Genomic DNA, 42,319 nt, shown 5'->3' with positions numbered 1-42,319 from the left:
CGTTCACTGGGAATACCGAAAAGATACCCCAATAGCATGATTTTAAACAGTCTGACCGGATCTTCTGCCGGACGACCGTTATTAGGGCAATAAAGTGGTGCTACCGCTTCTCGAATAAATTCAAAATCAATGACTTTAGCTATTTTACGAACAAGATGATTTTGAGGAACAAGCGCATCTAGTGAGATTTGCTCTATTTTTTCTGGTGTCGCTGGAGTTGGTTTTTTTAGCATAGAAGAATTCCTCTTATAATGGACTCCTCTCTATTAGATCAAAGAACTCGCCAAAAAGCGAGTTCTTTGTCATCAATCTGAAAGCAGGCTATTAGTCCTGCTTTTTTGTTAATATTTTATAATTAATGTTTTTATTATTTGGGCTTTTATTTATTAATGATTTGCATCACTTTGCCAGCCATTTTTAGCTAAAGTAAAGAAACCGACTCCAACCGCAATTAACGCCACAAAAGAGATGTAAATACCAGCACCAAGATAACTATATTGACCTAATAAATGTTCAGGGCTTAATAGATAAATGGTTAATGCTGGTGTAAATGCACTAAATAGCGCATAGGCTAAATTATACGAAAATGACAAACCAGAATAACGGATCGCAGGAGGAAAAGCTCTTGTACCAACTATTGCTGTCATTGCAATAGAACCAATAAATAGCCCAAATACAGCCCAAAGCGAATAAAGTTTAGTTAAGGACATATCTGGCGACAAAGAGCTATAAAATACAATGCTCATAATAGCAAGCCCGCCCCAGTTAATCAGCATTGTTTTTGTTGTACCTATTTTATCTTCTAACCAACCAAAAATAACGCAACCGATAGTCAAAGTTAGTGCTGCAATACAACCACCAATACGCCAATCAAGATTAGCAAAATGGTACATACCACCTACAATACGACTTGGTGTAATCAAAATACCCACCATAATTGCCGTCGATAACGACCAAGTCAAAAGAGCTACAATTAGGCAAGCTGTTTTATGTTTTTGAAGCACGGTAACGACAGGAATATTCTTTTCAATTGCTTTGCGTGCCGCTAACTCTTTAAAGATAGGTGTTTCAGATAAAAATCGACGTAAATAAACCGAAATAACGCCAAAAATACCACCAATAATAAACGGAATACGCCAAGCATAATCTAAAATATTTACAGTAGTAAAACAAAGATCAATAATAATAGTCACAATAAAACCAAGTAAAATACCGCCAGTAATCCCAGATGTTAATGTACCGACACCAAGTCCATAACGTTGCTTTGGTACATGCTCGGCAATAAATACCCAAGCTCCTGGCATTTCGCCACCAATGGCGGCACCTTGCAACATGCGCATGACTAAAAGCAATAGCGGTGCAAAAATGCCGATCATTTCATAAGTGGGTAAAATCCCGATGATAAACGTCGGTAATGCCATCATTGCGACACTTAGGGTAAACATCTTTTTACGTCCCACTTTATCACCAAAGTGCGCCATAATTATGCCACCAACAGGACGAACCAAATAACCAGCAGCAAAAATACCCCAAGCAAACAAATCTAACGTTAAAGGCGATAATGTATCAGGCAAAAATAGTGGTTTAACGATGGTATCAATATAAAGTGCGTAAATAACAAAATCATAAAATTCGAGCGTACCGCCTAAAGACTATAACACTAATGTTTTTAAATCCTTACTATTTAATGGCCGCGCATTGGGTTGCCATTGTGCATTTATTTCAGACTGATTCATGAACTAACCTTATTCTTATTGTTAAATTGAGATAGAAAATCAAGAAAATATATTTTTTTGACTGAATCTTATAAAGAGTCTCCATTTTGTCACAAAAAAGTCTTTTTTCCCATCATAAAAAAATTTAATGAATGACATTAAACTGCATATTTGCTTTATAATCTTAAACTATTTATAATTTTATTGGATAACCGAACTCATTATTTATCATGTGGTTAATCCAAAAGGATCATTTAATGACACATCAAAAAGTAAAACGTTGCAGTTGGGTTACAAACGATCCGCTTTATATTGCTTATCATGACAACGAATGGGGTATTCCCCAATATGATAGCCTTAAGTTATTTGAAAAAATCTGCTTGGAAGGACAACAAGCGGGGTTATCTTGGATCACGGTACTGAAAAAACGAGACGAGTATCACCGTTATTTTTTTGATTTTAATCCTGAAAAAATTGTCCAACTAACTGCACAAGATATTGAATTATTCATGCAGAATAAAGGATTAATACGCAATCGCTTAAAGCTCAATAGTATAATTAAAAATGCCCAAGCTTATTTATTGATGCAAAAAAATAATGAAGACTTTTCTCAATTTATTTGGTCTTTTGTTGATGGTAAACCGATCACTCATCATTACAAAGACAAAAGCGAATTGCCAGTTAGCACAGAAATATCCGACAAAATGTCAAAAGCACTTAAAAAGAAAGGCTTTAGTTTTGTTGGTTCCACCATTTGTTATGCATTTATGCAATCTATGGGATTAGTCAATGACCATTTTGAAGATTGCTTTAAAAAAGGAATTTAAGTTAATGAAAATGATACAACTAGTAAAATATGCCATTATCGCCATATTAAGTTATTTTATTGTGTGTAATGTGATTATTCTTAGTTATGCCGAACAAAAACCACAAGATAATGCCGACACCATGGTGATTTTAGGTGCTCAAGTAGTGGGAACACCAGCGCAGGCACCTCCAACATTACAAGCTCGTTTAGATGTTGCGATTAATTATTTGCAAAATAATCCCAATACAAAAGTCATTGTTTGTGGCGGGCAAGGCAAAGATGAGTCAGCAAGCGAAGCTAGTGTAATGGCTGATTACTTAATCAAAAAAGGCATTGAATCTTCAAGGGTTCATATTGAAGATAAATCAACCCGAACTGCTCAACAATTTATATATGCAAATGACGTATTACCATTAGGAAACACGGTTATTGTAACGAATGATTTTCATCTATTACGCTCAATTATGCTAGCTAAACGCTCGGGTTTTAATGAAGTATCAGGATTATCGGCACCATTGAGTTGGACTAATTTTGATAAATATATTGCAATGATAAGAGAACCACTTGCGTTAGCAAATTCTTGGTTATTTGATCATCCTAAAGCTAAAAAAAGCTAATGCTTGTGATTAAATCGAATTTTTACGATTTTTTAAATTCACCCAACTAATGGTGGCATTGCCATAAGCAACAGCTGTTTTTACTTGTTGTCCATGATATCATGGCAACATTGCTGTTTAATTTAAAAATGAAAAGAATGAACTTAGATACGATTGTTGCACAAGCAACTCCCCCAGGGCGTGGAGGGGTTGGTATTTTGCGTGTTTCAGGGCCTCAGGCTCAAACTGTTGCTCAAGCGGTATTGGGCAAATTGCCTAAACCTCGTTATGCCAATTATTTGCCTTTTTTAGCATCAGATGGCAGCACGTTAGATGAAGGCATTGCCTTATTTTTTCCTAATCCCCACTCATTTACGGGCGAAGATGTGCTTGAATTACAAGGTCATGGTGGACCGATTATTTTAGACTTACTTTTAAAACGCATTCTTGAAATCCCAAGTGTCCGCATTGCTCGACCGGGGGAGTTTTCAGAGCGCGCATTTTTAAATGATAAATTAGATCTTGCTCAAGCTGAAGCAATTGCTGATTTAATTGATGCCAGTTCTGAGCAAGCGGCAAAATCGGCGGTTTCATCGCTACAAGGCATCTTTTCAAAGAAAATAGATGTACTTGTTGAATCATTGATTCATCTAAGAATTTTTACTGAAGCGGCGATTGACTTTCCTGAAGAAGAAATCGACTTTTTATCTGACGGCAAAATTGAAGCTCAACTTAATGAAGTGATTGCACACTTAAACGAAGTTAGGCAAGAAGCTAAACAAGGATCGCTACTTCGTGAAGGTATGAAAGTTGTCATCGCTGGTCGACCAAATGCAGGTAAATCAAGCTTACTTAATGCCTTAGCTGGGCGTGACGCAGCCATTGTTACCGACATAGCTGGCACTACGCGCGATGTACTGCGTGAACATATCCACATCGATGGCATGCCACTACATATTATTGACACTGCAGGACTACGCGAAGCAAGTGATGAAGTGGAACGAATCGGTATTGAACGTGCTTGGCAAGAAATTGAACAAGCCGACAGGGTACTGTTTATGGTAGACAGCACAACCACAACAGAAACCAACCCCGAAAAGCTATGGCCAGAATTTATTGAACGCTTATCTAAAAATATGCCAGTAACTGTAATTCGTAATAAAGCCGATTTAACTGGTGAAGCACTAGGATATAGCGAAGTAAACGGCTACTCACTCATTCAACTTTCGGCACGAACAGGCGAAGGCGTTACCTTATTGCGCGAACATCTAAAACAGGCCATGGGCTTTACTAGCAGTACTGAAGGTGGATTCTTAGCCCGACGCCGCCACCTGCAAGCACTTGAAAAGGCAGCAGAGCATTTAAATAATGGTAAGTACCAACTTATCACATTCCATGCTGGTGAATTACTTGCCGAAGAATTAAGACTAGCGCAAGAAGCTTTAAGTGAAATTACAGGGCAATTTACTTCTGATGATTTGTTAGGTCGTATATTTAGTTCGTTTTGTATTGGAAAGTAGAGATAAACGACCAGATGGTAACATTATCTAGTTTCATAACAAACTAGATAATGCCCATAAAATGAATTAGATAATTTATTTTGTTATGGAAATTTATTTTATAAAAATCAGTTAAATATCAATTTATACAAATCTTAATTTCAATAGACTTAAATAATTCTTAGTTCTTTTAATGATAATTTTATAAACGCATAAAAAATAGGTGCAAAAATTAAACCAATCACGCCAAAAAGAGTTTCTAAAAAGAGCATTGCTATTAACAATTCACAGATACCTGCATGAATTTTTGCCCCAACTATTTTTGCATTAAGCACATATTCCATTTTATGAATTAAAATTAAATACACAATAATTACCATTGCAACAGTAAACGATACGGTAAATGCAACAAAAAAGATTAATACATTAACAATCAAGTTTCCAATAATGGGAATAAGCCCAAAAACAAATGTGGCTAGCACTAAACTTTTACTAAATGGTAAATGAATGCCAAACATAGGCAAAATAATAAATAGCAAAATGGCAGTCATTATCGTATTAAATAAAGCAATCACAACTTGAGAGATAGCAACATATTGGAATACCACAACTAATCGGTTTAAACTGGCTTTTAACGCTTTAGTTAATGGCCTTTTTGTCACTGGATTATGAACCGCATTACGTTGGTTTTGTTTATAACCTAAAATTAATCCAATAATCATTCCTACAATTAATATGACTAAATCATGAAATACTTTTTTAATAATTGATTGTAAATAAAAGACATGCTCTTTAAGATAAATCATGATAGTTGATTCAATTTCATCAATATTATCAGGTAAATAATGAGTAACGTTTGACGGTAAGCTGTTTATTACATTGTTTACGACTAATCTTATATTTGTTAACGTTTCGGTTGGATGCTTGGCCATATCAACAAACCAAGCAAACAAATACCAAAAGCCACCAATAAAAATACCAATAATCACAGTCGTTAGCACTAATACCGAAATTAATTTTGACTGATGGCTAAACCGTACCATTTTTCGTGACAAAAAATTATCTAGTTTTTGTGTTAACGTATAGGTCAACAACCCCGCTATCACTGCCGGCATTAAATGCACGTGCATTAAAATAATGAAACTACCGGAAAACAGCGCCAGACAAAATAGACCTAATTTTTGATTGTCATTAAGTAACATTGTTGTATTATTTCCTTTAATAATCAATGCAATATATTTACAAATATATAAATTAAAATATGGGTAAAATTATAACAGATGCTTTATTATTCTTCCGCTTATTATTAATCAAATAAAATAAGCTTTAGAGGATATTTTATAATAATAAAAATCGAATAATTATTATTTTTTTTCATAAAATCCTTCACCATAAAAAATTAAACTACTATTACCTCTTGGTACAGAATAATGAAATTGTTGGCGTTCGGCTTTATGTTGTTGATGTGTATTTGCTTCGTATTGGGCAAGCTTATGGGCTAGTAATAATTTAGCTAACCGCTTATTGGCATGTTGGCTTCGTTCTGTTTGCACTTTAACACTAATACCTGTTGCTATATGGGTTGCTCTTACTGCCGATTCGGTTTTATTGACATGTTGACCACCTGCACCTGATGACTTCGTAGTCGTAAATTCAATGTTACTATCTATTATTTGCAAAGGATTTTCTAGACAAGTAACACCGATAAACCAATTCTTACGTTTATGCGTTTGTCGATACGGACTTTGGCAGATCCATTGTATGGTTCCAAGCCAACGTTGAATTAACGGTTCACTTTGTAAACCGTCAACCGAAATAAGCACAGATCGAAAAGTATTGGGCTTTTCGCCCAATACACTTTCAACTATTTCGGTAGTTACCGATAATTTACTTGCTTCACTTAAAAATTGAGTTACCGCTTTGGCAACCGCTAAACTGCACTCAGCAGGTCCTCGGGCAGATGAAAAAAAGAGTAATGCCATTAATGACCTCCTTGTGTTTTATAATTTAATATTGGAGTAAGCTGTGCGATCACTTTAACAATATTGACCTGTTGCATCGACTCAATCACACTATCGATTGATTTATAAGCTTGTGGTGCTTCCTCAAAAATTAAGCTACTATCTTCACAAATTACGCGACTACCCAGTTTAGTTCGCTTCAATTCTTGCATAGAATACCGCTTATCTAATTTTCCCTTACAGTCAGCTCGCCGCCATTTACGCCCAGCACCATGAGCCAATGACATTAATAAATTTTCACACTTTATTGGTTGGACTAAATAGCTATAATCCCCGCGTGATCCTGGGATTATCACTAGTTCATCTGTCGCTGAAGAGGCTCCTTTACGGTGTAACCAATAATCTTTTTGGGCTAATGTTACTTTTTCTAGAAAATTATGGCAGACATTTAGCACTTCATTACCTTGAGTATTAAGGTTTGTCATTAATCTTTCAGCAACCACTTGGCGATTTAATTTTGCAAATGCTACGGCATTATCATGTTTAGCTAGATAGTTTAATGCCTCAGGGCTATTATCAGGTAAACCTTGATAGCCAAAACGTGATAACTGGTTTTGTAAAATTTGATGTCCTAATCCTCTTGATCCACTATGCACCAATAAAAATAATTTTTTAGCATTAAGTTGATAATGATTAAATAACTGTTCATCAAAAATTTTACTAACCTTTTGTAATTCAGCAAAATGGTTACCACCGCCGATTGTACCTAGATTATATTTGTGCCGTATATCTGGTTGATCAATATTACCGATCTGCCGTTCTAGTTTATCAATGCTTAATTTAGCTATATTGATTTCTGTTTGCCAAAAACCCATACCACAACCAATATCACTACCAATTAAGGCTGGGTAAATGGTTTCACAACTTAAATAAGCAGCTCCAATAGGGTAGCCTTTTCCTGGATGAAGATCTGGCATACCGACGACTTTAATCATATTCGGTAAATTTGCAGTTGACAGTAATTGTTCAATAGCTAACCCTTCGATCCAAGTATTTTTTGATGCTATATATGACGCTTTGTCAGATAGCACTTGTATAGAATTGTCCATATATCAATCCATTTAATAAATATTATTGTTTTTGTTGTACCCTGAAGACGTATAAAGACTATTGTTTTGAAAAAATCACATGTAAGAAAGTGATGTTGAAAATTAAAGCTTACTTAACATCTAACTCTATTTAATAGTGATTAGAACACAATAAATTGATTGTTTGTCTAAAACAGTAGCTACTTTATTTAATATAAAGTTGTCTTTAAACATTGGGTATAATTTTAATTGGCAGGCTAGAATCGGCAGAATAAATTGAAGCAAAAATTTATGAAGAGTAATTACTTAATTATTTTGCGATAAGCCTGCAAAGGTTAGTTAAATAAATCATAATAATTCTCCTTTGCAGTTAATAATGGCGCATATCATAGTTATCTTCTTATAAGAAGTAAATAGCAGAATAAAAAATTTTAGTATTTTTTTGAAATAAAAATGAGTAAATAGCTTCTTCGGTAGGTGTTAATGCATAAAATCTATTTAAAATTATTTTATTCTTTTTAACGGGGTTGTTTAACAATCTATTTTTGATTTTTGGAAATAACTAAGATGTAGAATCCCTCTAGTTGTTTAAACTTCATGCTCAAGTAAGAGGTTTTTTAGGTAAATTTGTTAAAAATGAACAAGGTGTAAGTGCACTCGAATATGCGATTGTAATGGCTGGTGTTTCAGCCACGGTGTTATTCATTTTTAGTAGTAGTGATCAGGGACCTATTATGTCGTTGCTCAAAACAACATTTAATCTATTAAAAGCTAAATCATTATCTATACTGCAATAGAAAATGGATTAAAGATGTTTGTTTTTTAATCAATAAGAGTTACGCCATAAAGCTATGGCATTAGGCGTTTGATTAAAGTGTAGTAAAACAGATGATTGTTTATAGTGGTAGCAAATCATAATATGGTATTTCACCAGCATTGGTAAAAATGATGCGTTGGTCCAATTCCTTTCCCTATATTTAAATCATCGGCATGGCTAATTGCGCCTTGTAGATAATTTTTTGCTTGGACGATTGCTTCTTCTAAATTATTTTTAGGTAATAATGCTGCAATAGCTGCTGATAATGTGCACCCCGTTCCATGAGTGTTTTTAGTTTGGATACGTGGAAAGGTCATTCTTATTATATTATTGTGTGTGATCAAATAATCAGGGCTTTCTTTGCTTGGTAAGTGTCCACCTTTCATTAATACTGCTTTGCAACCTAGTTTGAGTAATTTTTGCCCTTGGTTTTGCATTTCATCTTCGTTTTTTGCTTCATCACAATCAAGTAATGCAGCAGCTTCTGGTAGATTGGGAGTGATAATGGTGGCTAGGGGTAATAAAAGCTCACGAATGGCCGTTACAGCATCGGATTTTAAAAGAGGGTGTCCACCTTTGGCAACCATTACGGTATCTAATACGATAGCTGGAATTGGGTTTGTTTTAAGAAGATGGTGAACGGTTGTGACTATCTCTTTATTCATCAGCATTCCTATTTTTACGCTATCAATTTTGATATCTTGATAAAGCGTGTTAAATTGGGCTTCAATAAATTCGGGCGATATTGCAAGTACCGCATCAACCCCTTGTGTGCTTTGTGCCGTTAGCGCGGTGATAACTGACATGCCATAAGCACCAAGTGCCGAAAAGGTTTTTAAATCGGCTTGAATACCTGCACCACCGCTAGGGTCTGATCCAGCAATGGTGAGTGCAATTGTTGTCATGATAATCTTTCCTATTTAGCTTGTTTGATTTTGTTAATAAGTGATAATGTTGCTTGTTGAATATCTTTTTTACCACAAATTGCCGAAACGACGGCAACTCCTTCAATACCTGTGTGAATGACGTCAGTGATATTGCTTTCATCAATACCTCCAATAGCAACAGCTGGGCACTGTTTTAATTTTACTAATTCGGTTAATTGCTTAGTACCAAGCGCTTTGGCGGCATCTTTTTTGGTTGCAGTTGGATAGATTGGACCAATTCCTAAATAATCGACTTTTTGCCAAGGCACAGCATTAAGTTGCTGGTGGTTTGAGATTGAAAATCCTAACCATTTTTTATTGCCAATAAGTTGTCGTGTAACATCGACAGGAAGATCACTTTGCCCTATGTGTACACCATCAGCATCAACAGCAAGTGCGATATCAACATGATCGTTTATAAATAGTGGTATAGGCGTGCCTTTTAGTGTTTCTTTTAATGCTAATGCGGCGTAATACCAATCTTTACCTGAAAATGTTTGTTCTGATCTTAATTGAATTGCCGTTACACCATTAGCAATGGCAATTTTGGTGGTGTTTACCATGCCATTAATTCCTTCGCATAATAAGGGATCAAGAACTAAATAAAGAGTAAGATCGAGTTGTTTTTTCATTTGTTTCCTTATTCGTGCGTTGAGTTAAATGTAGAGAGCTGATCTAATATTGAAACAGCAAAGGTGCCTAGTCCTTGCTGTTTATTGGCAAGCTCGCCTGCCTTTTTCATCATTAAACATGCTGATGCAGTGGCTTGTAATGGATCGGGTGAGTTTGCAATAAAAGCCGCTACCATGGCAGATAATGAACATCCCGTTCCTGTCACTTTTGTTAACGCTACATCACCACCTGTTATGCTATAGGTGGTGTTGCCATCGGTGATGTAATCGACATCACCAGTCATAGCAACAATAGTTTGGTATTGTTGTGCAAGTGCTTTGGCAGTATTTAAAGCCGATTGGGTTGAGTCTTGACTATCTGGTCCTTTGGATGAGGCGTTTTGTCCATTTAACGCGAGTATTTCTGAAGCATTACCGCGTATTACTGTTGGATTAAATGATAACAATTGATGAGCAATATCGGTTCGATAACTAAGCGATGGTCCAACTGCGACAGGGTCAAGTACCCATGGGGTTTGTGTTTGTTGGGCTTTTTTGGCTGCAAGTAGCATGCTGTTAGCTGTACTGTTGTGGATGGTGCCAATATTAATTAGTAAGCTATCGGCAATGATCACAAATGATTCAACTTCTTGTTCGGCAATAATCATCGCTGGCGATGCACCAATAGCAAGGAGTACATTAGCCGTAAAGTTTTGGACTACGTCGTTGGTGATACAATGTACTAGTGGGCACTGTTGTTTTATATGGTTGATAAATGTAATTGCTTGCGCAGTTTGGAATGGTTGGGCTATTGGCATATTCTTTCCTTCCTTTTTTATTTATTAATCGGTAAATGCAGGGAAGAATGTGCCAAACTTAAGCTAGGGTTTTTATGGCTGAGACTTCCCTACGCTGGTATTATCCAGATCAGGTACAACGGGTAAGATCTCAGTTTTTTGTTAGAACAAAAAACACCCCGAGTCAAAATTTATTGGTTATTATGAACTGACTATTTATTATTAACAAGCTATTGTAATAATTTTTCTATATCAGTAATTGTTTTTCTATCGGGTAAGAAGATGATCAGGTGATCGTTGTTTTCAATAGTTAGATCCGTATTGACAATAATGATATCTTCACCACGAACTACTGCGCCAATAGTTGCCCCTGAGGGGAGTTTTAGGCTATTAATATTTTTGCCGACAAGTTTTGAGGTGTCATTATCACCATTAGCAACGACTTCGATAATTTCAGATTCGCCCTGCCTTAACGAGACAACTTTAACTACGCCAGTTTGCCTTACATGACTTAATAGTTCTGAAATGGTGGCATGTTGTGGGGAAATGGCAATATCAATCACACTGTCATTAATCAGTTCAAGATAGGCTTGGCGTTGAATTAATACAATGACTTTTTTAGTGCCCATTCTTTTGGCAAGCATGGATGACATAATATTGGATTCATCATCGCTAGTTACCGCAATAAATAGATCGGTAAGCTCTATTTGCTCTTGTGATAGTAATTCTTGGTCAGATGATTCTCCATGCAATATCGTGGTGTTAATAAGTTGCTCGGCAATTAATTCTGCACGCTCTGCATTTCGTTCAATTAGTTTGACTTGATAGTCATTTTCTAAACGTTTTGCTAAAGCAACAGCGATACCTCCGCCACCGCTGATAATAATTCGTTTATAGGGCTTTTCTAATCGTTGTAATTCGCTAGTAACGGCTTTAATATTGACTGGCGGTGTGATGAAGTAGACCATATCACCCGCTTCTATTAAGGTTGAGGCGAGTGGGCGAATAAACCGATTTTTACGATAAATGGCAACGACACGAGCTTCAACATGTGGTAAATGTTCTTTGAGTTCGGATAGTTCGTTACCCACTAAAGCACCACCATAATAGGCAGTTACAGCTACTAAGCAGACACGATTATCACAAAAAGAGGCAAATTGCAGTGAACCAGGGTATTGTACTAACTGGCTAATATGGTTGGTGATAAGATTTTCTGGAGCAATAATATGATCAATGTTAATGCAATCTTTGTTGAAGCAGGGGTAATCTTCGTTATTGTATTCGGGCTCTCTGATACGCGCGACTTTTTGGGGAATGTGAAACATCACATGTCCAATTTGGCAAGCTATCATGTTGATTTCGTCAGAGTTAGTAACCGCAACAAGCATGTCTGCTGATTCGGCACCGGCATCTTTTAAGACTTGCGGATAAGATGGTTTGCCACAAATTATTTGTAAATCAAAGCGTTCTTGCAAAGATTGCAATTTGTCGTGATCTTCATCAACCACTGTAACATCGTTTTGCTTTTCGGTAACGAGATATTCAGCAAGCGCACTACCTGTCTGTTCTGCACCAAGAATAATAATCTTCATAACTAACCTGTATCGTTAAATGGCTTTAATGGTTGCTTGGTTATCTAGTTTATTAAAGCCATTACATACTATTTTATTTTTGTAACAATAGAGTATTGTTTTAGTAATTAAACAAACCCAATTGCGTCATAGACCTTTTTCAATGTTGGTTCGGCTTTTGAGCGTGCTTTTTCGGCACCTTCTTGCATGATTGAAAATAAGTAACTTTCATCATCACGATACTCATGATATTTAGCTTGCAAGTTGGTTAACATGTCAATAACTTGAGTTGCCACTTCGGTTTTTAAGTGACCATACATTTTGCCTTCAAATTCTTTTTCAAGCTCAGCAATAGGCTTTCCTGTGATACCCGTTAAAATATCAAGTAGGTTTGATACACCAGCTTTATTTTTTATGTCGTAACGAACGACTGGTGGTTCATCAGAATCAGTCATCGCTCGTTTTATTTTCTTTTCAATATCTTTTGGGTTTTCGAGTAACCCTATTAGGTTATTGCGATTTTCGTCTGATTTTGACATTTTCTTGGTTGGTTCTTGTAATGACATAACGCGTGCACCAACTTTAGCAATAAACGGTTCAGGAACGGTGAAAACATCCCCATAAAGTGCATTAAAGCGCATAGCAATATCACGCGATAATTCAAGATGTTGCTTTTGATCATCGCCCACAGGTACTAAGTTTGCTTGATAAAGCAAAATGTCTGCTGCCATAAGTACTGGATAGTCAAATAGACCTGCGTTAATGTTTTCGGCATGGCGTGATGATTTATCTTTAAATTGTGTCATACGGCTGAGTTCACCAAAATAGGTGTAACAATTTAATGCCCAACCAAGTTCTGCATGTGCAGGGACGTGTGATTGTACAAAAATAGTGCTCTGTTTGGGGTCAATTCCACAAGCTAAATAAAGGGCAAGTGTATCTAATGTGGCTTTGCGTAATTTGTTGGGATCTTGACGTACTGTGATCGCATGTTGATTGACAATACAATAAACGCAATCATATTCACCTTGCAAAGCCACCCAATTTTTTAATGCACCTAAGTAGTTGCCAAGTGTTAGTTCTCCTGATGGCTGAGCGCCACTAAATACAATCGGTTTACTCATAATTTATTCCTAATCTATGCTAATTATTTTTTTGCATCAGCTTTGGGCTGAGGTAATAATGTTAGTATGTCTTTAAAATCATCCAATAAAAAATCAGGATTGCTCGTAGCGATCGAGATGCCATAATTATAGCCATAGCTTAATGCTACCGTCGGGCAGTTGGCATTTTGCGCTGCTGTGATATCGTTTTTAGAATCACCCACAAACAAGAGCTGATCACTAAACAATCCAAATGTTGCCATAACTTGATATAAGGGCGCTGGGTGTGGTTTTAATTTAATCACATCTCCACCACCAAGCACTAATGAAAAGTACTCTTTTATACCTAAAGAAGTCAGTAAAGCTGGTAAAAATTGTGCAGGTTTATTAGTTACTAATGCGAGTGGATAATTATTATCATAGAGTGCTTTTAAGGTCTCTTTAACGTTGGAAAATAATTTAGTTTCTGCATCAATGACTTTATCATAGTGCTGATTAAATAGATCTTTAGCTTTGGCAAAGAGTTCTGTTGATGGATCGACTTCAATTGCTTTAAATACTCTTTCTAGCATGATATCAATACCATTACCTACGAAGTTTTTGATTTGTTCATTGCTAATTGTTGGTAGGTTTAAATCTGCTAGCATTTTTTGTGAGGCCAGTGCAAGCCCTGGGACACTATCGACAAGTGTACCATCTAAATCAAAAGCTACGGCCTGAATGTCATTTAATTTAGTCATGTTGAACTCCTGCTAATTCTTTACGCATGGCATCAATAACGGTTTTATAATCAGGTTGGTTAAATATAGCTGAACCAGCAACAAACATGTCCGCACCAGCTTTAGCTATTTCAGCAATATTTTCTACTTTTACGCCGCCATCAATTTCTAATCGAATATCGCGTCCAGATTCAATAATACGTTTTTTTACTTGTCGTAGTTTTTTTAAGGTTGATGGAATAAATGATTGTCCACCAAAGCCAGGGTTAACGCCCATTAATAAAATAATATCAATTTTATCTATGACATAATCTAAATAGTTTAACGGGGTTGCGGGATTAAATACAATACCAGCTGTACAACCGTGATCTTTTATTAATTGCAATGAACGATCTAAATGAACAGTGGCTTCAGGGTGGATTGATATATTGCTTGCCCCAGCATTAGCAAAACTAGTTATTAGATCTTCAACTGGTGATACCATTAAATGTACATCAATAGGTGCGCTAATGCCATAGTCGCGTAAAGCTTTACAAAACATTGAACCCATAGTTAGGTTGGGAACAAAGTGATTGTCCATTACGTCAAAATGGATAACATCGGCTCCTGCATCAAGCACTTTTTGAGTATCTTCGCCAAGACGCGCAAAATCGGCTGATAATATTGATGGCGCAATAATGTATTTTTTCATAACCTACCTCTAATAACTTTACTTTAACCAAACCTGCTTATGACTTTTTATATAACGCTAAAATCTCGTCAATTTTTTTACGGCCTTCACCAGCACAGCTAATTGAGCGCCTCATTTCTGCCCGATAAAGCTCACTTGCTTTACTGTAAAGGGTCATTGTGTAATCAGTATAATGATTAGACACTAGTACAGGTATATTTTTTTTATATGCTATGGTTTCAGCTAATTTTGATAGTTTTTTGTGTTCTTCAAATCCAAATATATTTGAATAGTAGGCTGTAAAGCCAGCTGATTCATTCGGTGATATATAGGGCGGATCACAATAAATTACTGAATTTTTTTTTGCTTGTTTCATTACTTTATGATAAGGCGCACAAATAAACTGAGCTTTTTGCGCTTTTTCTGCAAAAAAATAGAGTTCTTTTTCAGGGAAATAAATTGTCTTATAACGCCCAAATGGGACATTAAATAGCCCGCTGTTGTTATAACGACATAAACCGTTATAGCAATGACGATTTAAGTAGACAAATAAAAGTGATCTAAAATATTGGTCTTTACTACCATTAAATAAATCGCGCAGTTGATAAAACGCATCAGGATTATTATTTTGAGTGGAAAATAACAATCGAAGGTCACTAATAAATTGATCAGGGCTTGATTGTAACAATTTAAATAATGAAATTAAATCGTTGTTGATATCCGCTAAAATATAACTTTTGTAGTTAGTATTTAAAAATACAGAACCAGCCCCGACAAAAGGTTCAATTAGTTGTTCGCCTTCTGGTAGATACCGTTTAATTGTGTCCACGAGCTCATATTTCCCTCCAGCCCATTTTAAAAAGGCTCGTTGCTTCTTCAACGGATACTCCTAATTTGTCGTTGATCGGATAAATAAACGATATTTCTTGTTATTTCGTTACTTTTTCTTTGTTAATTGTTGCACCAGATTTAACCCATGGTTTGTCTTTTTGCAGTGCAGTTGGTAAAGACTTAATCGCTTTGTTCGCTTCATCTATTGATGAATAATTACCTTTTATTAAAACAAACCACGAACCAGATTGATGTTTAGACTCATAAATATGGTAATCGGTTATATTATTTTGTTTGATAAATTTTTTTAATCCTTCCAATGATTTAGATGCACTAAGCTGAATGACATAGTGATCATTTTTTATCTTAATGTTTTTTTCTAAACCAACATTTTCATTTTTGCTATTAACCGAGTTATGGTTATTTTTTTTCGTATTGGTCTTACTAGCGACAGCATTATCATTAGATGTTGTAACAGTCTGATGGTTTGCTTTATAACCCTTATTTTGATTATTAGTTAATGAACTTAAGTTACTATTTGTATTACCAAAAGATTCAAGTTGCGTATTAGATTGATTCAAAGTATTGTCTGATGATGTTTCTATTATTGAATTAGTACCTCTAATTTGATTTCCATTGACCTCACTAGTGTTTTGTTCATCAGTGATTGTATCATTGGTTTCTTGTGTTGACGTTACTCCATTAACCTCTGGCGGTGCTAATGATATTTCTGGTTTTTTGGGAAAAGAATAAAAGATAATCAAACAAAATAATAAAAAAATAATAATTGTTAAACCGAAAATAATTAACTTTTTCCTTGGAAAATCTTGAAGAAAACCGAGCAATTTTAATGAGGGCGTAGAGTCCTTATTAGGTTGTTCTGATATATAACGGTCATCTTTATCTACACGCATACTTACTCCTTAACCTATCAAAAGATTTATTGCTTCATGATTAGTTATTATTTCTAAAATAAGCTATTTAAATTTGTTCTATTTTATCGATAATATAACTTGCAACACCTTTGGCACTTTGTTCATCGGTTTTAATGGTAATATCAGCAATTTCTTCATAAAGAGGTTCGCGTTCATTTGCAAGATCTTCGTAAAGCTCACGCGGTGTGTTACTGCCTTGTAACAATGGACGACGTTTATCTTTTTGTGTTCTTGCCATTTGCTTTTCAATGGTTGTTTGGAGATAAACAACGATTCCTCGAGCAGATAATCGATTACGTGTTTCTTTAGATAAGACCGAACCACCACCTGTTGCAAGAACGACACCTTGTTTTTCAGTCAATTCGTTAATAACTTTTTCTTCTCTGGCACGGAACCCTTCTTCCCCTTCTAGGTCAAAAATCCATGCGATATCTGCACCAGTACGTTTTTCAATCTCTTGATCAGAGTCAAAAAAATCCATGCCTAACTGTTGTGCAATTTGTCGGCCTATTGTACTTTTTCCCGCCCCCATTGGGCCAATTAGAAAGATATTTCGCTTTTCTGCCATTGTAGTTTCATCATCTATTAATTTGGGTTAAAAATATACAACACACTAATAACTCATTATAATTTATAAAATTATTTTAGTTATTACTGTGTAACTTTTCTTGGATCTCCGTCTAACGACAAAAATTTAGGTTGGTAATTATCTCAATAGATAGTACCTTTTGGCAATAGGTATTTACCAATAGTTTTAGCTAATACCAGCTTGATGCAAATCATGGATGTTTAAAACGCCCACTAATTCATCTTTGCTATTAACAATCGGTGCGGCGGTAATGTTATGATCATTAAATGATTTTAATGCTTCAACCGCTTTCCAATTTTCAGGAATACGATGTCCAGGACAGGTCATAACGTCCATAATATTATCTTGTAGTGTTCCCTTTTTTAATAATAATCGGCGCAAATCGCCATCAGTAAATACACCTGCTATTTTATTATTATCTTGACAGATTGCAACTAAGCCTACACCTGTACGGCTTAATTCTAACATTGTATCAAGAACTGTTGCTGTTTGTGGCACTTTAGGTATTCGATCCCCGGTTCGCATTATATCCCGTACATGGTTGAGTAATTTAGCTCCTAAGCTACCAGCAGGATGGGATCGTGCAAAGTCTTCTTCCTTAAACCCTCGTGCGCGCATTACAGCAATTGCTAGCGCATCGCCCATTAATAATGTGTTGGTTGAACTTGATGTCGGTGCAAGTCCCATTGGGCAGGCTTCTTTTTCAATTGAAATATCAAGAATGGCTTGGGCTGATTTAGCCAGCGGTGAATCTAATCCTCCAGTAATAGCAATAACGGGTACATTCATTTCAGCAAGAATAGGTAAAATATAATTAAATTCTTTAGCTCGACCAGAATAAGAAATTAAAATGACTACGTCGTTTTGGGTGACCATTCCTAAATCACCATGTAAGGCTTCCGATGGGTGCATAAAAAAAGCTGGGCTACCTGTACTTGCTAACGAAGCGGCAATTTTTTTTCCTATGTGTCCAGATTTTCCAATACCTGAAACAACAACTTTACCTTTGGTACTTAAAATTAGTTGACAAGCATTAATAAAATCTTTGCCAAGCCGATTAGGCAATTTTTTTGCTTCTTGTAACTCTAATTCTAGAAGCTCTCGACCATATTGTAATATTTTATCCATTTTAATTAACCTATCGAATAAAAATAAATAAACGGCAAATATAATCGGTGAATAGGGGGGGGATAACGATTATAAAAGCTAAATTGGTATTAGTTTAACAATTAACGGTTGAATATTCAAAAAAGTATCATATCAATATCTACTTGTTAACTTTTAATAATCTAAAAACCTAAAGCAACTTTGATCCCTAGTGTAATTAAAATAATACCCAGTAATTTATCAATTATAAATTGAATTTTAAAGTAACGTCGCTGTACGCTTTGCCTTTGAAAAATAAATACGACAAAAGGCCACCAAAAAACACCTTCAATCCAAATAATAAATGCAACGATGAGCTTATCAAGTGTTGATGATTCTGCATTAAGGACTTGAGTAAAGATAGCTAAAAAAAATAACGTTGCTTTAGGATTAAGTAAATTACATAAAAAACCTTGCATAAAGGCTGATTTTTCTGAAATTGGCTGCATAAATTGTGGCTTACCAATATAGGTGGTATTTAATTTTTGAGCGAGCAGAGCCTTTACACCAAGCCATATTAAGTAAGTGGCACCCGCATAGCGTAAGGCGTTATAAAGAAGTGGAGTGGTGGTGATAAGTACTGCAATGCCCGCAATACAATAGCTCATATGAACTAAGATAGCGATGATGACGCCTAAGCAAGTTAGCAATGCCATCTTGCGGTTATAGCTTAAGCTATTTTTTAGCACCAAAAAGAAATCAGGTCCAGGTGAGATCATACCTAAAAAGCTAATTATAGAGACAAAAATTAATGTATCAAACGTCATTTTTCGTGCCTATTTAAATACTTGTGCTGAATTATTGAGCGTTGCAATATTAGATTTATTTTGTTCAATAAACTGTTTTTTATCAAAATTAGGTTCAGTTAAATAGTCTGTCAAAAATTTGGCATTACTTTCAACTTTTGCACCATTTAGAATTAAACGAGGCAAATCAATTTGATAAATAGTTTGATCAGTTGTTTTTTGTAGATCTTGAGTGTTAGCATTCGTTAATAAGTAAAGTTTGCGCTCTTTTTGTGACAGGCGATTGATCATTGGTGTGCCTGATCCCATCATCAAATGATCAGGAAAAATATAAAATACGGTGTTTTCCAATAATCCCTCATCTTTTAAATGATTGATAAAAATTCCTAAATTATGATCTAAAGATGCGGCAACGAACGACATGTTATCAGATTTAGGCGAAATGATGGGTTTCATTCTTTCATCATCAAAACCATTTGGTGCATGGGTTGAAATCGTTGACACAAATAAGGCAAACGGTTGATTGTTTTGACGCATTTGCGTAATTTGTTTTTTCGCTATATCAAAAATATCTTTATCATATAACCCAAATGGTGCTGATGGATATTGTCCAACGTAGTTTTTTTCAGAAATAACTTGTATACCTAACATATCCACTGTATGCCCAATACCTGCAAACTCAGGTCCGGCTATTACATAACGGGTTTGGTAGCCAGCTTTTTTAAGTACATCTCCCAAGCTAACGAGATTTGTTTCGTTTGCACGCATTAGTGGTGATGTCGTGTAGCCACCAATTAGAAAGGGCATACCGGTCATATAAGTGTACATTGATGCGGTAGTCCAAGAGCTTCCTGGACTCATGGGCATATTAGCAAAAAAGGTATAATTTTGGCGAAGTTTTTGTAAATTAGGGGTAATATCTTCAAAATCGAAAAATCCTTGCTCAAATGATTCTAAAGATAAAACAATAATATTTTTACCTTGATGGCTAACAAGCTGGTCTTTATTGGTATAGTGAGTCATATTAAGTGATTGTAACGCCTGCTCAAATGGCTCACGAGGTGCGCTTGTAACCTGATAGATTTCGTATAAACGACTGAATGGACCATTATGGTAACTGATGGATATTATTGCCACAAAGGCTAGCAACAGACGAAACACTAAATGACATTTACGTTTGCATAAATCTGCGAGTTTTGATAGCAAAAAAATAAGGGCAAAAAAGACAACGATAACTAAGGCTGCTTGCAATTTAAAAATAAATAGCCCTTCGATTATGTCATTAATGTTTAAATTTACATAAAACTGATAATCAATAAAGCCACCACTAAAATAGATAGAAGTTAGCTCCATTACAATAAAAATTGTTAGTAAAGTTATGTTTAGCATTTGCCATTTTTTCTGTTTAAAGAGCGAGGCAAAAGCAATTGTAATAATAAAAAGTGGCAAAACAATTAATGTCGATAATGGCATAAGATTTGTTACTCAATATATTCAAAAATCAATTTTGCCTAAGTATATACTTAATGAATAAAAAAATAAAAATATCGGTTGATATTGTTTGATTTGTAGTTTTGAAATTCGAAATTGAGTATGTATTGCATGAATAAGAATTATTGTGTCATAGCACCTTAAATGATAATTGTTATTATTTGAGGTTGATAATTAATTCTATTCGCAATAAGATATTGATGAATTTATTGCGATAATATCCGAGGTTGCTATGCCATGGTTTATACGGAAAATAGTTGTTATTTTATTTGTATATCTGTTTTCACACTCTTTTTGTTATGCCGATATTGTGTTACCTACCCCTCAAACTAAAGATGGAGTGAGTTTATTCGAAAGCTTAAAAAAACGATCTTCAACTCCTGGTGGTGGTTTTCCTACTGGTAAAATTTCTGATGACGAACTTTCGACAGTACTTTGGGCTGCAAGTGGTTTAAATCGTGGTAAAACAGGGTGGACGGTGCCGATGGTTAAGGGTAAACCACCTTACGTACGAATTTATGTAGCTAGTGAAAAGGGTACTTTTTTATATGAGTGGGAAGGTCATTATTTAAAAGAAGTTAATAATAAAGATATTCGTGCTGATATTGGTTTGCAAAGTTTTACAAAGCGGGCCGCCTATTCATTGATTTTTGTGTCGGATGCTAGTGCATTAACCGATATAAATCCAGAACAAATCGCTAACTTTAGTTACACAGCCGTTGGTGCAATGAGCCAAAATGCTTATTTAGTTGCGTCGGCACTAAAATTAAGCGCTCGTTATATTCACTCCATTAAAGCAGAAGCCATTAGCCAAGAGCTACAATTACCTGAAGGCAGTAAACCACTCGGTATGCTTTTAATAGGAAAATAAAAGGTAAAGTCAGTATATGAAACGATTTTTAACACTCGCTTTGCTCCTTATTGGAATTTTAATGGCTTTGGCTCCATCATCTTATGCTGCCGAAAAAAAATACGAAAGTTGGAATGCCATTGTTGACGAAATGGATACCATCTTAAATGACGCTTATGATATCTATTTTATGAAAGATGCTGAGCGTGCTAAAGCTCGAGTTAATAATGCCTATTTTGGCTTTTATGAAAAGCATGGGGTTGAGCGTGCGGTTATGTCTTATATTTCGGGTAAACGGGGAACCGATACCGAATATCAATTTGCCAAAATTAAGCGTTTAATGACCGATGGGGCATCGAACAAAGTAGTTAGAAATGAAATTAATATTATTTTAAAAATGTTACATGAAGATGCTAACGAATTAGATGGTAAGCAAGAGAGCGGTTGGAGCATTCTGTTAGCTTCGTTTATTATCATTTTTAGGGAAGGGCTAGAAGCGATTTTAGTGATTGCGGCAATTTCAGCTTATTTGGTTCGTTCTGGTCATCTTGCCATGGTAAAAGTAGTTTATATGAGCTCACTTGTAGCTATTTTTGCCAGTATTTTAGCGGCAATTGCTCTTCATACTGTGTTTGATATTGGTGGTGCAAATCAAGAAATCATTGAAGGAATTGCTATGCTATTGGCAACAGTCGTACTATTTTTTATTAGTAATTGGATGTTTTCAAAGGCAGAAGCTGAGGCTTGGAAAAGCTATGTTGAAGAAAAAGTACAAACTGCAGTGTCATCTGGTAGCCGCTTTGCCTTAGGTTTTGCTGCCTTTTTAGCTGTTTTTCGTGAAGGAGCTGAAACGATCCTGTTTTACCAAGCAATGCTAGTTGAAGCTAAAGAACACATGGATATGGTTTGGTATGGACTAGCTATTGGAACGATAATTCTTGCGATTATTTTTGCCGTTATTCGTTTTGGTACCATGAAATTACCAATTCGTCCATTCTTTATTGGCACTAGTATTTTGATGTATATCATGGCAATAGCTTTTGCCGGTGGTGGAGTAAAAGAATTACAAGAGGCAGATATGATCCCAGTTACCTCTGTTGATTTTATACATTCTGTTGAAGTTTTAGGTATTTACCCAACAGTCGAGACATTAGTTCCACAAATAATTATGGTATTTATTGTGATAGTTTCTGTCATGTATTACAAAACTAAACAGAGTTGTAAAAAACAATAATTATTAAGATTACCTAATTGGTTAAAATTGCTTAAATGCGGATTTAAAAACTGAGTTGTGTTAATACCCAAAAAAAGAACAATAAATTTTCAAAAACTAAGAGAAGGAGTTTTCAATGAAAAAACTAGTTTTATCAGCAGGTATTGCTTCAATACTTGCCTTATCTTCATTCGTTCACGCAGCAGCACCGGCACCAGGCGAACAAAAAGGATTTGAAGAATTTCCAATTGGCGATGAAGTAACCGTGGGGCCATTACACATTGGTGCTGTTTATTTCCAACCAGTTGATATGGAACCCGCTGGTATGGGGGGGTTACCAGCCTCAAAATCAGACATGCACATTGAAGCTGATATTTCAGCTGCAGAAGGTAATAACTTAGGTTATGGTGTAGGTGATTTTGTTCCTTACTTAACTGTAAAATATAAAATTCAAAAACAGGGCAGTGATAAAGTAATTGAAGGTAACTTTATGCCAATGAATGCATCAGATGGTCCTCACTATGGTAATAATATAAAACTAGATGGTGCTGGTAAATATAAAGTAACATTTATGATTGAAAACCCAGAGAAGCAAGGTTATTTACTACATGTTGATAAAGAAACCGGTGTGGAAGGGCGTTTTTGGACCAAACCTATCGAAGTTTCTTGGGACTTTGATTACATTCCACGCGCATGGTAATGATTTTAAAATAACTAATTATATTAAATAATTAATAATCAGTTATTGGTGAGCATTATGTTCACCAATAATATTTGCAATAGCTAGGCAATGAATATGCTTCAATACCTTATCAATATTACCGATAATACTTTCGTTCCAGCAATGATGATGGCATTATTGAGCGCTGCAATTATAAGATCCACGCCTCATCATATTAAAAAAATTATTTGGTTTGGTTTTGTATTGGGCTTTATTGCTGCATTGATTTATGCCATTTTAAAACGCAACACAGGGTTTGCTGTTCGTGAATATTATGATCTTGGGGTTATCATACCTTGGGTTATTATTGCTATACTGTTGATTATTGCTATTTGCTTGCAAAAATCCACCCATAACCGAACTGGTAAATTCTTTTTTACATTATTATTTGTGCTCAGTATTGGTTTGATTAACGCACAGTTTTTACCTAATTTAATGCTCTATCCATTCGAATTTTCTGTCGGGATGGACTCTATTTTTAATAATGATTACTTGTTTAAATGGGTTGGTTATGGATTTGCTTTACTTATAATCTTGTTAACAGGGCTATTTACTTTCCGTATATGTGGACGATTATCGACAAAATTTATTTTTGCTATTACTTCACTGTCAATTACTATTTTCACTATTCAAAATAGTATTAATATTCTACAAATTTTAATTGTTAGGCGTTTTATTTCATCCCAACCATGGATGATGGAATTGGTTATTTTTATTCTTGGTCATGTTAATTTCTTTATCTTTACTTTCATGGCAATTACGCTTTGTTTAGCCATTGTTTTATATATTAAATCAAAAACAACTTCGTTAGTGGGTAATAATTCTGCTCAAATTCGCAAACTTAAAGCGCAATTACGTAGCGATAGAAGATCTGCCCTAATGATTATGGCAGGTACAGCAATCACCGCATATACTGTGACGCGTGCGCGTTACATTTTTGAAAAAGGCGTAGAACTTACACCGGCAGAGCCTATATCGCCTAATGCTGATGGCTTAATTGTTATCCCTCTTGATAAAGTGAACGACGGTAATTTGCATCGTTATGGTTATCAAGCAATAGATGGAACTTTAGTTCGCTTTATTGTTATCAAAAAAAGTGAAAATGCCTATGGTGTTGGGTTTGATGCTTGCGATATTTGTGGTGCAAGTGGTTACTATCAACGTGGCGATCAAGTGGTTTGTATTTTGTGTGATGTAGTAATGAATATTGCAACGATTGGATTTTCAGGAGGATGTAACCCAGTTCCACTTAAATACGAAATTATTGACGGCAATATGGTGATTCGCCGAGCTAACCTTGAAGCAGAGAAAAGTCGTTTTAAATAAAAGCGTATTAAAAGGAATATTGTATGTTTTGTAGAATGTTATTAAGTGTTTTAATTCGCCAAAAAAAGAAACTTTTTCTTATTGCCTTAACGGTTGCATTGGGTGTTTCGCTTGCTACTGCTATGCTAAACGTAATGTTTGATGTGGGGGATAAAGTTAATCAAGAGCTAAAAGCTTACGGTGCTAATCTAAATATAGTTCCTCGCGGTAGTGCAGTAATTAGCGAAATGTATCAACTGGATAATAACGATAAACAGCAGGCGATACAGTATATTAAGCAAGATGATCTAGTCAAAATCAAGATGATCTTTTGGGCTTATAATATTGTTGATTTTGCCCCTTTCCTAACGACGCAAGCTACCTTTAACGATAAACCGATTACAGTTGTTGGTACTTGGTTCAATAAACACCTTAATATTCCAACTGGAGATCAAGTTAATACCGGTATGTTAGCCATGAAATCATGGTGGACAATTGAAGGAAACACCATGACCGATGATAATTTGCAAGGAGCTATGGTGGGTGAATCTGTAGCCAAACAGTGGGATCTAAAGCTAGGTGATACGATAGATATAATTTCAACGAAAACAAACAAAAAGTTTACATTAACGATTAATAATATTTTTCATAGTGGTGGTGCTGAAGATACGCAGATCTATGTATCATTGCCTATTGCTCAAAATATTGCAGATAAATCAGGACTGGTTGAACGTGTTGAGGTTAGTGCATTAACCACTCCAGAAAACGAATTAGCTCGTAAAGCAGCACAAGATCCAAACAGTTTATCTAGAACAGAATGGGATACATGGTATTGCACTGCTTATATTAGCTCAATTGCATACCAGCTAGAAGAGTTAATGCCTGATGTGCGTGTTAAAGCTATTATGCAAGTTGCTGAGTCAGAAGGATCAATTTTACAAAAAACACAATTACTAATGTTATTATTAACTATCTTATCATTGATTTGTTCGGCGCTTGCTATTTCGAATTTGGTTACTGCTAACGTTATAGAGCGCAGTACCGAAATTGGCCTATTAAAAGCGCTTGGTGCAACTAATACAGCAGTTGCAATGCTAATATTAACTGAAATCTTTATTATTGCCTTACTTGGTGGAGTTTTTGGTTACTTTATTGGTTTTGGTTTTGCGCAAATTATTGGTCATACAGTGTTTGGTTCTTTTGTTGAGCCTAAGATGATAATTATTCCTTTAGCCCTAATTATGGTGATCTTAATTACCTTTTTAGGTAGTTTACCAGCATTGCGTATTATGATGTTTTTGCGTCCAACTGATGTGTTACATGGTCGATAAGGTGAAAGGTAAGTCTCATGATCAATAAAAATAGGCGCTTTATAATTAAAACCGTGTTAAGTTCACTTATCCGACGCCGTTCTCGCATTGCCATTGCCTTGCTTGGCGTTGCTATTGGAGCAACGGTTCTTCTTGGTATGATCACACTTTGTTATGATATACCACGGCAAATGGGACAAGAATTCCGTTCTTATGGCGCTAATCTTCTACTACTACCAGCCAATAATCAATCAACGATAGCAATGACAGAGGTTAATAAAGCGGTTACCTTTTTACCAGAAGATAAATTACTAGGTGTTACCCCATTTCGTTATAATTCAATTCGTAGTAATCAGCAACCTTATACTATTGTGGGGACCGACTTTAAACAAGTGGTAAAAACCAGCCCTTATTGGTCTATTGAAGGTTCAATACCACAAAATTCACATGAAATAATGATTGGTACTGATATTGCTAGCTTTGCTAAATTAACCATTGGTAGCACTATGCCGATTTCCGGTAAATCTAAACAAGATTCTCGCTTTGATGAAGAACTTACCGTTACAGGTATTGTTAAAACAGGACGTTCCGAAGATAACTTTATTTTTGTTGATCTGCACGATTTAGAAAAATTACTTGAAGAAAGCGAGCAAGCCGAAGTTGTTGAAGTAAGCATTGCCGCCACGGAAACAGAATTAAAACAGTACATTGAAAAAATAAAAAACCAAATGACAACAGTAGAACCTCATTTAATAAAATGGGTGACAAAGTCAGAATCATCTGTATTAGGCAAACTGTCCTCGTTACTCTATTTAGTTACTTTTGTTGTACTCGTTCTTACCATGATTTGTGTAGCTACCACTATGATGACAGTGGTAATGGAGCGTCGTAAAGAAATTGGTCTTAAAAAAGCGATAGGAGCTAATAATAAATGTATTGCAAAAGAGTTTTTAGCTGAAGGATTAGTTTTAGGTGTTATTGGTGGCGTTATTGGGGCTATATGCGGGCTTATCTTTGCTCAAATTATTAGTACCAATGTGTTTGGACGTTCAATTATTATTGAGTTTTATCTGATCCCAACTACTATCATTATCTCAGTGATAGTAACGGTAATTGCGTGTTTAATTCCGGTAAAACGTGCTCTTGAAGTAGAGCCTGCGTTAGTATTGCGCGGCGAATAGGATATAAAGTATGAATATGCTCGAAGTAAAAAATGTGTCTAAAATTTATGGTTCGCTTCATGCACTTTCTGAAGTGAATTTAACAGTTGAAGAAGGTAAATGGTTATCGATTATGGGACCATCTGGCAGTGGTAAAACAACTTTGATGAATATCATTGGTTGTATGGATAAACCTTCACTTGGTTCAGTTATTTTAGACAGGCAAGATATTACTCAGCTTTCTTTGTCAGAATTAACTGAAATACGTCGAGATAAGATAGGTCTAATCTTTCAACAATTTCATTTAGTATCGTATTTAACCGCACTAGAAAACGTCATGCTTGCTCAATATTATCATAGTATGGTTGACGAAAAAGAGGCGATGCAAGCACTCGAACGTGTTGGGCTTGCAGCTCGAGCTAAACACTTACCTCGGCAGTTATCTGGTGGCGAACAGCAACGTGTTTGTATTGCTAGAGCATTGATTAACTATCCAAAACTGATTTTGGCTGATGAGCCAACTGGTAATTTAGATGAAAGCAACGAAGCGATGGTCATGAATTTATTACATGAACTGCACAAAGAAGGCAGTACCATTATTGTAGTTACTCACTCACTAGAAGTGTCAAAACATGCACAAACCACCGTAGTACTAGAGCACGGCAAAGTTGCACGTGTAATTGATAATTAATCAACTGAAGGTTGTTATATATGAAAAATCGTCTTATTTCATCAAGTATCTTTATTATTATTGGAGTATTAATTATCTTATTTCCATTATATATATTGCCAGTTTGTCCTCTTCCAGACGTTGTAACCATGCCCGTTGATACATTGAATCACGCCAGTGGCGAGGTAGCACATAATGGGCATATACATAGTGGTACAGGAAAAATCATGAAATGTTTTTGGACAGCAAGAGCTGAAATTGGCATTGGTTGTTTAGTGATAGCCATTGGTGCATTGCTACTAATTAGCCGTACAGCTTTTGTGCGAATGGGATTAGGTATGGCTCTTGCGTGTATTTCTTTATTAGCGGCGGCTATACCAACAATTCTAATTGGTGTTTGCGGTAATGAAATGATGCGATGCAATATGGGGTCTAAACCGGCCTTAATTTTATTATCAGGTTTATTATTTATTGTCGCTGTTATTAACATCTATTACTTAAATAAAAGAACGGAAAATTGATAGCGCTTTGTTAGCAAACAAAGGTCACACTTATCTTTACTAGATATAGATAAAGATAACATTTAAATCCAACAAGCAGGAAAGTCAATATGCACGAAAAACCGATCACCATGGCAAATTTAGCATGGCGAAATATTCAGCGGCGACCGTTTAGAAGTTACTGTTTGATTATCATCATTACGTTTTTTTCAGCGACGTTGTTTGGTGGAAGTATACTGATGAAAAATCTCAGTCTTGGTATTTCTGGCATGGCTAACAGGTTAGGTGCAGATATTCTTATTGTACCTAATGGTTACGAAAAAAATATGGAAGTAGCCCTGTTGCGTGGTGAACCGAGTACTTTTTATTTAAAAGTAGACTTGATTGATAAAATAAAAAGTATCAAAGGTATTGAGGCCATTTCACCTCAACTCTTTATTGCATCATTAAATGCAGGTTGTTGTTCGTCTAAAGTCCAATTAATTGGTTTTGAACAGCATACTGATTTTATAATTAAGCCTTGGTTACAATCACAACTTTCAGAGCCATTGACTGATAATCAAGTCGTTGTTGGTTCTAAAATTAGTTCTGATGTGGGCGATGAAATCTTATTTTTTAATCATCCTTTTAAAATTATTGCTAAAATGGATAGCACAGGGATGGGATTTGATACCTCTGTCTTTATGACTATGTCGGCAGCCCAATCATTAATGAAAAATGCAAAATTAATTGAAGGGGATGTCGACCATTTTGCTGATTATGCCTCGTCGATTTTCATTAAGGTCAATTCAGATTATCAACCTAAAGATATTGTTAATCAAATTATGCCCAGATACGCGATTGACTATAATATTGACTTTATTATGACCAAAGGTATGTTAAGTAATATATCAAAATGGTTAACTAGCTTTTCAACTATTGTATATAGCCTATCGGCTATTTTTTGGGTTTTAGCTATTATTGTGATTTTTGTGATATTTTCTTCAAGCTTAAATGAACGCAAGCGTGAAATTAGCTTATTACGAATATTAGGTGCTTCACGGCGTGATTTAGTCAAAATGTTGCTTCGTGAATCTTTAATTATTAGTGCATTAGGTGGAATTAGTGGCATTGTTATCGCCTCGGTATTACTTTATGCATTTAGCTTATTGATCTGCCAATCTATTGGTTTGCCGTGTGTAAATATCTCACTATTTGATGCATTATTATATGCAATTATTGTTTTTATTCTTACGCTAATTATAGGACCTTTATCAAGTACCTATAGTGCCTTATCAATGACTAAATTTGATACTTATAGCACCCTTAGAGAGGGCGAATAATGTTACTGAATGTTAAAAATCTACGCAAAGATTACATCAGAGGACAGCAAACCTTTTCAGCTGTGAATAATGTTAGTTTTTCAATGACAAAAGATGACTTTATTTGCATTATGGGAAAATCAGGCAGTGGTAAAACCACTTTACTAAATATGATTGCTGGCTTATTAACACCAACACAAGGTAACATTACCATTAATAATACAAATTTGTTTGAGCTTAATGATCAGCAAGTATCAGCCTTTCGCAATCAGCATATTGCTTATATTCCTCAAGGTAGCAGTTTACTGCCTAATTTAACGGCAATTGATAATATTCGCCTGCCTTTTTATTTAACCAAGCGAGCAAATCAAAATTCCCTAAATGAAGCCAAAAGTCTGCTTGAAAAAGCTAAAATAAGCCATTTGCAAGATGCATATCCAGCCCATATGTCAGGTGGTGAAATGCGCCGTATTGCGATATTGCGAGCACTGATTTGTAAACCACAAATCATTATTGCTGATGAGCCAACCAGTGATCTTGATGAAGAAAGCGCAGCTGAAATCATGCAACTACTGTCTGAAATTCATCAACAAGGTACAGCATTATTAATTGTCACTCATGATCATGATGTTGCTTGTTATAGCCAAAAAATCATGAAAATGTCAGCAGGACGATTTATTGACTAATGGGTCTATTTATTAACTAAATTATTATATTAAAAGTGGATTAAAACCCATGTCGATCATAATTTTATTGAGTTTTAATAATGGCAACCCAACTAATGAATTAATATCATCACCTTCAAGTTTATCAAACAGGGTGATGCCCAGTTCATCACATTTAAAACTACCAGCACATTGTAGTGGCTTCTCTTTGCTAATGTAGGCATCAATTTCTGAATCAGTTAAATGCCGAAAAGTCACCTTAAATGGTTCGCAAATAGTGGTTTGTTGTTGTGTTTTGGTATTAATTACTGTCATCCCAGTATAAAAATAGAAAGCTTTACCGCTGCTTTGTCGAAGCTGTTTACGGGCATTATCAATTGTATGCGGTTTGCAAACAATATTACCGTCTAACACACCAACTTGATCAGAGCCAATAATTAAACTATCAGCAAACTGCATAGCTAATGATTGGGCTTTAAGTTTTGCTAGTCGAACCACCAATTGCTGAGCTGATTCGCCGACTAGCGGTGTTTCATCGCATACAGGCGGTACACACTCAAAAGGGATAGCTAATTTTTCGAGCATTTTTTTACGGGATACAGATGTTGATGCTAATATGATTCTCATTTTAATTATCTCTTAAAATCCAAGCTGAAGGATGTGCATTAAAACCGATATGACCATAATAATCAACTGCTTGTGGCGCTGCTAGCAGAGTAATTGAACATGATTTGTCAGTATTGTTTTTCACTTCTTTAATTAATTGCTTTCCGATGCCTTGTCGTTGATAATTTTCATCCACCGCGAGATCTGCCAAATAGGTGATATAAACAAAATCCGTTAAACAACGCGCAATGCCAATCAATTTATCATCATGCCAAGCAGTTACCACCAAATTCGCATTATCTAACATAGCTTGAAAGCGTACGGTATCGGTAAGTGGACGACGTTTGCCTAATGAACAATGACGATAAAGGGTGGTGGCTTGTTCTAGTGTCGGTTTGACATCAGAACGATAAATAATGCAATTCATGTTGATCTCCATCATAAAACGAATAAAAATAATTAAGGATTACATTTAAAATTAGTATCATACTAGCTAGGTAAAACCTATTTTAGCTTCACTGAATATATAATTGAATCTTTAACAAAGCAAGGGGGGAGTTATGTACAAAAAAATTCTAGTTCCTATCGATGTGCTTGAAGACCAATTAACCAAGAAAGTGATTCCACATGTAGAGTGCTTAGCCAAACTGTCTAATGCCCAAGTTATCTTTTTTCATACATTACCAGTCGCTTCAGCCATTGTGAATGTTTACTCATTTGGTTTTGACGAATTTAAGGATAAAGCTACAGTACAAACGGAAAAAGACTTGCATAAACTTATTGACTCGATTGATTTACCGCGTGAAAATGTATCCTTTTCTATTGCATTTGGTAATCCAAGGGATGAGATTCTCCGTTTAGCGGAAGAAATTCAACCCGATTTAATTATTCTAGGCTCACGTCGTCCTAATATCTCAACTCATCTTTTAGGATCTAATGCTTCTGGGGTGGTTCGTGGTGCTAAAACTTCGGTGTTAGTTGTTAGGTAGGATGATTAAGTTTTTTTGAAAAATTAAATAAAATTAGGTGAATATCCAAATGAATTCTTTTTAAATATTTAGAATTACAGGTTTCGGGTGTTATAAACTTCAGTGATCATTTCTATACGATGACAACATCCGAATTAAACCAGTTATACCACAGCCTTTAAAAACAATCTAAGGAGATATGTTTACATACCCAAGAATAGCTTAAGTCATCGCTCGGTTTTAACATACTAGTTGTGAATTATTTAGGACATTGTAAAATCATGCCAAACATTTATGTTTAGCATACTAACATCGTATTAGTGTCCAATACCCTCTAATGGCTATTTTGATATTCGGGTGGATTAGCTGTTTTTCAGCTCCGTCTATTAATGTTTTACAATAAAACAGCAGTGAATTTGTTTATTGCGCTTAAAATCAAGCGATAGCGTTTTATTGGTAATTTCTTGATAGGTTAGTCCTAGGTTTTGCATACCGATACTATCCATTTTAAAACCACGCTTATTATTCGAAAAGATAATTATTCCATTAGTGCGTAACAAGCGTTTTAAATCGGTCATAAATTTTAAGTGATCACGCTGAACATCAAAGGTATCGTTCATGCGTTTCGAGTTTGAAAATGTGGGCGGAAAGATAAACATTAAATTGAATTGTTCATCAGCTTAAGATAAATAGAGCAAAACAATCCGCCTAAATTAATCGATGTTTTTACTCGTTAAATTATTTTTTTTAAATTGCGAATCATTTCTTTAAATAGATATAAGTGACGAGCAGAGTAAATTTAACGTATCAACAAAATATACAATCAATATTATTATGGAAAATAGTCAATCTTTTGTTTATTAATGATTCGAACCGTTAGCTCTGTAATAGCGATGATGAGTGCTGAACGTATCATTTGTTGATAGCGGTTTTGGTAAATGGAAGATTTTAAAGTATCGACAATACCTGATTGTTTTACTTTTTCGTGTTGCGATTCCCAGCTTGGTGGTAATACCATATCATGTAATAAGCTAATAGGACCTAAAATTTCATCATCTAAATAAGTGTATTGTTTGTCGTCTAGCTCTAGTTCGTCCAAAACAGCAATCAGTAGCTCTATATCTTCGTAATCCTCACGAGAAATAATACCCAACACATAAAGCAATTTTAGGCACACTGAGGTATCATTGAGAGGTCCATTTTTTCCCACCAATGTGGGAATAACAAATTTAATGGCGTGAGGCTCTTTTCGGAAGACTTTAAGAATCAATTTGTTGACATTATCATTAATTAATTTAATGGCAACTTTTAGCAAGCTGTGAATATCAGCTTGCTGGTTGAGTTTTTCTAATATTATATCTTCTTGTAATATCGATTCTGGCATTGAGAATTATACAAATTGATGATCTTGCATTGCAGTATAAATTTCTTCAACCTTCATAACAATAGAATTATTAACGTCAATACCAGAAATTTCACAAAAAGCTTGTTTAACGCCTTTTTCAGTAATGAGTTTTTCTAGTTTAACTGCTTGCTCATCATCATTATTACGATAGTTAAGAGCAGCAGCAACTCCAATTAGTAAGTTAGTATTTTTAACTTGATATTCAAAGGTGCCAAGTAATGGCTTTATTAAACGATCGTCTGCGCCTAATTTACGAATTGGTTGACGACCAACACGTGCAGTATCATCCTGTAAATAAGGATTTTCAAAGCGGGATAATATTTTTTCAATATAGGCCATGTGTTTTTGCTCATCAAAATTGTAACGTTTGATAAGTACTAACCCGCTTTCTTCCATGGCTCCGCGTACAATTAAACGAATACGTTCATCTAGAATTGCATCACGTATTGTGCCAATACCATTATAAAATCCTAAATAAGCAGTTATTGCGTGACCAGTATTAAGTGTAAATAACTTACGTTCCACAAAAGCCATTAAATTATCAACGGGTTGCATACCTTTAATGGTTGGTATAATGCCTACAAATTGCGTTTCATCAACAATCCATTCCGAGAAGGTCTCAACAGTCACTTCTAGTATATCGCCTGTTTTTGATGTTGCAGGTGGTACAATACGATCCACCGCAGAATCGACAAAACCAATATGGGTGTTTGTCCATTGCTGAAGTTCTTCTGGTAGCGCTTTAAAGATTTCTTGTTTAAATTGGCTGGTACCTCGTACCATGTTTTCACAAGCAATAATATTAAGTGGCTTACTATTACCTCGATTATGTCTTGCAATAATTCCTTGGGCAATCGTTGGAGCAATACGCGCTAAAATTTGTGGACCAACGGCAGTGGTGAGTAAATCAACGCTGGCAATATAATCGATCACTTCATTAGAGGTGCTATTAATTCCATCAACATTTTTAACTATCTCAGTGGTAGATTGCTCGCCAACAACATTTACCGGATATTCATGACGAGTGGCGATGGCATCAATAATTTCCTGATTGACATCAGCAAATGTAACTTGTATACCAGCATCGGATAGTAATTTGCCGATAAAACCTCGCCCAATGTTACCTGCGCCAAAGTGTAGTGCTTGCATAATAATAATCCTTAACTTTATAATTTAATTTGAAATATTTCACTCTATTTCCCGTATAAGGCGGGAAATAGAAATAGGTTGGTTAACTTAGCTTAGTATTGCTAAAACTTCTTCAATACTATTTGTTGTTGCTAATTTTGCAATAATAGTTTCATCATCTAATGCATTAGTCAGTTTTGCTATGACATCAAGATGTTCATTATTGTGAGCAGCAATACCAATCACAATTTTTGCTTTATCATCTTCTTCATCACCAAATTGAACCCCAGCAGGGTATTGGCAAAATACGATACCAGTTTTAATAACATCGTCTTTTGATTCAATAGTGCCATGTGGAACGGCTATTGATTCTCCTAAATAAGTTGATGTTAATTTTTCACGCTCTAGCATTGCTTCAATGTAAGTTGGTGTGACATAACCATTATCAACCAATTTTTGCCCTGCAAAACGAATGGCTTCTTCTTTATTTTTAGCGGTTAACCCTAAAAAGATATTTTGTTGTGATAATTTAAATAGAGGGGCATTATCAATTGACTGATGGCTCACTGGTGTAGTTCCTTTTGCTCCATTATTTGCTTGAGAGTTTAAAAGATCAGCCACGAGTTGGCTATATAATTGACTATCTAAAAAGTTAGTTAATGAAATATGATGTGCATTTGGTGCGTGTTGTTTTGCTCGATCGGTTAAGTCTTTATGTGTAATAACAATGTCAACATCATCAGGCAGATTATTAATTGCTACATTAGTGACAAAAATATCCAAATCTGCATCTTGAACTTTTTTGCGTAATACACCTGCGCCCATAGCACTTGAGCCCATTCCTGCATCACAAGCCACTATGATTTTTTTAACTTTAGCAAGATCAAGCATACCATTTGCAATCCCTTTTGATTCCTTTTTCATTGCAGAAATATTCGATTTAGCATCTTCAAGGCTTTTATCTGCTTCTTTGGTGGTTTTTAGTAAAATAGCGGAAACGATAAACGTAACCATTGTTGCCGCAATGACAGAAATCATTACGCCAAACATTGATGATTTTGGCGTGACCGCAAGAACGGCGATAATTGAACCGGGTGATGCCGGTGAACTTAATCCAGCGCCAAATAGTGTTAAAGTAAATACGCCAGTCATTCCACCTAAAATTACTGCAATAATAAGGCGAGGGTTCATTAATACATACGGGAAATAAATTTCATGAATGCCGCCAAAGAAATGAATGATTGCTGCGCCACTGGCTGAACTTTTTGCAGAACCTTTACCAAACAATATATAAGCAAGTAATAAACCTAATCCAGGACCAGGGTTTGCTTCAATTAAAAAGAAAATAGATTGAGAATGCTCAGCGGCTTGTTGAATACCTAATGGTGAAAATATACCGTGGTTAATGGCATTATTTAAGAAAAGGATCTTAGCGGGTTCAATAATGATCGACGTTAAAGGTAATAAATTATGCTCAACTAAGAAATTAACGGCTATAGTTAATCTACCAGATGCAATAACGACAGCAGGACCAATTGCGAAAAAAGCAAGCAGTGCTAGCAGCATACCGATAATACCGGCTGAGAAATTATTGACTAACATTTCAAAACCACTTTTGACTTTTCCATCGATGGCTTTATCAAATTGTTTTATTATCCAACCACCCAGTGGGCCAACAATCATTGCGCCTAAGAACATGGGAATATCTGCACCAACAATAACCCCCATTGTTGTAATTGCACCAACAACGGCGCCTCGTTCACCGTGAACTAATTTACCGCCAGTATAACCAATCAACAGTGGCAATAAGTAAGTGATCATCGGTCCAACTAACTTGGCAATGGTTTCATTGGGGTACCAACCCGTTGGAATAAAAATAGCAGTAATAAATCCCCAAGCAATAAATGCGCCGATATTTGGCATGACCATATTACTTAAGAATCGACCAAAATTTTGGACTTTTAATTTGATGTTTGAGCTTGTCATAATATAAAACTTTCCTTATTGATTGATATAATCATGCTGTTATTGTAGAGGGATTTAGTTATTCAATTCATTAAAAAAAATTGATAAATGTGATGAGTATCACGTTGTTAAAATGGGTCTATTTTTTGTTTTTGTGATTAAGATCACTCTTTTGGGAGGTGGTAAGAAAAAAATATACTAAAACGTATAGTTTCCTGAAACTTTTTTACAAGATTGAGTTTTATTAATAGTGACTATTGCCTATGTATTATTTAGCAAAACAAACCAATCTAAAATCATTTAATATTTATTAAAAATACTTTAGAAATATCATTGATTTTATTTTTTATGTATCTTTTTAGTAAATTAACCGCCTTATGGCGGTTTGATTTTTATTGATGTTTTACAATAAAACAGCAGTGAATTTGTTTATTGCGCTTAAAATCCAGCGAAAGGGTTTTATTAGTAATTTCTTGATAGGTGAGCCTCAGATTCTGCATACCAATACTATCCATTTTAAAACCACGCTTATTGTTGGAGAAAATGATAGTACCATTAGGTCTCAATAGACGTTTTAAATCGGTCATCAATTTTAAGTGATCACGCTGAACATCAAAGGTATCGTTCATCCGTTTCGAGTTTGAAAATGTAGGCGGATCGATAAAAATTAAATCGAATTGCTCATCAGCTTGAGATAAATAGAGCAAACAATCGGCCTGGATTAGTCGATGTTTTTTACCTGTTAAACCATTTTGTTTTAAATTACGATCTGCCCATTCCAAATAGGTGCGAGACATGTCGACAGTGGTGGTTGATTTTGCTCCGCCAAGTCCAGCATAAACCGTTGCACTACCTGTATAGGCAAATAGGTTTAAAAAGTCTTTTCCTGCACTCATTTCGCCAATCATTTTTCGTGCTAAGCGATGATCTAAAAACAATCCTGTATCTAAATAATCGGTCACATTAACCCAAAATGCGGTTTTGCGCTGATTAATCGGGTATTCATGTACTAAAAAATAGTCCTGTTTTTGTCCTAGTTTTTGGTATTGCTGTTTGCCTTTTTGCTTTTCTCTTGTTTTTAATACTAACTGATCGGCGGTAAGCTCAAGTACTGACATGGTGGCATTTATAGTATCAAAAAGCCGTTGGCGAGTTTTTTGTGGATCGATATTTTTCGGCGCTGCGTATTCTTGCATCACTATTTTATCTTTATAACGATCGATAGCGACATTGTATTCAGGCAAATCTGCATCATAAAGCCGATAACATTCCAGTTTTTCTTGAGCAGCCCATTTTTCTAACTTTTGTTTATTTTTGCGTAATCGGTTAGCAAAATCAGCCGCAGGCATAGTAGAATTTGTGATTGCTTCTTCAGTGTTACGCTTAGCAATGACATAATTTTTTTGTATACAGTCAAGAGGGCCATTTTTTGCTTTGAATTGTCTTTCTGCTCTCATTTGTAAGCAATCTAACAATTGTGGCGCACCGCTAAATAATGATAAACGCCATCCACCAAAATTTTGTTTGATTTGTCGACCAAGTGCCGTATGCAAAGCAATAAGCGCAGGTTCACTTTCTAAGCGTTCTCCATAAGGTGGATTACTGATGATCATGCCTACCGTTTCAGTTGGCAATGGATTGGTCAGTTGTGTCACATCTTGCATCGAAAAAGTAATTAAATCCCCCACACCTGCTTGGAGGGCATTTTGTTTGGCTCGTTCAAGTACTGTAGCATTATTATCATAACCGATAAATGGTGTGTTTGTTTTGGATACGTTATGTTTTGCGGTGAAAAGCAATTCGTTCCACAATGTCGGGTTAAAGCCTTTCCAAGCAAAAAATCCCCACTGTTTACGATGTAAACCAGGAGGGATTTGTGATGCGATCATTGCCGCTTCAATTAGTAATGTACCTGAACCACACATCGGATCGAGCAATGGCTCAGTTATTTTCCAACCAGAACGCATAATAATAGCTGTCGCTAGGCTTTCTTTTAGTGGGGCTTTCCCTGTTTGCTCTCGATAACCACGCTCATGTAAACTATTACCACTTAGATCTAAAGATAGTGTGACACGGTTTTTATTTAAATAAGCATGAAGCCGAATATCGGGATCTTGTTTTGCTACATTAGGACGTTCATTAGTATGACGCAAAAAGTGATCAACAATAGCATCTTTGATCTTTAGCGCACCATATTGACTATTACGGATAAATTCGTTTACGCCAACAAAATTAATCACGAAAGAGTTATCAACAGCAAAAATATCTGGCCATTTAATATTAAACACACAAGAGTACAGATCCAAATCGCTATAGATGTCGAACTCGGCAATAGGTAGTAAAATGCGAGATGCCAAACGCGACCATAATAATGATTGATATAGCGTTTTGTCATCGGCATCAAAATAAACACCACCTTGTGCAATTTTACAATTAATTGCACCAATTTGTTCTAACTCTTTTTTTAATAACTCTTCAAGCCCACGAGATGTACTGGCAAATAGCGTTTTCATGCATAACTCACTTAACAATAAAATTGCTGGCATTATACCGACTAATTGTAATAGTGGGAAATAAAGGCTGATATTAGTTAGATGAATATTGGGTTAGTTTATTAATAATCAGAAAAGTTTGGCGGTAATGAAAATTAATGTTAGTTTAGTAGAAGAATTAAAATGTAATCTAATAAAACATCAAGATATTTATAATATGACGCCTATTGAATTTAAACACGATAACAGGCAGTGTAATTTTTTACGTGAGCTGTGTACTAGGTTTGGGGGTATTTACAAATTCATTTGACAAATCAAGGACAGATGCTAGAGGGAAAGCTTTTTATACGGAATATGAAAAAGCTAAAGCCCAATTAGAAGGAAATAAAATAAAATGCCATTAATCATGAAAAAAACAGAAGTTATACCAGGAGAAATATATGCAATTCCCCTATTTCTACCTACTGAAGATATTAAGGAAAATTTAAAGAATTATAAAAAAGAGAAGTTTGATAATAGGGGAAGAGAATTTGCCTTTTTTAGAATTATAGATGATAAAGGGGGAAGTGGCATATTTGTAGAAGTATTTGATCAAATAGGGACGTTACAAGAAGATATTCAATCTATTATAAACTCTCCCAGATTATTCTCTCCAATATCTATATCAGGATTAGGAATTTCAAAAGGGAGATGGAAAAAGATTTATACACAAGATAATTATGATCCAGAAAAAGAGTCTAATTTATCAAAAATTCAATTAGTAATGGGGCGAGGAGAAGATTCTAGGTTATGGCAAAATGGTATCGAAAAAAAAATTAGTGAAACTGAAGCAAAAAATTATGAACAATGGATTGTTTGGACTCCAACTCAATTAGAAATAAGGATAAAAAATAAATTATTCAAATAAAGAAATTTAAAAATAATAATATAATAATTTGCCCAATGAAATGATACCGATATACCGTTCAGGCAACCGGGGCAGTATGAGGATGTGGATGTAAATACCCCAAACTTAGTACACAACTCACGTAGAAAATCATGCTGCTTGTTTTAGTGTTTTATACTCAATCGGTGTCATGTTATTTAATGCCTCATGCGGTCTTTCGGTATTATAAATCGTTAACCATTCTTCGGTTATTCTCCTTGCTTGTGCTAAGTTGTTAAAAAGATATAAATCGAGTACTTCAGTACGATAGGTACGATTAAATCGTTCAATGTAACCATTTTGATAAGGACTACCGGGTTTGATGTAATCTATAGTTATACCATGTGTTTTTTCTTAATTAGTAAACTTTTTCCGGTGAATTTTGGTCCATTATCTACTCGTATTTTGAGTGGATAACCATGATATTCAGCCAGTTTATCTAAGTAACGGGTAATTCTCCCTGCCGGTAAGCTTACTGCAATATCAATACTTAGCGCCTCACGATTAAAGTCATCGATGACATTGAATGTTCTAAAGCGACGTTCATTACGACTACTGTCACTCATAAAATCCATTGACCAACATTCACCTTGTTTATTGGGTACTAATAACCTTTCCGGGCATCGTGGAGGAATACGTTTTTTACGCTTTACCCTGAGATTAAGTTTCAACTCACAATACACCCGATACACACGTTTATGATTCCATTTATAGCCGAGCTTTCTGATACGATTAAAGCATTTAGGAAAGCCCTAGCGCAAATGCCGGTCAACGATAGCATTCAACACCGAAACAATCACCGAATCATCCGGTAACTTAGGTTGATAATAGTAAGCACAACGGCTTAAGCCAACAATGGCACAACTCATAGCAATAGTAACCGAATGATTTTGTTGTAGTTGCTGTGCCCACGTTTTACGTGCTTTTGTGGGCACTAAAGCTTTTTTATTATTTCTTCCTGCAGCTGGGATTTTAAGCTCAGTTCGGCAAACATCTGTTTAAGCTTACGGTTTTCAGCCTCCAGCTCCTTTAAGCGTTTGATATCCGAAGTTTCCATTCCGCCGTATTTTTCTCGCCATTTATAGAAAGTTGAATTACCCATGCCATATTTACGGCACAGTTCTTTAACCGGAATACCCGCTTCAGCTTCTTTTAAAATAGCGACAATTTGATGTTCAGTCATTTTTTTCATAATTAAATCCCCTTTTCTTTTATCATAGAGAATTTTCTACTTTTTTGCTGTATTATTTTAGGGGAGAGTTACACACTCTTTTCGCCTTGAATAATTTTTTATTTAGATTTTTTCTGTTTTATATAAGATTTAGGTTTTTCTAACCATGATAAAGGAAAGAATGAATAAAAGAGAAAAAACGCAAATGCAGAAAAAACTAATGGTTTATATTCAGAGGAATAACTAATGATAGTTTTGTGAGCGCAAAGAATAAAAATATGAGTAAATCCAATAATAACACACAAAAATAACATTATTCGCCTTTCCCATCTTAAACGCTTATTTTCCATATAATCTACTCTACTATATCCCCTATAACGAATAGTAACAAAAATAGGTAGAATAGAAACAAGATAAAATAAAATATAAATCAAAATAACCACGTTTAACACTTTCTCCTTTTACCTTGAATAATTTTTTATTTAAATTTTTTCTTTTTTTATGTGAGATTTAGGACTCTCTAACCATGATATAGGAAAGAGTGTATAAACAATAAGAAATATGTATGCTGAAACTAAAATAGGCTCATAGCCTAAAATAGAATTATCTAGGCTATCTAATTTACTTTTTAGTTCACCTGCAACTATTACTTGAAAAATTAAAGCGATATAATTAAAAAATAGCGCCCATCGTTTTTTCCAATTCAATTGCTTATTATATTGGTAATCGCTTATTGTATATTTTCTAAATCGATAAGAAATAATAATAGGCAAAAGAGATAAAAAATAATATGCAATATAGATTAATATAATCATATGTGCTATTCCTTTTCTTAAATATGATAATCGTAATATTTTAAATATTCAGCACCATCTATATGCTAACATAGCTAATAATTAGGCCTATTATCGTTATCACTATTATCATCTTTATCCATTATCTTTTAGTTTCGTTATAAATATTCAAATAATGATAAACTATTACTGATTATTTTAACATTACTAGGGCGTGTTGATCTTTCGTGATTATTTTTTATACGGCATAATGTGAGTTATAATCATTCTGCAAAAAACAAACATAACTCGATTCATCATGCCAAGAACAATGCTAACAGATAAACGGTGGGAAAAGCTACTACAAATAATGAAAAATACCGGCCGAGTTTATAATAAATCCGAGCATCGGATGACGTTTGAAGGGATCCTTTTCCGAATGAGAACCGGTATTGCTTGGCGAGATTTGCCAGAGGAGTTTGGTGAATGGAGCACCGTCTATAGACGATTTAATTTGTGATCTAAAAAAGGAATATTAGTTGATATTTTCAAACATTTATCACAACTAGCGG

The 42,319-nt window shown here is 35.2% G+C and carries 40 protein-coding genes, 4 pseudogenes and 1 riboswitch; of the genes and pseudogenes, 17 read left to right on the top strand and 27 right to left on the bottom strand.

What is annotated here, in order from left to right:
• The coding region (locus GA0061080_RS06830; RefSeq protein WP_141683105.1) for a transposase at window positions 1-233 on the bottom strand (233 nt) is incomplete at its 3' end.
• 153 nt (window positions 234-386) lie between these two features.
• Window positions 387-1,736: pseudogene (locus tag GA0061080_RS06825) on the bottom strand (MFS transporter).
• A gap of 236 nt (window positions 1,737-1,972) precedes the next feature.
• Here GA0061080_RS06825 and GA0061080_RS06820 point away from each other — a divergent pair.
• From GA0061080_RS06820 to mnmE, 3 genes are all read left to right on the top strand, one after another.
• Window positions 1,973-2,542, top strand: a complete 570-nt coding sequence (locus GA0061080_RS06820; protein WP_091123094.1) for a DNA-3-methyladenine glycosylase I — start codon at window positions 1,973-1,975, stop codon at window positions 2,540-2,542.
• Between the two features lie 4 nt (window positions 2,543-2,546).
• Window positions 2,547-3,140 (top strand): YdcF family protein, encoded by a 594-nt coding sequence (locus tag GA0061080_RS06815; protein ID WP_167349197.1) that lies wholly within the window; start codon window positions 2,547-2,549, stop codon window positions 3,138-3,140.
• A 137-nt stretch (window positions 3,141-3,277) separates the two neighbouring features.
• Window positions 3,278-4,639, top strand: a complete 1,362-nt coding sequence (mnmE, locus tag GA0061080_RS06810) for a tRNA uridine-5-carboxymethylaminomethyl(34) synthesis GTPase MnmE (RefSeq protein WP_091123104.1) — start codon at window positions 3,278-3,280, stop codon at window positions 4,637-4,639.
• 149 nt (window positions 4,640-4,788) lie between these two features.
• Here the strand turns inward: mnmE and GA0061080_RS06805 are convergent, their stop codons facing one another.
• From GA0061080_RS06805 to GA0061080_RS06795, 3 genes are all read right to left on the bottom strand, one after another.
• On the bottom strand, window positions 4,789-5,820 hold the full coding sequence (locus GA0061080_RS06805) for an AI-2E family transporter (RefSeq protein ID WP_091123087.1): 1,032 nt from the start codon (window positions 5,818-5,820) through the stop codon (window positions 4,789-4,791).
• Window positions 5,821-5,982: 162 nt separating this feature from the next.
• On the bottom strand, window positions 5,983-6,600 hold the full coding sequence (prfH, locus tag GA0061080_RS06800; RefSeq protein ID WP_091123083.1) for a peptide chain release factor H: 618 nt from the start codon (window positions 6,598-6,600) through the stop codon (window positions 5,983-5,985).
• Window positions 6,600-7,688 carry an RNA ligase RtcB family protein gene (locus GA0061080_RS06795; protein WP_091123081.1) on the bottom strand — a complete coding sequence of 363 codons (1,089 nt, stop codon included), beginning with the start codon at window positions 7,686-7,688 and terminating at the stop codon, window positions 6,600-6,602. The genes prfH and GA0061080_RS06795 overlap by 1 nt, the downstream gene beginning before the upstream one ends.
• Before the next feature lie 563 nt (window positions 7,689-8,251).
• On the opposite strand from GA0061080_RS06795, the gene GA0061080_RS06790 reads away from it, so the two are divergent.
• Window positions 8,252-8,464: a Flp family type IVb pilin gene (locus GA0061080_RS06790; RefSeq protein WP_091123077.1), complete on the top strand. Its 213-nt coding sequence runs from the start codon at window positions 8,252-8,254 to the stop codon at window positions 8,462-8,464.
• A 130-nt stretch (window positions 8,465-8,594) separates the two neighbouring features.
• Here the strand turns inward: GA0061080_RS06790 and thiD are convergent, their stop codons facing one another.
• The 13 genes from thiD to GA0061080_RS06725 form a co-directional block, all read right to left on the bottom strand.
• Complete coding sequence (gene thiD, locus GA0061080_RS06785) at window positions 8,595-9,389, bottom strand: bifunctional hydroxymethylpyrimidine kinase/phosphomethylpyrimidine kinase (protein WP_091123074.1); 795 nt, start codon at window positions 9,387-9,389, stop codon at window positions 8,595-8,597.
• An 11-nt stretch (window positions 9,390-9,400) separates the two neighbouring features.
• Window positions 9,401-10,042 carry a thiamine phosphate synthase gene (gene thiE, locus GA0061080_RS06780; RefSeq protein ID WP_091123070.1) on the bottom strand — a complete coding sequence of 214 codons (642 nt, stop codon included), beginning with the start codon at window positions 10,040-10,042 and terminating at the stop codon, window positions 9,401-9,403.
• An 8-nt stretch (window positions 10,043-10,050) separates the two neighbouring features.
• Window positions 10,051-10,839, bottom strand: coding sequence for a hydroxyethylthiazole kinase (gene thiM / locus GA0061080_RS06775; protein ID WP_091123066.1), 789 nt, complete (start codon window positions 10,837-10,839; stop codon window positions 10,051-10,053).
• A 69-nt stretch (window positions 10,840-10,908) separates the two neighbouring features.
• Window positions 10,909-11,010, bottom strand: a riboswitch (TPP riboswitch).
• Window positions 11,011-11,048: 38 nt separating this feature from the next.
• On the bottom strand, window positions 11,049-12,410 hold the full coding sequence (trkA, locus tag GA0061080_RS06770) for a Trk system potassium transporter TrkA (RefSeq protein ID WP_091123062.1): 1,362 nt from the start codon (window positions 12,408-12,410) through the stop codon (window positions 11,049-11,051).
• 107 nt (window positions 12,411-12,517) lie between these two features.
• Entirely contained in the window at window positions 12,518-13,513 is a 996-nt protein-coding gene (trpS, locus tag GA0061080_RS06765; RefSeq protein WP_091123057.1) for a tryptophan--tRNA ligase, read from the bottom strand.
• A 23-nt stretch (window positions 13,514-13,536) separates the two neighbouring features.
• Window positions 13,537-14,232, bottom strand: a complete 696-nt coding sequence (locus GA0061080_RS06760) for a phosphoglycolate phosphatase (RefSeq protein WP_091123053.1) — start codon at window positions 14,230-14,232, stop codon at window positions 13,537-13,539.
• Window positions 14,225-14,902 (bottom strand): ribulose-phosphate 3-epimerase, encoded by a 678-nt coding sequence (rpe, locus tag GA0061080_RS06755; protein ID WP_091123049.1) that lies wholly within the window; start codon window positions 14,900-14,902, stop codon window positions 14,225-14,227. Before rpe ends, GA0061080_RS06760 begins: the two co-directional genes overlap by 8 nt.
• Window positions 14,903-14,939: 37 nt before the next feature.
• Window positions 14,940-15,761, bottom strand: a complete 822-nt coding sequence (locus tag GA0061080_RS06750) for a Dam family site-specific DNA-(adenine-N6)-methyltransferase (RefSeq protein WP_065636551.1) — start codon at window positions 15,759-15,761, stop codon at window positions 14,940-14,942.
• A 49-nt stretch (window positions 15,762-15,810) separates the two neighbouring features.
• Entirely contained in the window at window positions 15,811-16,626 is an 816-nt protein-coding gene (locus tag GA0061080_RS06745) for an SPOR domain-containing protein (RefSeq protein ID WP_091123045.1), read from the bottom strand.
• Window positions 16,627-16,693: 67 nt separating this feature from the next.
• Entirely contained in the window at window positions 16,694-17,215 is a 522-nt protein-coding gene (aroK, locus tag GA0061080_RS06740; RefSeq protein WP_091123041.1) for a shikimate kinase AroK, read from the bottom strand.
• A gap of 186 nt (window positions 17,216-17,401) precedes the next feature.
• Window positions 17,402-18,364 (bottom strand): arabinose-5-phosphate isomerase GutQ, encoded by a 963-nt coding sequence (gutQ, locus tag GA0061080_RS06735; protein ID WP_091123038.1) that lies wholly within the window; start codon window positions 18,362-18,364, stop codon window positions 17,402-17,404.
• Window positions 18,365-18,525: 161 nt separating this feature from the next.
• Entirely contained in the window at window positions 18,526-19,149 is a 624-nt protein-coding gene (locus tag GA0061080_RS06730) for a LysE family translocator (RefSeq protein WP_091123035.1), read from the bottom strand.
• A 9-nt stretch (window positions 19,150-19,158) separates the two neighbouring features.
• Window positions 19,159-20,601, bottom strand: a complete 1,443-nt coding sequence (locus GA0061080_RS06725; protein ID WP_091123030.1) for an LTA synthase family protein — start codon at window positions 20,599-20,601, stop codon at window positions 19,159-19,161.
• A gap of 250 nt (window positions 20,602-20,851) precedes the next feature.
• Here GA0061080_RS06725 and GA0061080_RS06720 point away from each other — a divergent pair, with 250 nt between their 5' ends.
• The 10 genes from GA0061080_RS06720 to GA0061080_RS06675 all read left to right on the top strand — a co-directional run bounded on the left by GA0061080_RS06720 (window position 20,852) and on the right by GA0061080_RS06675 (window position 30,335).
• A complete protein-coding gene (locus GA0061080_RS06720) occupies window positions 20,852-21,490 on the top strand; it encodes a nitroreductase family protein (RefSeq protein ID WP_091123026.1) in 639 nt (212 codons plus the stop codon).
• Between the two features lie 16 nt (window positions 21,491-21,506).
• Entirely contained in the window at window positions 21,507-22,703 is a 1,197-nt protein-coding gene (locus tag GA0061080_RS06715) for an FTR1 family iron permease (RefSeq protein WP_209435760.1), read from the top strand.
• 115 nt (window positions 22,704-22,818) lie between these two features.
• Complete coding sequence (locus GA0061080_RS06710; protein ID WP_091123023.1) at window positions 22,819-23,382, top strand: iron transporter; 564 nt, start codon at window positions 22,819-22,821, stop codon at window positions 23,380-23,382.
• 96 nt (window positions 23,383-23,478) lie between these two features.
• On the top strand, window positions 23,479-24,729 hold the full coding sequence (locus tag GA0061080_RS06705) for a Fe-S-containing protein (protein ID WP_167349196.1): 1,251 nt from the start codon (window positions 23,479-23,481) through the stop codon (window positions 24,727-24,729).
• A 23-nt stretch (window positions 24,730-24,752) separates the two neighbouring features.
• The gene (locus GA0061080_RS06700) at window positions 24,753-26,039 is read left to right on the top strand and encodes an ABC transporter permease (RefSeq protein WP_091123016.1); all 1,287 of its coding nucleotides are present in this window, start codon (window positions 24,753-24,755) and stop codon (window positions 26,037-26,039) included.
• A 17-nt stretch (window positions 26,040-26,056) separates the two neighbouring features.
• Window positions 26,057-27,199 carry an ABC transporter permease gene (locus GA0061080_RS06695; RefSeq protein WP_091123013.1) on the top strand — a complete coding sequence of 381 codons (1,143 nt, stop codon included), beginning with the start codon at window positions 26,057-26,059 and terminating at the stop codon, window positions 27,197-27,199.
• A 10-nt stretch (window positions 27,200-27,209) separates the two neighbouring features.
• Window positions 27,210-27,869: an ABC transporter ATP-binding protein gene (locus tag GA0061080_RS06690; protein WP_091123009.1), complete on the top strand. Its 660-nt coding sequence runs from the start codon at window positions 27,210-27,212 to the stop codon at window positions 27,867-27,869.
• Window positions 27,870-27,889: 20 nt separating this feature from the next.
• The gene (locus GA0061080_RS06685; protein ID WP_091123003.1) at window positions 27,890-28,369 is read left to right on the top strand and encodes a DUF4418 family protein; all 480 of its coding nucleotides are present in this window, start codon (window positions 27,890-27,892) and stop codon (window positions 28,367-28,369) included.
• 89 nt (window positions 28,370-28,458) lie between these two features.
• Window positions 28,459-29,670, top strand: a complete 1,212-nt coding sequence (locus tag GA0061080_RS06680) for an ABC transporter permease (RefSeq protein ID WP_091122999.1) — start codon at window positions 28,459-28,461, stop codon at window positions 29,668-29,670.
• Window positions 29,670-30,335 (top strand): ABC transporter ATP-binding protein, encoded by a 666-nt coding sequence (locus GA0061080_RS06675; protein WP_091122996.1) that lies wholly within the window; start codon window positions 29,670-29,672, stop codon window positions 30,333-30,335. The genes GA0061080_RS06680 and GA0061080_RS06675 overlap by 1 nt, the downstream gene beginning before the upstream one ends.
• Before the next feature lie 24 nt (window positions 30,336-30,359).
• Here GA0061080_RS06675 and GA0061080_RS06670 read toward each other — a convergent pair whose 3' ends face one another.
• Window positions 30,360-30,941, bottom strand: a complete 582-nt coding sequence (locus GA0061080_RS06670; RefSeq protein ID WP_091122992.1) for a Maf family protein — start codon at window positions 30,939-30,941, stop codon at window positions 30,360-30,362.
• A gap of 1 nt (window position 30,942) precedes the next feature.
• Window positions 30,943-31,347, bottom strand: a complete 405-nt coding sequence (locus GA0061080_RS06665; protein ID WP_091122989.1) for a GNAT family N-acetyltransferase — start codon at window positions 31,345-31,347, stop codon at window positions 30,943-30,945.
• A 133-nt stretch (window positions 31,348-31,480) separates the two neighbouring features.
• Here GA0061080_RS06665 and GA0061080_RS06660 point away from each other — a divergent pair, with 133 nt between their 5' ends.
• A complete protein-coding gene (locus GA0061080_RS06660; RefSeq protein WP_065561310.1) occupies window positions 31,481-31,909 on the top strand; it encodes a universal stress protein in 429 nt (142 codons plus the stop codon).
• A gap of 365 nt (window positions 31,910-32,274) precedes the next feature.
• Here the strand turns inward: GA0061080_RS06660 and rlmL are convergent.
• The 5 genes and pseudogenes from rlmL to rlmKL form a co-directional block, all read right to left on the bottom strand.
• A pseudogene (rlmL, locus tag GA0061080_RS06655) lies at window positions 32,275-32,565 on the bottom strand (bifunctional 23S rRNA (guanine(2069)-N(7))-methyltransferase RlmK/23S rRNA (guanine(2445)-N(2))-methyltransferase RlmL); the annotation flags it as partial.
• Window positions 32,566-32,720: 155 nt separating this feature from the next.
• On the bottom strand, window positions 32,721-33,272 hold the full coding sequence (locus tag GA0061080_RS06650; protein WP_091122981.1) for an MltR family transcriptional regulator: 552 nt from the start codon (window positions 33,270-33,272) through the stop codon (window positions 32,721-32,723).
• 6 nt (window positions 33,273-33,278) lie between these two features.
• Window positions 33,279-34,442, bottom strand: coding sequence for a mannitol-1-phosphate 5-dehydrogenase (locus GA0061080_RS06645; RefSeq protein ID WP_091122979.1), 1,164 nt, complete (start codon window positions 34,440-34,442; stop codon window positions 33,279-33,281).
• A gap of 87 nt (window positions 34,443-34,529) precedes the next feature.
• Window positions 34,530-36,407 (bottom strand): PTS mannitol transporter subunit IICBA, encoded by a 1,878-nt coding sequence (locus tag GA0061080_RS06640; RefSeq protein WP_091122976.1) that lies wholly within the window; start codon window positions 36,405-36,407, stop codon window positions 34,530-34,532.
• Window positions 36,408-36,778: 371 nt separating this feature from the next.
• Entirely contained in the window at window positions 36,779-38,899 is a 2,121-nt protein-coding gene (gene rlmKL, locus GA0061080_RS06635) for a bifunctional 23S rRNA (guanine(2069)-N(7))-methyltransferase RlmK/23S rRNA (guanine(2445)-N(2))-methyltransferase RlmL (RefSeq protein WP_091122972.1), read from the bottom strand.
• Window positions 38,900-39,272: 373 nt separating this feature from the next.
• On the opposite strand from rlmKL, the gene GA0061080_RS06630 reads away from it, so the two are divergent.
• Entirely contained in the window at window positions 39,273-39,785 is a 513-nt protein-coding gene (locus GA0061080_RS06630; RefSeq protein WP_209435759.1) for an Imm26 family immunity protein, read from the top strand.
• Between the two features lie 129 nt (window positions 39,786-39,914).
• Here GA0061080_RS06630 and GA0061080_RS06625 read toward each other — a convergent pair.
• Window positions 39,915-40,995 (bottom strand): annotated as a pseudogene (locus GA0061080_RS06625) (IS3 family transposase).
• A gap of 461 nt (window positions 40,996-41,456) precedes the next feature.
• A complete protein-coding gene (locus GA0061080_RS06620; protein WP_091122968.1) occupies window positions 41,457-41,789 on the bottom strand; it encodes a hypothetical protein in 333 nt (110 codons plus the stop codon).
• Window positions 41,790-42,066: 277 nt separating this feature from the next.
• On the opposite strand from GA0061080_RS06620, the pseudogene GA0061080_RS06615 reads away from it, so the two are divergent.
• Window positions 42,067-42,264: pseudogene (locus tag GA0061080_RS06615) on the top strand (transposase); the annotation flags it as partial.
• Between the last annotated feature and the right edge of the window lie 55 nt (window positions 42,265-42,319).

Source organism: Gilliamella intestini, assembly GCF_900094935.1.
Classification (GTDB): Bacteria; Pseudomonadota; Gammaproteobacteria; order Enterobacterales; family Orbaceae; genus Gilliamella; species Gilliamella intestini.
Note: the sequence above shows the minus strand (reverse complement) of the source record. Positions and strands in the feature narration are given on the sequence as shown.

Bases quoted from the DNA above. Each gene is read 5' to 3' on its own strand.
- GA0061080_RS06820 (WP_091123094.1), top strand. From the start codon at position 1,973: ATGACACATCAAAAAGTAAAACGTTGCAGTTGGGTTACAAACGATCCG.
- GA0061080_RS06815 (WP_167349197.1), top strand. From the start codon at position 2,547: ATGAAAATGATACAACTAGTAAAATATGCCATTATCGCCATATTAAGT.
- mnmE (WP_091123104.1), top strand. From the start codon at position 3,278: ATGAACTTAGATACGATTGTTGCACAAGCAACTCCCCCAGGGCGTGGA.
- GA0061080_RS06805 (WP_091123087.1), bottom strand. From the start codon at position 5,820: ATGTTACTTAATGACAATCAAAAATTAGGTCTATTTTGTCTGGCGCTG.
- prfH (WP_091123083.1), bottom strand. From the start codon at position 6,600: ATGGCATTACTCTTTTTTTCATCTGCCCGAGGACCTGCTGAGTGCAGT.
- GA0061080_RS06795 (WP_091123081.1), bottom strand. From the start codon at position 7,688: ATGGACAATTCTATACAAGTGCTATCTGACAAAGCGTCATATATAGCA.
- thiD (WP_091123074.1), bottom strand. From the start codon at position 9,389: ATGACAACAATTGCACTCACCATTGCTGGATCAGACCCTAGCGGTGGT.
- thiE (WP_091123070.1), bottom strand. From the start codon at position 10,042: ATGAAAAAACAACTCGATCTTACTCTTTATTTAGTTCTTGATCCCTTA.
- thiM (WP_091123066.1), bottom strand. From the start codon at position 10,839: ATGCCAATAGCCCAACCATTCCAAACTGCGCAAGCAATTACATTTATC.
- trkA (WP_091123062.1), bottom strand. From the start codon at position 12,410: ATGAAGATTATTATTCTTGGTGCAGAACAGACAGGTAGTGCGCTTGCT.
- trpS (WP_091123057.1), bottom strand. From the start codon at position 13,513: ATGAGTAAACCGATTGTATTTAGTGGCGCTCAGCCATCAGGAGAACTA.
- GA0061080_RS06760 (WP_091123053.1), bottom strand. From the start codon at position 14,232: ATGACTAAATTAAATGACATTCAGGCCGTAGCTTTTGATTTAGATGGT.
- rpe (WP_091123049.1), bottom strand. From the start codon at position 14,902: ATGAAAAAATACATTATTGCGCCATCAATATTATCAGCCGATTTTGCG.
- GA0061080_RS06745 (WP_091123045.1), bottom strand. From the start codon at position 16,626: ATGCGTGTAGATAAAGATGACCGTTATATATCAGAACAACCTAATAAG.
- aroK (WP_091123041.1), bottom strand. From the start codon at position 17,215: ATGGCAGAAAAGCGAAATATCTTTCTAATTGGCCCAATGGGGGCGGGA.
- gutQ (WP_091123038.1), bottom strand. From the start codon at position 18,364: ATGGATAAAATATTACAATATGGTCGAGAGCTTCTAGAATTAGAGTTA.
- GA0061080_RS06730 (WP_091123035.1), bottom strand. From the start codon at position 19,149: ATGACGTTTGATACATTAATTTTTGTCTCTATAATTAGCTTTTTAGGT.
- GA0061080_RS06725 (WP_091123030.1), bottom strand. From the start codon at position 20,601: ATGCCATTATCGACATTAATTGTTTTGCCACTTTTTATTATTACAATT.
- GA0061080_RS06720 (WP_091123026.1), top strand. From the start codon at position 20,852: ATGCCATGGTTTATACGGAAAATAGTTGTTATTTTATTTGTATATCTG.
- GA0061080_RS06715 (WP_209435760.1), top strand. From the start codon at position 21,507: ATGAAACGATTTTTAACACTCGCTTTGCTCCTTATTGGAATTTTAATG.
- GA0061080_RS06710 (WP_091123023.1), top strand. From the start codon at position 22,819: ATGAAAAAACTAGTTTTATCAGCAGGTATTGCTTCAATACTTGCCTTA.
- GA0061080_RS06705 (WP_167349196.1), top strand. From the start codon at position 23,479: ATGCTTCAATACCTTATCAATATTACCGATAATACTTTCGTTCCAGCA.
- GA0061080_RS06700 (WP_091123016.1), top strand. From the start codon at position 24,753: ATGTTTTGTAGAATGTTATTAAGTGTTTTAATTCGCCAAAAAAAGAAA.
- GA0061080_RS06695 (WP_091123013.1), top strand. From the start codon at position 26,057: ATGATCAATAAAAATAGGCGCTTTATAATTAAAACCGTGTTAAGTTCA.
- GA0061080_RS06690 (WP_091123009.1), top strand. From the start codon at position 27,210: ATGAATATGCTCGAAGTAAAAAATGTGTCTAAAATTTATGGTTCGCTT.
- GA0061080_RS06685 (WP_091123003.1), top strand. From the start codon at position 27,890: ATGAAAAATCGTCTTATTTCATCAAGTATCTTTATTATTATTGGAGTA.
- GA0061080_RS06680 (WP_091122999.1), top strand. From the start codon at position 28,459: ATGCACGAAAAACCGATCACCATGGCAAATTTAGCATGGCGAAATATT.
- GA0061080_RS06675 (WP_091122996.1), top strand. From the start codon at position 29,670: ATGTTACTGAATGTTAAAAATCTACGCAAAGATTACATCAGAGGACAG.
- GA0061080_RS06670 (WP_091122992.1), bottom strand. From the start codon at position 30,941: ATGAGAATCATATTAGCATCAACATCTGTATCCCGTAAAAAAATGCTC.
- GA0061080_RS06665 (WP_091122989.1), bottom strand. From the start codon at position 31,347: ATGAATTGCATTATTTATCGTTCTGATGTCAAACCGACACTAGAACAA.
- GA0061080_RS06660 (WP_065561310.1), top strand. From the start codon at position 31,481: ATGTACAAAAAAATTCTAGTTCCTATCGATGTGCTTGAAGACCAATTA.
- GA0061080_RS06650 (WP_091122981.1), bottom strand. From the start codon at position 33,272: ATGCCAGAATCGATATTACAAGAAGATATAATATTAGAAAAACTCAAC.
- GA0061080_RS06645 (WP_091122979.1), bottom strand. From the start codon at position 34,442: ATGCAAGCACTACACTTTGGCGCAGGTAACATTGGGCGAGGTTTTATC.
- GA0061080_RS06640 (WP_091122976.1), bottom strand. From the start codon at position 36,407: ATGACAAGCTCAAACATCAAATTAAAAGTCCAAAATTTTGGTCGATTC.
- rlmKL (WP_091122972.1), bottom strand. From the start codon at position 38,899: ATGAAAACGCTATTTGCCAGTACATCTCGTGGGCTTGAAGAGTTATTA.
- GA0061080_RS06630 (WP_209435759.1), top strand. From the start codon at position 39,273: ATGCCATTAATCATGAAAAAAACAGAAGTTATACCAGGAGAAATATAT.
- GA0061080_RS06620 (WP_091122968.1), bottom strand. From the start codon at position 41,789: ATGATTATATTAATCTATATTGCATATTATTTTTTATCTCTTTTGCCT.